We start from the raw sequence: 55,940 nt of genomic DNA on the forward strand, positions 1-55,940 counted from the left end.
TATGGAAGGGCCTGTCCAAACCCGTGGGCGTGGCCGTGATGGCCCTGACCGCGCTGGCGGGCTTCTTCCACTACGCCCGCGTTGGCCGCAACGAGGTGTCCGAGGAAGACGAACGCCGTGCCGAAGAGGAGGTGCGCCATGAGTGAAGACCGCCACTACCGCCGGATCAAGCGCTATACGCCGGGCGAACGCACCAACCACTGGATCATCGCTTTCACGTTCATCCTGTTGGCGCTGTCCGGGCTGGCGCTGTTCCATCCGTCCATGTACTGGCTGACCAACCTGTTCGGAGGCGGCCCCTGGACGCGCATCCTGCATCCCTTCATCGGGGTGGTGATGTTCGCCTGCTTCGTCGTGTTCGCCGGCCACATGTGGCGGCACAACCTCATGACGAAGGCCGACCGCCAGTGGATGCGGCAACTGAACGACGTGGTCGAGAACCGCGAGGAAAAGCTGCCCGAAGTCGGCAAGTACAATGCCGGCCAGAAGCTGCTGTTCTATGTGCTGATCCTGTGCATGCTGGGCCTGTTCGCCAGCGGCATCGTGATCTGGCGCGAGTACTTCGCGTTTTATTTCCCGATCTGGGTCGTCCGCGCCGCTTCGGTGCTGCATGCCGTCAGCGCACTGGTGCTGATCTGCGCCATCATCGTGCACATTTACGCGGCGATCTGGGTCAAGGGTTCCTTGACCGCGATGCTGCGCGGGTATGTCACGGCGGGCTGGGCGTGGAAGCATCACCGAGCCTGGTTCCGGGAACAAATCAGAAAATAAAAAGGGAAGAAGGGCCCCCACGGCACGCGCACTGCGTGCGTGCCGCTTGCTCTGCGGCAAATGGGGCCTTCTCCCGGCCCTCACATACCCGCCCAACGGCTGCTATCCTTCTCCTTGAAGGCTGGCAGCCGTGTTTTTTATCTGGAGACGCAAGTGCAGCGAATTCTTCCGCGCGGCGAGATCGAAGCGCTAGACCACAACCGCATCCCCCGTGTCAGCCTGCCGGAACGCGGGTCGGTGTTCGCCATGCGCGCGGCCCGGTTGCGGCAGCTGGCGGCGGACAGCCCGGTAGCCGACTACCTGCTGCTGATGGCGCATCTGGTCGACGCCCAGCACCGCGCCTTGCAGGATTGCGCAGCGCCCGAAGCGTCCGAAGAACGCATTTCGCTGGCGCAGGCGCATGGCATGCCGCCCCTGCAGGCGGTGGGCTGGCCGCGCGATCCCCTGTGGCGCGGCATACTGGGCCAACTGATAGACCACGTGGCCGGCGTCAAGGACGTGCCGGCTGAGGCCGTCGAGGTCTGCGCCACCTTGCGCCGCGCGCTGGCCGAGAACCCGGAGTCGCTGGAGGACTTGGCCGAGGCCGTGCTGTCCGAACAGGACCAGGGCGTCGACGGCGCCGCGGCGCCTTTCGTGATGGCGGCCTTGCAGGTCTATTGGACCGACCTGGCCAGCCGTTTCGATGAAAAGCAGCTGCCGGTGGCCAGTCCCTTCGGCGTCTGTCCGGTGTGCGCCAGCCTGCCGGTGGCCAGCGTGGTGCGCGTGGGCGGGCAGTTCGAAGGCTACCGCTACCTGTGCTGCAGCCTGTGCGCGACCCAATGGCACATGGTGCGGGTGAAGTGTTCGCACTGCGAAGACGTGGAGTCGGTGGCCTACCAGGCCATCGAAGGCCGCACGCCCGCCATCAAGGCCGAAACCTGCGACCACTGCCATACCTACCGCAAGATCTTCTACCAGGACAAGGACCTGCAGGTGGAGCCCGTGGCCGACGACCTGGCCAGCCTGATGCTGGACGTGCTGGTCGGCGAGGCCGGCTATTCGCGGGCCAGCGGCAATCCGCTGCTGTGGCACGGATCGGAGGAATAGCATGGCTGCGCATACGCCCGATGGCGGCGCGGCCGCGGTCTCCGACATTCCTTCCCTGGACCGGCTGCTGAACGCGCCGGGCATGCAAGCCGCGCTGGACCAGCATGGCAGGACCCAGGTGGTGGCGGCCCTGCGCCGCGACCTGGACGCGATGCGCGAGCGCGCGCGGGCCGGCGGGCTGCCGCGCCAGGAACTCGATGCCGATGCCGTGGCGTCGCGCGTGGCCGCGGCCTTGGCCCGCGCCGCCGAGCCGAAGTTGCGGGCGGTGTACAACCTGACCGGCACCGTGCTGCACACCAATCTGGGCCGGGCGCTGCTGCCCGACGAGGCGGTGGCCTCGGTGCTGCGCGCGCTCACGACTCCCGCCAATCTGGAATTCGATCTGGACACCGGCGGGCGCGGCGACCGCGACGACCTGATCGACGACCTGCTATGCGAACTGACGGGGGCCGAGGCCGCCACCGTCGTCAACAACAACGCCGCGGCCGTGCTGCTGATGTTGAACGCGCTGGCTGACCGGCGCGAAGTGGTGGTGTCGCGCGGCGAACTGGTCGAGATCGGCGGCGCGTTCCGCATCCCCGACATCATGAAGCGCGCCGGCGCCAAGCTGGTCGAAGTCGGCACCACCAATCGCACCCACGCCGCCGACTATGAAAATGCCATCGGCCCGCGCACGGCGATGCTGATGAAGGTGCATTGCAGCAACTATGCGGTCACCGGTTTCACCAAAAGCGTGAGCGTGGCCGAAGTGGCGGCCCTGGCGCATGCGCGCGGCCTGCCGGCCACCGTGGACCTGGGCAGCGGCACGCTGGTTGACCTGACGCAATTCGGCCTGCCCAAGGAAGACACCGTGCGCGAGACCATCGCGGCCGGCGCCGACCTGGTCACCTTCAGCGGCGACAAGCTGCTGGGCGGTCCGCAGGCTGGCTTGCTGGTGGGCAGCAAGGATCTGATCCGCAAGATCAAGAAGAACCCGCTGAAGCGCGCCTTGCGCGTCAGCAAGCTGACCCTGGCGGCGCTGGAGCCGGTGCTGGGCCTGTATCGCGCGCCGGAATTCCTGGCCCAGCGGCTGACCACGCTGCGCCTGCTGACCCGTCCGCAACGCGACATCCAGCCGCAGGCCGAACGTCTGCGCGGCGCTCTGGCGCACGCGGCGGGCGAGCCGTACGCGGTCGAAGCCGTGCCCATGTTCAGCCAGATCGGCAGCGGCGCCTTGCCGGTGGATCAATTGCCCAGCTACGGCTTGGCCGTGCGCTACACCGGCAGCGGCCGCGCGGGACGCCATCTGGACAAGCTGGAGACGCGGCTGCGCCGCCTGCCCGTGCCCGTGATCGGCCGCATCGCCGACGACGCCTTGTGGCTGGACCTGCGCTGCCTGGAAGCGCGCGACGAAGCGGACTTTGCCGCGCAGCTGGCGCATCTGGCGGAGCAGGCATGATCATCGGCACCGCCGGCCATATCGACCATGGCAAGACCACGCTGGTGCGGGCGCTGACCGGCGTCGACACCGACAGGCTCAAGGAAGAGAAAGCGCGCGGGATTTCGATCGAGCTGGGCTACGCCTACACGCCCTTGCCCAACGGCGACGTGCTGGGCTTCATCGACGTGCCTGGCCACGAGAAGCTGGTGCACACCATGGCGGCCGGCGCCAGCGGCATCGATTTCGGCCTGCTGGTGGTGGCGGCGGACGACGGCGTCATGCCGCAGACGCGCGAGCACCTGGCCATCCTGGCCTTGCTGGGCGTGGCGCGCGGCGCGGTGGCGCTGACCAAGACCGACCGAGCCGACGCCGCGCGGCTGCAGGCGGTGCGCGCCGAGATCGCGGAGCTTGCCGCTGGCACCTTTCTGCAGGACGCGCCGTTGTACGCGGTGTGCGCGTCGCAGTCTGGCGATGCGGGCGTGGCGGAACTGAAAGCGCACCTGGACGCCCAGGCGCAGACCATGCGCCGCCGTGATGGCGCCGGCCTGTTCCGACTGGCTGTCGACCGCGTGTTCACCCTCGCTGGCCACGGCACGGTAGTGACGGGCACGGCCCATGCCGGGCTGGCCCGCGCCGGCGACGAAGCGGCCGATCTGCGGCTGATGCCCGCCGGCACGCGCGTGCGGGTACGCAGCATCCACGCCCAGAACCAGCCCAGCGAGACCGGCGCGGCCGGCCAGCGCTGCGCCTTGAATCTCGCGGGCATGGACAAGAACGCCATTGCCCGCGGCGACTGGATCGCGGATGCGCGCTGCTTCCTGCCGTCGCGCCATGTCGATGTGGCGCTGACGCTGCTGGCATCTGCCGATGCGCCGGTGCGCGCCTGGGCGCCGCTGCACGTGCACATCGGCGCGGCGCGCCACGTCGCGCATGTGGTGCCGCTAAGCGCGGAGTCGTTGGCGCCGGGGCAGTCCGGCTGGGTGCAGCTGGTGTTCGACGAACCGGTCTGCGTCATGCCGGGCGACCGTTATATCGTGCGCAACGCGCAGGCCACGCGCACGGTGGGCGGCGGCCGGGTACTGGATCCGAACGCGCCAGACCGCAAGCGCCGTTCCGCCGCGCGCATGCAGTGGCTGCAGGCTATGTCGTCCATGCTGGACGGCGCCGGCCTGCATCCGGTGCTGGAGCATGCCGCGCTGGGCCTGGACGAAGACGCCTTGCAGCGACTGACCGGTCGGCCCATGGCTGAAATCCCCGCGCCGCATGGCGCGCTATGGCTGGAGGCGCGCACGCCGCAGGCGCCGCGTACCCTGATTCTTGCGGCCCATTGGGACGCAATGCGCGTCCGCGTGGAGCAGGCGCTGGCGGCGTTCCACCAAGGCGCGCCCGACGAGCCGGGGCCGGACGGCTCGCGCCTGCGCCGCATGGCCATGCCCGTCGGCCCGGATGCGCTGTGGCTGGCGGTGCTGGACGATCTGCAGCGCGACGGCCGCATCGTGCGCAACGGCCCCTGGCTGCATCTGCCCGGCCATACCGCGACCCTGGCGCCCGACGAGTCGGCGCTGGCCGAGCGCCTGCTGCCCCTGCTGGCGGCCGGCGCCTTCGACCCACCCTGGGTGCGCGACCTGGCCCGTACGCTGGGCGAGCCCGAGGACCGCGTGCGGCAGCTGCTGCGCAAGCTCTTGCGGCGCGGCGAAGTGGCCCAGGTGGTGAAGGACTTGTTCTATCACCGCGATCAGGTGGCCGGGCTGGCGGCGCTGGCGCAAGGCCTGACGGCGCAGCCGGCAGGCTTGAACGCCGCAGCGTTCCGTGACGCCACCGGCCTGGGCAGGAAACGCGCGATCCAGATCCTGGAGTTCTTCGACCGCGTGGGCTACACCCGGCGGGTGCGCGATGCGCACGTGCTGCGCCAGGAAAGCGCCTACGGCAGCACGCGCCTGACGCAGTAACCGGTATCATGAGCGGCCACCATGGAAGGCATTCGTGCCCGGTGGCACGGCTGGGCTTCAAACCCAGTTGGGGACGTCAGACGTTCCCAGGTAGGTTCGACTCCTGCTGCCTTCCGCCATCCTTCTCGCGGCGCCCGCGGGCTAGGCCCGCAGCAGCCCCGTCACCACGCCGCCCACGCGGTCCGATTTCCAGTCCAGTTGCCCCAGGTGCCAATATCGGATGGATCCGCCGCGATCCACCAGATAGTTCGCGGGCAGCCCGACCGCGTCCCATTGTTTCGACACCGTGCTGTTCCTGTCATGCAGCACGGTGCCGGCGACCGGCCACTTCGCCAGGAAGGTGCTGATCTTGGCCGCCGAATCGCCGACGTTCACCGCCACCAGGCGCAAGCCTTCCTCGCGATGGCGCTTGGCCATGGCGGACATGATGGGGATTTCGTCACGGCAGGGCTCGCACGAGGTGGCCCAGAAACTGACGATGAGCACATTGCCGCGCCAGGAGGAGAGCTTTTTCTCGCGGCCGGATAGGTCGGGCAAGGCCAGGGGCGGGGTGGCTGAGGTCCAGGGAGCCCAGTCCGGACCGGTGGCCTTCTTGAGCGCATCGTCGCTGGCGGCCCGGACAAACCAGGGCAGGGCCGCCAGCGACAGGCCGGACTGCAGGAGTAGGCGGCGGCTGATCATGGCGGGTCCCCTGGGTTGGACTCAGATGGCAATCGGCTTGGCGATGAGCTTGTAGCTGAAGCTGTCGGGATCCAGGCTGTCCAACCGGCCGGCCGCGGTTTCCCCGTTGGGATACATCAGGAAAGGCACGGGGCCATGGGCGGCGCCGGGCAGGACCACGTCGTGGCCATGGTTGTAGGCCACCCAGTTCATCTCCCAGGCGCCGAACAGCATGACGCGCGCGGCGCGCACCTTGGCGTTGGTCAGCGGCAGCTCGCCGGGAGGCTCTTCCAGCATGACCTTGCGCACGTCGGCCGGGTCCACGGGCACCCAGCCGTAGCCGGCGGCATAGAACTCGGCGCGGCAGTGCTGCGCCTTGGTGACGTCGCCCGCCTTGCCCAGGCTTTTGTAGCCGAACTCGGAGTCCGCCACGCGCAGGCCGTAGGCGTCGCGGGCGGGTATGCCGGCGGCGCGGGCCAGCGCGACGAACAGGGAGTTGATGTCGGCGCATTTGCCGTTCAGATCGTTGGCCGTGAGCATGTATCGCACGTCGCCCACGCCGCAGCCCCGGGTGGACGCGGTCCTGCAGGTCTTCTCGACGACCCATTCGTAGATGGCGCGGGCCTGCGCCAGATCGCCGCGATGGCCGCGGGTGATCTGGTCGGCAGTGCTCTTGACGATGCCGTCGGTGGGCAGCAACGCGGTGGGCTGCAGGAATTCGCGCAGCGCCGCCGCGCTTTCCTGCGGGATGCCGGCAGCGGGAGGCTGGCTCAGGTCCACCCGCCGGTTGCGGGTCTGGAAGCGGCTGGTGACGGTGACCCTGCGTGGCGCTTGCGCATCCGGCCATTGCACGGCCAGCATCTGCACGCCATAGCCGGGCGCCTGCGTCAGCTGCGCGCTGCCGCCGCCGCTGACCTGCCAGCTGCTTTGCGCGCCGCGCTGGTAGGCGGTGTCCGTGGCGTAGGGAACCGGAATCCAGATGCGCGCATGCGCGCCCGGGTCCTGCACGGTAATGTCGGTGGTCAGTTCGAAGGCGCGCCAGTCGGCGCTGACGGGGGCGAGATCCGCGCGCGCCGCCCTGGGCAGTGCCGCGTTGGCGGCGCACAGGGCGCCCGAGAAACGGAGAAAATGTCGGCGATCCATGTAGCCCTCACTCACGGTGAAGATTGGCTGTCGGTGCGCCCGGGGCCGGGCGGCCGTCCGTTGCTGCATGCTGCCGGATCATCATAGGGCCAATCCCGGGGGCGGTGCTATCCTTTTCCACTGACCAATGGAGATTCAGATGACCACCCAGGATGTTGCCAGCGCGGCAGTGCCGCGATTGACTTCGCTTTCGCACGGGGGCGGCTGCGGCTGCAAGATCGCGCCCGGCGTGCTGTCCGAGCTGCTCAAGCGCTTCGGCCCGGCGGTCAGCTATCCCGATCTGCTGGTGGGCACCGAGACCGCCGACGACGCGGCGGTCTACCGGCTGAACGACGAGCAGGCGCTGATCGCCACCACCGACTTCTTCATGCCCATCGTCGATGATCCCTACGATTTCGGCCGCATCGCCGCGACCAACGCGCTGTCGGACGTCTATGCGATGGGCGGCACGCCCATCATGGCGTTGGCCATCGTGGGCATGCCGATCAACGTGCTGCCGCACAGTGTCATCGCCGACATCCTGCGCGGTGGCGAAGCGGTCTGCAAGGACGCTGGCATACCCGTGGCCGGCGGCCATAGCATCGATTCCGTCGAACCCATCTACGGGCTGGCGGCGATGGGCCTGGTGCATCCCGGCCGCATCAAGCGCAATGCCGATGCGCGCGCCGGCGACGTGCTGATCCTGGGCAAGGCGCTGGGCGTGGGCATCCTGTCGGCCGCGCTGAAGAAGAACCGCCTGGACGACGCCGGCTACCGCGCCATGATCACCGAGACCACGCGCCTGAACCGGCCGGGTCCGGCGCTGGCCGCCATGGAAGGCGTGCACGCCATCACCGATGTGACCGGTTTCGGCCTGCTGGGACACACGCTGGAGATGGCGCGCGGCGCGCAACTGACCGCGCATGTGCGGCGCGATGCGCTGCCCTGGCTGCCCGGCGTGCAGGCGTTTGCCGCGGACGGCGTGATCACCGGCGCATCCGGCCGCAACTGGGCCTCCTATGGCGCGTCCGTGCGTCTGGGCGAGGGCGTGAGCGACACCGAGCGCGCCTTGCTGACCGACCCGCAAACCGCGGGCGGCCTGCTGGTGGCGTGTACGCCGGATGCCGCGCAGGCGGTGCTGGACCTGTTCCGCCAGCACGGTTTTGACCAGGCGGCCGTCATCGGCGACATGCGCGCGGGCGAACCGGAAGTGCGCGTCGATTGAAGCCTTGGCTTCCCATGGGCTAGCGCGCCTGGCCTGTGCGGCCCAGCTCCTGCACCTGGTAGTTGATCTGCCAGTGCAGCAGCCGCGGATAGGCGTTCAGCCGTACCTGCTCCGCCCATTGCTCGGCCGTAGCGTCCTGTTCTGCCTCCAGCGCCAGTCCCGACGGACCTGCCCAGGGCAAGATGCGGCCGGGCTTGTCCGGCCGGAACGCTCCTTCATCCGTCAGCATCACGTGCCCGTTGTTGAAGCCGAAGCACCAGGCCGGGTCGGGCCGCGCGGCCAGCAGGTTGCAACCGCTGCGGAAGTAGGGCGTCTGCGGCAGGCTCAGGTGATACAGCGTGGGCAGGATGTCCTTGTGGCTGCCCACGCGCGCCGGGTCGTAACGCGCCTGCGCTTGATAGGCCGGCGGCACGTACAGATAGAACGGCACGGCGCGCGCCAGCGCCGCGTCCTTCGGGTCCTGATAGTCGATGCCCAGGATGTTGTGGTCGCCGGTTACCGCGACGATGGTGCGTGACGCGTTGGCCGAGCCTTTCAGGCGCGTCAGGAAGCCGCCCAACTGGTCGTTGGCGTAGCGCAGCGTGTCGAAAGCGGCGGCCAGCGTATTCCAGCTTTTGAAATACGGCAGGCTGGCCACGTCATCCAGGGGCAGACCACCCCGCTGGCCGCCTTCCGGCACGATGAACGGGGGATGGTGGGTGGTGGACAAGGCCACGATGAATAGCGGCAGGCCATCCTCGGTGCCTTGCGCCAGCCGCTCCTCGATGTAGCGGAACATGTACTCGTCGGGCACGCCCCAGGTTCCGGTCGGTGCTTGGGGATAGCGCGCCCTGAGGGTTTGCTGGTCCACGAATTCGTGCGCGCCCAGTTTGGTGGCAAAGGTCCCGAGGTTGCGCCAGGTGGCCGCGCCGGACGTGACGAAGACGACCCGGTAGCCGCGTTGCAGAAAAGGCGTGAAGGCATTGCTGGCGAAGGGCGTATCCGCCGCCGACGATTGGCCGACGGCGGCAATCGGGCTGCGCACCAGCAGCAGGCTCAACGATTCGATGGTGCCGTTGCCTTCGGCCACGAAGCGCTCGAATACCCAGTCCTGGCGCCAGTGCGGCCGCAGCGCGCCGAGCAGGTCGCGGCCGGGACGGTCATAGGCGTTCAGATGCGCGCCCATGCTCTCCATGACCTGCAGCACCACGTGGGGCGGCTGCGCCGCGGCCGCCGGATTGGGGCCGGTTGCGGCCATGAAGGGCCGCAGGCCGTCGTCCGGCCAGCCCAGGAAGCGCTCGTAGAGCAGGCGTCCTTCGCGCGCGGTGACGGGTTCGAAGCGCTTGTCGTTGCCGCGATCCGACAGGGCCCAGGAAAAGGCCGATATGCCGTTGGGCGCAATATCGTTGAGCAGGCGCAGCGACGAAATGCTGGTGTCGTCCTTGTTGAGCGGAAACCTGCCCAGCGAGCCTCTACAGGCCAGCACGGTGACGGCGATGATCAGTACGAACCGGACCAGGCTGGGCGCGAATGGGCGACGCTTGAACCGCATGCGCTGCACCCGGCCGCGCCAGCGGCGGCCGAGCCACCAGGTGCCGGCCAGCACCGCCGCCAGCAGCAGGCCGGCCTGCGCCAGGGGATAGCCGTGCCACAGGGTCATCAGGATGGCGTGGGTGTCGTCGTCGACCAAACCGAACACGAAAATGTCGATCGAGCGCGAGAATGTGGCGAAGTAGAAGACGCTGACGATCGTGATGGCCGTGAACAGCATCGCCATGACCGCGCCCAGCCCCGGCAGACAGTGTTGCCAGCGCTGTTGCAAACCGGGTTTGGCGGCGGCCGCCATGGACAGCAGCAGCAGTGCCGCACAGGCAATGCTGGCGACCTTGATGTCGAACAGCAGCCCGGTCGTCAGGCTGCGCCGCACGTCCTGGGGCAGCGCGTCATAGGTCCCCGGCGCCGCATGGCGCAGCAGCAGGTAGCCGCGCCCGGCGCTTTGCGCGAGCACGCTGATCAGCCAGGGGGCCAGCAGGACCAGGCAGGAACGCTGAAAGTTGGCGAGCCAGTCTTGCCACCCCGACGCCGAACGGAAAAGCCTCATCAACATCTTGGGAGCAGGGTTACGGACACGCGCCGCAATCTACTGGAACAGCAGTCCCAAGTTATGAAGATCTGTATGGATTTTGTAGCGCGGCGTCCGGGGGGCGGGGGCGCCTACGCGGTCAGGTCGCGCGCGGTGGCTTGCGCCTGTTCCATCAGCCAGCGCGTGACGACGTCGGCGTCGGGCGTGGCGCGGCGCGTATTGCGCACCAGCCAGTAGGCGTGCTCGGTGGCGCTGGCGGCCTGGCCGCCGACGGCCTCCAGGCGCTGGTCCGCCAGCATCGGCGCGATCAGCGCCAGCCGTCCCAGCGCGATGCCGTGGCCCGCCAGTGCCGCGTGCACGATCTGGTCGTACTGGTTGAAGCGCAGCATGCCCCGGGCGGGTGCCCGGCCCAGCCCGCGTGCGTTCAGCCATTCCGACCATTGCAGCCAGGGACGCGTCGGGTCGTCGAATTCCAGCAGCACATGGCGCTGCAATTCTTCCGCATCCAGCAGGCGGGCCTTGAGCGAGGGGTGGGCCACCGGCACCACCGCTTCGCCGAACAGCCAGGCCGCGCTGTCCGGCACGCCGTCGCGCAGGCTGTAGCGGATGGCGATGTCCACGCTTTCGCGGTCGATGTCGATCAGCCGGTTGTCGGCCGCCACGCGCACGTCGATGTGCGGATACGCCGCCTGGAAGTCCCCCAGCCGCGGCAGCAGCCACAGCGAGGCCACGCCTATGGTGGTGGTGACGGTGACGGGCGTGCGGCGTTCGGGCGCGCGCAGCTGCTCGGTCAGGTCGCCCAGCTGGCTCAGCCAGACGTCGGCCATGCGGAACAGCTGCGCGCCTTCGGATGTGAACGACACGCTGCGGAAGCCGCGCACCAGCAACGGTACGCCCAGATGGGCCTCCAGCGCCCGGATCTGGCGGCTCACCGCCGACTGCGTCACATGCAGGTCCTGCGCGGCCAGCGTGATGCTCATGCGGCGGCCCACGGCCACGAAGCCTCGGACCAGATCAAGCGGCGGGAGTTTGGCCAGCGGATATGGCATTCGTAAAACTCATGCGTATCGGACGGAAATGTCGCTTGAGCAATAGTACCTCCCGGGCGTCCAATAAGACTCAGACGACGGGTAAGGGGCGCAGAGCCCCGCAATCCGCCGCGATCGCCGCCGCCGCGGCCCAGGGGTACGCCATGATCCAGGTATGTTGCACTGCGGGAATGTCATTCCGTCTGGCCGACGGCTCGACTATGCTGCTCAAACACGCTTTGGGCGTCCGCATCGTGTGTCACGCCGGCACCTTGTGGCTGTCCGAATACCAGCGCTTCGATGACAGCGTGCTTCAAGCCGGTGATTCCATCACCGTCGGCAGCGATCGCGATGTCGTTCTCAGCGGCCTGCCGGATGCGCAGGTCGCGCTAATTTCCCAGTAGCCTCGGAGCCCTAGTCATGACCGCGCCTCTGCCCGATACGCCCCGCATCGAGATGTGGTTCGATTTCGCCAGCCCGTACAGCTATCTGGCGATAGAGCGCATCGACGCCCTGGCGCAAGAGGCCGCGGTCCGGGTCGATCTGCGGCCCTTTCTGCTGGGCCCGATCTTCCAGGCCCAGGGCTGGAACGACACGCCGTTCCGGCTGTTCCCGGGCAAGGGCGCCTACATGATGCGCGATATCGCCCGCCTGGCCGAAAAGTACGGCCTGGTCTACAACCGTCCACGCCTGTTTCCGCGCATGAGCGTGCTGCCCGCGCGCATTGCGCTGCTGGGCCAGGACGAGCCCTGGGGCCGCGATTTCTGCGTGGCGGTGTTTCGCGCCAACTTCCAGCGCGACCTGGACATCCAGTCCGAGGACGTGGTGCACGGACTGCTGACGGACCTGGGCCTGGACGCCGATGCCCTGATCGCCCGCGGCAAGTCCGAAGCCGCCAAGGAAGCGCTGCGCGGCCAGGTAGACCAGGCGCGCAACCTGGGCCTGTTCGGCGCGCCGACTTTTTTCGTGGATGGCGAGATGTTCTGGGGCAACGACCGCCTAGAAGATGCGCTGGAATGGACTCGCCGCGTGGCGCCCGCCAGCGCCTGGACCTCGTCCGCCGCGCGCCCCTGAGCCGCCGCCCGCGCAAGTTTTTTCCTCACGCCACTTTCAGCAATGAAAAACGCCAGCAGTGCCTATCGCGGCGCGCCCATGCCGGGCGGCCGTTCGTTCACGCAATTCCGAGCCGCGCGCATCCGGCGCGTGTCGTTCCAGTGGAAACAGGCTGTCGATGCCGGCACGCCGGACAAGGGCAGTCCGCATAGAGGCTCGCGGGGCCGCTAGGGCCCCGCGCGCAATCTGCTCAGGGGGGGCAGGCTAGCCCCTGCTGACGGGCGCCACCCGCGCCCATTCCTCGTCCGAGTACAGCCGCGAACGCAGCAGGAAGCGTTTGCCTTCCGCGCTGTCCAGCGAGAAGGCGCCGCCCCGGCCGGGCACGGCGTCGATGATGAGCTGGGTGTGCTCCCAATAGGCGAACTGGTCCTCGCCCATGTAGAACGGGCAGCCCTCCAATTCGCCCAGCAGCACGTCCGAACCGCCCACCATGAATTCGCCCTGCGCGTAGCACATGGGCGAACTGCCGTCGCAGCAGCCGCCGGATTGGTGGAACATCAGCGGGCCATGCTTGGCGCACAGGGTCTCGATCAGGCTGCGCGCCTCATCGGTGGCGACCACGCGCGGCGTTTGCTCTGCCATGTCAGGCTCCTTTGAGGCGCGCCGGGCCTCGCGGCCCGGCGCCGGAACACAAGCAGGTCAGAAGAAACCCAGCTTCTTCGGCGAGTAGCTCACCAGCAGGTTCTTGGTCTGCTGATAGTGGTTGAGCATCATCTTGTGGTTCTCGCGCCCGATGCCGGATTGCTTGTAGCCGCCGAATGCCGCATGCGCCGGATAGGCGTGATAGCAGTTGGTCCATACGCGGCCCGCCTTGATCGCGCGTCCCATGCGGTAGCAGGTGTTGGCGTCGCGCGACCACACGCCCGCGCCCAGGCCGTAGAGCGTGTCGTTGGCCAGGGCCAGCGCGTCGTCGGCATCCTTGAAGGTCGTCACGGCCACCACCGGCCCGAAGATTTCCTCCTGGAACACGCGCATCTTGTTGTGGCCCTTGAACACCGTGGGTTGCACGTAATAGCCGCCCTCCAGCGCGCCCTGCATCTGCGCGCGCGAGCCGCCGGCCAGCACGTCGGCGCCTTCCTGTTTGCCGATGTCCAGGTACGACAGGATTTTCTCCAGCTGTTCGGTGGAAGCCTGCGCGCCCAGCATGGTGTCCGCGTCCAGCGGATTGCCCTGCTTGATCTCGGCCACGCGCTTCAGGGCGCGCTCCATGAACTTGTCGTACAGGGACTCCTGGATCAGCGCGCGGCTGGGGCAAGTGCAGACCTCGCCCTGGTTCAGCGCGAACATGACGAAGCCTTCGACCGCCTTGTCGAGGAAATCATCGTCCTGTGCGGCGACGTCGGCGAAGAAGATGTTGGGCGACTTGCCGCCCAGCTCCAGCGTCACCGGAATGATGTTCTGCGAGGCGTACTGCATGATGAGGCGGCCGGTGGTGGTCTCGCCGGTGAAGGCGATCTTGGCGATGCGCTTGTTCGAGGCCAGCGGCTTGCCGGCTTCCAGGCCGAAGCCCGTGACCACGTTGATCACGCCGGCGGGCAGGATGTCGCCGATCAGTTCCATCAGCAGCAGAATGCCCAGCGGCGTCTGTTCGGCGGGCTTGAGCACCACGCAATTGCCCGCGGCCAGGGCCGGCGCCAGCTTCCACGCCGCCATCAGGATGGGGAAGTTCCACGGAATGATCTGGCCGACCACGCCCAGCGGTTCATTGAAGTGGTAGGCCACCGTGTCGCTGTCGATCTCGGACAGTCCGCCTTCCTGGCTGCGGATGCAAGAAGCGAAATAGCGGAAGTGGTCGATCGCCAGCGGAATGTCGGCGGCGCGCGCTTCGCGGATGGGTTTGCCGTTGTCCCAGGTTTCGGCCGTGGCCAGGCGCTCCAGGTTCGCCTCCATCACATCGGCGATCTGCATCAGCATGTGGGCGCGCTGCGCGGCCGGGGTTGCACCCCATTTAGGCGCGGCGCGGTGCGCGGCGTCCAGCGCCAGTTCGATGTCGCGTTCCTTCGAGCGCGCATTGCGCGTCAGCACCTGGCCCGTGACCGGTGTGACGTTGTCGAAGTATTCGCCGTCGGCGGGCTTCTGCCACTTGCCGTCGATGAAGTTGTCGTACTGGGTCTTCAGGTCCAGGCGCGTGCCGTAGGAGTCGGGGGTGATGCGGGTCGCGATGTCCATGCTTGTCTCCGGTATTGTGGGATAGCGGCAGTCGGCTGCCTGTCCTGTATCAAGCAAGGAGCGTGCCAGTCGGGGCTTCCCCGCTGGACAGCCCGCGGCTTGCATGCGAAAGTAGGTTTCAGAACGGGCAATAGGCAGCAGAGCCCCTCGAGGGCCGGCCCGCCGCCGGGCCGTCCCAAGGCGGGCCAGCCCCCTTGGGGGGGCAGCAAGCCCGCGCAGCGGGTGCGGCGTGGGGGCCTTCCCTGTCGCTTTTTGCGACATCGTCGCGGAACAGGTGTCGCAGAACGCCTGTCCCAGGAGACATGCATGGCCACTCATTCCCGTCAGCACGCGCTGACGCAAGCGCGCCTGCTGTTCAACCAGCAAGGCGCGGTGCCCGGCGGCATGGTCGCCGAGCCCATCCTGCGATCGTGGCGGCGCTGCGCCGACCTGGGCTTCGACATGCGCGGGGTGCGCCGCGCCGAGCTCATGACCCAGGGCGAACTGCGCGAGGCCCAGCAGCGCAATGAGGCGCTGCGCCGGCTGTCCGAACCCGCCATGTCCATGTTGCGCCGCGAGGCCGGCGGTAGCGATGGCCTGGTGATCCTGTCCGACGCGCAAGGCCTGGTGCTGGATTCCGACGGCGACACCGGTTTCGCCCAGCGCGCGTCGCGCGTGGCGCTGATGCCCGGCGCGCCCTGGGACGAAGCGGCCGCAGGCACCAACGCCATCGGCACCGCGCTGGTGGAAGGCCGGCCCATCGCCGTGCATGGCGCGGAACACTATTTCGAACCCAACCGCATCCTGACCTGCGCCGCCGTCCCCATTACCGACAGCGAAGGCCGCACGCTGGGCGTGCTGGACCTGTCCAGCCCGGCCCGCGATCTCCGCCCCGACGTGCTGGAACTGGTGCGCGCCGCCGTGGACCTGATCGAGCACCGTTTATTTGAACAAGCCTACGAGCAGCACGCCGTGCTGCGGCTGCACGTGGACCATTCCGGACTGGGCGCGCCGGGCGAAGGCCTGCTCGCCTTCCAGGGCGACCTGCTGATCGGAGCCAACCGCCGCGCCTTGCAAGCGCTGGGCCTGGCGCCCACCGCCCTGGGCGTGTACCGCTACGCCGACGTGTTCGACGGCGAGATGGAGCGCTGCCCCGACGCGGCCGGCAGGGTGCTGACGCGATCGGGCGCCGTGTACCACGCGCGTCTGCGTTGGCCGCGCTCGCGCGCGCCGCAGGCGCCGGCACGGCCGCTGCTGCCGCCCGCCGCGGGCCCGCGCCCTGCCGCGCCGAATTTCGATGCCGCGACCCTGGGCGCGCTGGCGCGCGCCGTGCATCTATCGGACGCGGGCGTATCCATCCTGCTGCAGGGCGAAACCGGCGTGGGCAAGGAAGTGTTCGCGCGCCAGCTGCATGCGCGCAGCAAGCGGGCCTCCGGGCCGTTCGTGGCGGTGAACTGCGCGGCGCTGCCTGAAAGCCTGATCGAATCCGAACTATTCGGCTACGAAGACGGCGCCTTCACCGGCGCGCGCCGCCAGGGCAGCAAGGGGTTGCTGCGCCAGGCGCATGGCGGCGTGCTGTTCCTGGACGAGATCGGCGACATGCCGCTGATGCTGCAATCGCGCCTGTTGCGCGTGCTGCAGACGCGCGAAGTCTCGCCGCTGGGCGCGGCGCGGCCGGTGTCCGTGGACTTCGCGCTGGTGTGCGCGACCCACCGGCCGCTGGCGCACGAAGGGCCCGATGCGCCGGTGCGCCCGGACCTGTACTTCCGCATCGCCGAATACACCGTCACGCTGGAGCCGCTGCGCGCGCGCGCCGACCGCCTGGAGTTGCTGCGCGGCCTGTGGGCGGCGCAAGGTGCGGGGCCGGTCCTGCCGCCCGATATCGAAGCGATCCTGGTGGCGTACGCGTGGCCCGGCAACTACCGGCAATTGGTGGCCGTGCTGCGCACGCTGCACGTGCTGGCGGGGCCGGCGGGCATGGTTGACGCCGACATGCTGCCCGCCGACATACGCGGCGCGGCGGCTGCGCCGCAACCCGCGGGCGCAGAGGCTGATCCGGCAAATCTGCAAGCCATGACGGACGCTGCGATTCGCGACGCCCTGGCCGCTCACGGCGGCAACGTCAGCCGCGCGGCGCGCGCATTGGGCGTGCACCGCAGCACGCTGTACCGGCGCGCTGCGGCGCTGGCCTCGCCGCGCGCAAGATAGCTTTTTTGCCTAGCCCACCAGGCGCGCAAGTTCCGCGCCCGGATCCTTGGCGCGCATGAAGGCTTCGCCCACCAGGAAGGCATCGACCTTGTGCTGGCGCATCAGCTGCACGTCTTCGGGCTTGAGGATGCCGCTTTCGGTCACGACGCGCTTGCCCGCGGGAATCCGGGGCAGCAGGTCCAGCGTGTTCGACAGGCTGGTCTCGAAGGTGCGCAGGTTGCGGTTGTTGATGCCGAGCAGCGGCGTCTTCAGGGTCAGCGCGATGTCGAGTTCCTTGGCGTCGTGCACTTCCACCAGCACGTCCATGCCCAGCTCCATCGCCAGCGTTTCATAGTCGCGCAGTTGCGCGGGGCTGAGCGCGGCCACGATCAACAGCACGCAGTCCGCGCCCATGGCGCGCGCGGCGATGATCTGGTACGGGTCGATCACGAAGTCCTTGCGCAGCACCGGCAGCGAGCAAGCCGCGCGCGCCTGGCGCAGGTGGTCGTGGGAACCCTGGAAGAACTGCACGTCGGTCAGCACCGACAGGCAGGCTGCGCCGTGCACCGCATAGGTGGAGGCGATTTCCGGGGGATTGAAGGGGTCGCGCAGCACGCCCTTGGAGGGCGAGGCTTTCTTGATTTCAGCGATGACGCCGGCCTTGCCTTGCGAGATCTTGTCTTCGATGGCTTGGGCAAAGCCACGCACGTCCTGCCGCGCCTGTGCTTCGCGCAGGACTTCGGCTTCGCTGCGCATCTGGCGAGCGGCGGCGACTTCCTCGGCCTTGACGGCGAGGATCTTCGCGAGAATATCGTTCATTTCAGGAATTTCCGGGTATATGCGCAGAATTCTTCCAGCTTGGCTCGCGCCGCGCCGGTGGAGATCAATTCGAATGCTAGTGCTAAGGCTTCGGGAATGGAATCGGCTTTATTGCCAGCATAGATGGCGAGTCCCGCATTGAGCGCGACGATGTCGCGGGCGGTGCCCTCGACATTTTCGAGCGCCTCTATGACAAGCTCGCGCGATTGTTCGCGATTGGACACCTTGATGCTTCGGTTGGACATCATGGATAGCCCGTAGTCCTCGGGATGGATCTCATATTCGAGGATTTTTCCGTCCTTGAGTTCCCCGACCAGGGTGGCGCCGCCCAGCGAGGCCTCGTCCATGCCGTCCTTGCCGTGCACCACCAGCACGTGGCGCGAACCCAGGCGTTCCAGCACGCGCACCTGGATGCCGACCAGGTCGGGATGGAACACGCCCATCAGCTGGTTGGCGGCGCCGGCCGGATTGGTCAGCGGGCCCAGGATGTTGAAGATCGTCCGCACGCCCAGCTCCTTGCGCACGGCGGCCACGTTCTTCATGGCGCCATGGTGGGCGGGCGCGAACATGAAACCGATGCCGGTGGCCTGGATGCACTCGGCCACCTGCTCGGGCGTCAGCACCAGGTTGGCGCCCAGCGCTTCCAGCACGTCGGCGCTGCCGCTGGAGGACGAGGCGCTGCGGTTGCCGTGCTTGGCGATCGGCACGCCGGCGGCGGCCGCCACAAACATTGCTGTGGTGGAAATGTTGAAGGTATGGCTGCCGTCGCCGCCGGTACCGCACATGTCGAGCAGGTCGGCGGGGTTGGGCGTGACCACGGGCGTGGCGAACTCGCGCATGACCTGCGCGGCCGCGGTGATCTCGCCTATGGTCTCTTTCTTCACGCGCAGGCCCATCAGCAGGGCGCTTGCGATCTGCGGCGACATTTCGCCGCGCATCAGCATGCGCATGAGATGCAGCATTTCGTCGTGGAAAATTTCGCGGTGTTCTATGCAGCGCGTCAGCGCTTCGGCGGGGGAAATCGTCACGATGCGTCCTTCTTAGGCGAGGTTCAGGAAATTGCGGAGCAGGGCATGGCCGTGCTCGCTGAGCACCGACTCGGGATGGAACTGTACTCCGTATAGCGGCAGGGTCTTGTGGCGCACGCCCATGATGTCGCCGTCCGGCGCGGTCGCGGTCACGGCCAGGCAGTCGGGCAGGGTCGCGGGGTCTATGGTCAGCGAGTTGTAACGGATCACGGTGTACGGGGTGGGCAGATCGGTGAAGATGTCCGTGCCCGTATGCGAGATCCGCACGGTCTTGCCGTGCATGATCTGCTGCGCGCGCACGATGTCGCCGCCGTAGGCCGCGCCGATGGCCTGGTGGCCCAGGCACACGCCCAGGATGGGTTTCTTGCCGGCGAAGGCCTGGATCACGGGCACCGAGATGCCCGCCTCGGCGGGGGAGCAGGGGCCGGGCGACACGCAGATGCGGTCCGGATTCATGGCGGCGATCTCTTCCAGCGTGATCTGGTCGTTGCGCGCCACGCGCACGTCCTCGCCCAGTTCACCGAAGTACTGAACCAGGTTGTAGGTGAAAGAGTCGTAGTTGTCGATCATCAACAGCATTTAATTCTCCTCTAGGGCCGCCCGGCGGCCCGGATATGTCCGGTTGGGGGCGGGGCCTCAGATGGGCTCGTCCAGGCCGTGCTGCACCTGCTCCGCCGCGCGCAGCACCGCGCGGGCCTTGGCTTCGGTTTCGGCCCATTCGGCTTCGGGGTTGGAGTCGGCCACGATGCCGGCGGCGGCCTGCACGTACAGCGTGCCGTCCTTGATGACGCCGGTGCGGATGGCGATGGCCACGTCCATTTCGCCGCCGTAGCTCAGGTAGCCGGCCGCGCCGCCGTAGATGCCGCGGCGTACAGGTTCGAGTTCGTCGATGATCTTCATGGCCTCGACCTTGGGCGCGCCGGTCAGGGTGCCGGCGGGGAAGGAGGCGCGCAGCACGTCCATGCTGCTCATGCCCGGGTTCAGCGTGCCGGTGACGTTGGACACCAGGTGCATCACGTGCGAATAGCGTTCGATCACCATGGTGTCGCTGACCTTGACCGAGCCCACCTGGGCCACGCGGCCCACGTCGTTGCGCGCCAGGTCGATCAGCATCACGTGTTCGGCCACTTCCTTGGGGTCGGCCTTCAGTTCGGCGGCCAGGGCGGCGTCTTCCTCGGGGGTACCACCGCGCTTGCGGGTGCCGGCCAGGGGACGGATGGTGATCTGCGACTTGGGTTCGCCGTCTTCCACCACGCGCTCCTGGCGCACCAGGATCTCCGGCGACGCGCCGACCACCTGGAAGTCGCCGAAGTTCCAGAAGTACATGTAGGGGGAGGGATTGAGCGACCGCAGGGCGCGGTAGAGGGAGAGGGGGGAATCGCGGAAGGGCTTGGCGATGACCTGGCCGATCTGCACTTGCATCAGGTCGCCCGCGGCGATGTGTTCCTTGGCGCGGTGCACGGCGGCCAGATAGTCTTCCTTCTTGAAGTCGCGCCGCTCTTCGGTCTGCATGCTGGCGTGACTGTAGGGGATTTCCACGGGGCGTCGCAGGCGCGCGCGCAGGTCGTGCAGGCGCTGCTGGGCGCGGCTGTAAGACTCGGGCTGGCTCGGGTCGGCGTAGACCATCAGGTAGATGCGGCCGGCCAGGTTGTCGACGATGACCAGCTCGTCCACGTGCATCAGCATCAGGTCGGGCGTGCCGCCTTCCATGCCGGCGGGGAACGGCTTGACCGCGGGGCCCAGGCAGGGCTCGATGTGACGCACCGTGTCGTAGCCGAAATAGCCCGCCAGGCCGCCGCAGAAGCGCGGCATGCCCGGGCGCAGGGCGACCTTGAAGCGGCTCTGGTACTGCTCGATGAAGGCCAGCGGATCGCCGTCGTGGGTCTCGGCGACCTTGCCGTCATGCAGCACTTCGGTGCGGGTGCCGCTGGCGCGGATCACCGTGCGGGCCGGCAGGCCGATGAAGGAATAGCGGCCGAAGCGCTCGCCGCCCACCACCGATTCCATCAGGCAGGTCATGCGCCCGCCCTGGGGGCCGGCATGCGCCAGCTTCAGGTAGATGCCCAGCGGGGTGTCCAGGTCGGCATAGGTTTCGGCGACCAGCGGGATGCGGTTGTAGCCTTGTGCGGCGAGGGCCTTGAATTCGATTTCGGTCATGTCGGGTCTCGTGAGCGATTTATCTGCTTTCGGACCAGGCGCACAACAAAAAAGCCCGGTCCAGGTTACTGGTTCCGGGCTTGGCTCTGTGTTTTACACAGCTACGGCACTAGGCGGCATACGCGTCCAGGGCCGGGAGGGATCATCGCCACCCGGAAGACAAACGCCACCAGCGCCACGAGGCGCCGAGCATTTGGTTCTGGATGGAAACGTTCATTGAGCTTTGTTCAGTATTGAATTTGCGGTGAGCCGCCAGGTATTCAGGAGCCTGTTTTTGCCGCGTTCCGGTTTTGATTCCAGATCACGACCCACTCGGCGGCAGCGACTAGCGTGTCCACTATACCATCGACATCCAGCTCGCGCACGTCGCGGCCTTCGTTGTAGCCATAAGGCACCACCAGGACCTGGGTGCCCGCGCTGCGGCCCGCCTGGGCGTCATTGACCGAATCGCCGATGGTCACGGCTTCCTCCGCGGCAACGCCGAGCAAGTCGCAGGCATGCAACACCTGGTCGGGATCCGGCTTGCGGCGCTCGCAGGTGTCGCCGCAGACCACGGCGTCGAAAAAGCCCGCCAGGCCCGTGCGCTGCAGCAGCGGCAGAGTGAATTCGGTGGGCTTGTTGGTCACCACCGCCAGCTTCAGGCCCTGCTCGCGCATGAGCTTCAAGCCTTCGATGACGCCGGGGTAGATCTGCGCTTTCTCGCCGTTGGACAGGTGGTAATGGCGATAGAAGGCGGCGCGGGCGACATCGAACTCGGCGGCAGTGGGGTCGGCGGCGTCCAGGCTGCCGGCCAGGCTGCGGCGCACCAGGTTGTCCACACCCTTGCCGACGAAGGTGGCCACCACGTCTTCGCGCAGCGGCGACATGCCCAGCTCCACGCGCATGGCGTTGGCCGCGAAGGCCAGGTCGGGAATCGAATCCAGCAGGGTGCCGTCCAGGTCTAGCAGCGCGGCGCGAAAAGCGGTCATGTCGGTTCCCGAGGCTTAGATGGCGGTGGTTTCGCCGATGGCGATCTGGTCGCGCATGGACTTGATGATGCCGGCGTAGTCCGGCTTGCCGAAAATGGCGGAGCCGGCCACGAAGGTGTCGGCGCCGGCGCGGCGGATTTCGGCGATGTTGTCGATTTTCACCCCACCGTCCACTTGCAGCACGATTTCCTGGCCGCCGGCCTGCATCCAGGCGTCGATCCGGGCACGCGCCTCGCGCAGCTTGGTCAGCGCGCCGGGGATGAAGCTCTGGCCGCCAAAGCCTGGATTTACAGACATGATCAGGATCAGGTCGATTTTGTCCATCACGTAGTCCAGGTAGGACAGCGGGGTGGCGGGGTTGAACACCAGGCCGGCCTTACAGCCGTTTTCGCGGATCAGTGACAGCGTGCGGTCGACGTGGCGGCTGGCGTCCGGGTGGAAGCTGATGTAATCGGCGCCGGCCTTGGCGAACATCGGCACCAGGTCGTCCACCGGTTCCACCATCAGATGCACGTCAATCGGCACCTGGACGTGGGGGCGGATGGCCGCGCACACCATTGGGCCGATGGTCAGATTGGGGACATAGTGGTTGTCCATCACGTCCACGTGGATCCAGTCGGCGCCGGCGGCGACGACGTTGCGGACTTCCTCGCCCAGGCGGGCGAAGTCGGCCGACAGGATGCTGGGGGTGATGCGGGTGGAAGCCTGTTGGGTAGACATGATGTTCGGGATTGGGGAGGGCATAATGTGCCATTATTGCAGTTTGAGGCGCGGTACCGGGAATGGCCCGGCCCGGCGGGTCCGGGAATCGCGTCTTTTCCAGCGTCCGGCGCCGTACCACGGTGGCTTGCCAGCATCACACAGGGAAGGACTGTGAAACCTTACGACCTGAGCGTCTCTGTCTCTCCGCGCTTCGTGCCCGAACAGTCCGACCCTGCCGAACAGCAGTTCGTGTTCGCCTATACCGTCCGCATCACCAACACCGGCGAGCATCCCGCGCAGGTGATCAGTCGCCACTGGATCATCACCGACGGCAACCAGCGCGTGCAGGAAGTGCGCGGCCTGGGTATCGTTGGGCAGCAGCCCTTGCTGGCGCCCGGCGAAACCTTCGAATACACCAGCGGCTGTCCCCTGCCCACGCCGGTGGGCACGATGCGGGGCACCTATCACTGCGTCGGCGAGAACGGCATTCCGTTCGAAGTGTCGATCGCCGAATTCGTCCTGGCCATGCCGCGTACCCTGCATTGAATGGCCCGGCCACCCGTCGCACGTTTTTTTATTTGCTCATGAAGCGCATTCTCAGTCTGTCCGTGCTGTCCGTCTTGCTGGCGGCATGTTCCACCCCCTCCGATATCCCGCCCGACTCGGGCTCGTCCAGCATCCCCGGTCCGTCCGCGCCTGCCGCCGACGGCCCCCTGGTGGTGCCGTCGCTGGCATCCTTGCCGGACACCCCGCCGCGCGCGCTGGCCGGCAAGTACAAGGCGGCCAACTGGTCCGAGATGCCCGGCTGGAGCAATGATGACCTGTCGCGCTTCTGGCCCTTGTTTCTGCGCAATTGCCGCGGCCTGATGCGGCCGACCAGCGGCAACCTGGCCGCGCCCGCGCGCGCCACGCCGCGGGCTTGGCAACCGGTCTGCGCTGCTGCGGTCGATCCGGCCCGCGCGCCGGCTGCCGGCGACGGCGAGGGCGTGCGCCGCTTCCTCCAGACCTACTTGCAGCCCTGGCGCCTGAACGCCGCCGACGGCAAGCCGGCCACCAATACCGTGACGGGCTATTACGAACCTCTGGTGCGCGGCTCGCGCCGCCAGGGCGGCAGCCATCAATGGCCGCTGTACACCGTGCCCGCGGACCTGCTGACCATCGACCTGGGCTCGATCTATCCGGAACTGGCGGGCAAGCGCGTGCGCGGCAAGCTGGACGGCAAGCGCGTGGTGCCCTACGACTCGCGCGCCGCCATCGAGTCCTCGGGCCGCCGCCCGCCCGTGCTGGTGTGGGTGGACGACCCCGTCGACAACTTCTTCCTGCAGGTGCAGGGCTCCGGCCGCGTGCAGCTGACCGACGGCCCCGATTCCGGCAAGACCATCCGCGTGGCCTATGCCGACCATAACGGCCAACCCTACGCGTCCATCGGCCGCTGGCTGATCGACCGCGGCGAGCTGTCCGCCGACCAGGCCTCCATGCAGAACATCCGCGCCTGGGCCCAACGCAATCCCAAGCGCGTGCCGGAAATGCTCAACGCCAACCCGGCGGTGGTGTTCTTCCGCGAAGAAATGGTGGTTGATCCGGAACAAGGCCCCAAGGGCGCCTACGCCGTGCCGCTGGCCCCCATGCGTTCGATCGCGGTCGACGCGGGCTTCGTGCCGCTGGGCACGCCGGTGTTCCTGGCCACCACCTATCCGGCTTCCGACCGGCCGCTGCAACGCCTGGTGCTGGCTCAAGACACGGGCACGGCCATCCGCGGCGCCGCGCGCGCCGACTTCTACTGGGGCTACGGCGACGACGCCGGCCAGCAGGCTGGCCGCATGAAGCAGCGCGGCCAGATGTGGGTGCTGTGGCCGAAACAGGCCGGGGAGCCGAGCGCAAGATGAGCCATCAGATCGTCGTTTGCGGGGCCGGCATCGTCGGCCTGTCCACCGCCCTGGCGCTGGCCCGCCGCGGCCAGCGCGTGGCCGTGCTGGCGCCGCGCGCCAGCGTGCCGCCGGCCGATTCGGACCGCTACCACCCGCGCGTCTACGCCATTTCGCCCGCCAGCCAGCGCTTTCTGGCCGAACTCGGCGTGTGGGACGCCATGCCCGCGTCCCGGCTGACGCCGGTGACCGCCATGGAAATCCACGGCGACGCCGACGGCCAGGTGAACCTGAGCGCCTGGCAGGCGGCGCTGCCGCAGCTGGCGTGGATCGTCGAGTCCGGCGAAATCGAACGCGTGCTGATCCAGGCGGTCCGCATGTTCGGCATTCCCTGGCTGGAGGATCGCTGCACCGGCTACCGGGACGGCGCGATCGACACCGAAAGCGGTGCGCGCATCGAGGCCGAGCTGTTCGTAGGCGCCGATGGCGCCGCATCGCCGCTACGCGAGGCTGCCGGGCTGAAGCATGAGGCCGTGTCCTACGACGACACGGGCCTGGTGGTGCACCTGGACGCGGAGCGCCCGCACCAGGGCACCGCCTTCCAGTGGTTCCGCGACGACGGCGTGCTGGCGCTGCTGCCGCTGCCCGACACCTCGGCCGGTCCGCAGGTTTCCATGGTCTGGTCCATGCGCACCGAGCTGGCCCAGGCGCTGTTGGCCTTGCCGCCTGAGAAACAAGCCGCACGCCTGGAGACCCTGCTGGGCGATGCCGCCGAAGGCCGCCTGGGCAGGCTGAAGGTCCGCAGCAAGCTGCATGGCTTCCCCTTGACGCTGGAACGCGCCCAGATGGTCGCGCCCGGCATCGCGCTGGCGGGCGACGCGGCGCACCGCCTGCACCCGCTGGCGGGCCAGGGGCTGAATCTGGGCCTGGGCGATGTCGAGGCCCTGGCCCGGGTCGTCGCCGGCCGCGAAGCCTATCGCACGGCGGGCGACTTGCGCGTGCTGCACCGCTACCAGCGCGCGCGCGCCGAACCGGTGCTGGCCATGCGTCTGGCCACCGACGGTCTGCACAAGCTGTTCGCCTCGCGGGCGACGCCGCTGGTCTGGCTGCGCAATGCGGGCATGCACTGGGTGGAATGGGCGCCGCTGATCAAGCGCCGCCTGATTACCGGCGCCTCGGCCAATTAGGGCGGGATCCGCTCCGCGGAACCTAGCTCATAGGCGAACTGTCTGACCCATAGGGGGCGCCTGCCCGTGCAGGCCGGCTTGGCTGCAGTGCGGATCGGTTACCCTTTCCGCACAAGAACACGATAGATAAGTACAGGAGTACCGATGAATTTCCGCATATCCGCCACTCTGGCGGCTTGTTTCCTGGCCGCGGGCCTGGGCATGTCCGCCGGCGCAGCGGCTCAGGGCGACAAGTCTGTCTCCACCCAGTCCGTGGGCCAGCCCGGCAAGGGCGACAAGAGCTACTCCACCACCCAGGTGGCGCCGGCCGACCCCGTGGCGGACGCGGTCAAGGATCGCTTTCGCCAGCGTTTCGACGGCATGGACGTGACGGCCGTGCGCCGCACGCCTTACGGCCTGTTTGAAGTGCAGCTGGGCATGGACCTGATCTACACAGATGAAAAGGTGACCTGGGTCATGGAAGGTCCGTTGATCGACGCCATGACGCGCCGCGACGTCACCCGCGAAACGCAGGAGCGCCTGAGCGCCGTGTCATTCGATCAGCTGCCGCTGGACCTGGCCATCAAGCAGGTCAAGGGCGACGGCTCGCGCAAGGTCGCAATTTTCGAGGACCCCAATTGCGGCTACTGCAAGCAATTGCGCAAGACGCTGGAAGACGTCGACAACATCACCGTCTACACCTTCCTCTATCCCATCCTGTCGCCGGATTCCAAGGACAAGGTGCGCGACGTGTGGTGCTCCAAGGATCCTGGCGCCGCCTGGGACGACTGGATGCTGCGCGGCAAGAAGCCCGCCACCGCGAATTGCGACGTGCCCGAGGACAAGCTGCTGGCCCTGGGCCAGAAGCTGATGGTGCGCGGCACGCCGACCACCTTCTTTGCAGACGGCTCGCGCGTCAGTGGCGCCTTGCCCCTGGAGCAATTCAAAGCCCGCTTGAACTGACCGGCGCGTAGCGCCGGCCGGGAGGCTGGCGCCACAGGCGCCAAGCCCCCGGAGACAGCTCTTGAAAATCGCAATACTCGACGATTACCACGACGTAGCGAAGCGCTACGCGGATTGGACCTCGCTGGGCGGTGACGCCGAGGTGCGGATCTTCAATAATTTCATCCCGGAAGGGCAGGTCGAGCCATCGCTCGAATCCTTCGACGTGATCGTCGCCATGCGCGAACGCACGCCGTTCCCCGCCGAACGGATCCGCGCCCTGCCGAATCTGCGCCTGCTGGTCACCACGGGCATGCGCAACAACGCCATCGACATGCAGGCTTGCGCCGAGCAGGGCATCATCGTCTGCGGCGCGCCTGGCAGCGCCGACGCCAACACCGCCACGGCCGAGCTGGCCTGGGCGCACATCCTGGGCCTGTTCAAGCACCTCCCGGCCGAAGACGCAGCCATGCGCCGCGGCATGTGGCAGACGGCCATGCCCGAACCGCTGGCGGGCAAGCGCCTGGGCGTGCTGGGGCTGGGCAAGCTGGGCGCGGCGGTGGCCAAGGTGGGGCTGGCCTTCGGCATGGACGTGGTGGCCTGGAGCCCCAACCTGACCGACGAGCGCGCCGAGGCCGCAGGCGTGAAGCGGGTAGACAAGCACGAACTCTTCGCCACGTCCGACGTGGTCAGCCTGCACCTGATCCTGTCCGAACGCAGCCGCCACGTGGTCGACGCCGCCGCGCTGGCCGCGATGAAGCCGACCGCCTACCTGGTCAACACCTCGCGCGCCGGCCTAGTGGACCAGGAAGCCCTGATGGACGCGCTGGTGAAGTTCCGCATCGCGGGCGCCGGCCTGGACGTTTATCCCGAGGAACCGCTGTCGCCCACCGACACCGTGCGCGATCTGGACAACGTCATCCTGACCCCACACCTCGGCTACGTCAGCCGCGAGAATTTCGAAGCCTTCTATCAGAACGCGCTGGAAGCGGTGAAGGCATGGCATGCGGGCAAACCCATCCGCGTGCTGAACGCGTAGGCGTTGCGCCTGTAAAAGAAAAAGGCTGCACAAGCAGCCTTTTTCATTTCCGCGCAGTGTTCATCCGCGCGTGAACGTCACCTTCTTTTCGACGATGGCGCCCGGCTCCTGCGCTTGCGGCGCGTCGCCACAGGCTTCAGCGGAATCTTCCTGTGGATCCTCGGCGTCGAACGCCGTGTCGCCGTTGGCGTCCGGCACGCCGGTGGGCTTCAGGCCCACGAAGTCGAACAGGTCCCGGTCCATCAGGTGCGAAGGCACCACGCGCGACAGCGCGTTGAACACGTTCCACGAGCGACCCGGATGCTGCTTGTCCCATTCCTTGATCATGCGGCCCACTTCCTTGCGCTTCAGGTTCTGTTGCGAGCCGCAGAGATTGCAGGGAATGATGGGGAACTGCTTGAGTTCCGCATAGGCGATCAGGTCGGTCTCCGGCACATAGGCCAGGGGGCGGATCACCGTGTGGCGGCCGTCGTCGGACACCAGCTTGGGCGGCATGCCCTTGGCCTTGCCGCCGTAGAACAGGTTCAGGAAGAACGTGCCCAGGATGTCGTCGCGGTGGTGGCCCAGCGCGATCTTGGTGGCGCCCAGTTCGGAGGCGACACGGTACAGGATGCCGCGGCGCAAGCGCGAACAGAGCGAGCACATGGTCTTGCCTTCTTCCAGCACGCGCGTGACGATGGAATACGTGTCCTGCGTCTCGATGTGGAAGGGCACGCCCAGCGTCTTCAGATACTCGGGCAGGATATGGTCGGGAAAGCCCGGCTGCTTCTGGTCCAGGTTGACTGCGATCAGCTCGAACTTGAAAGGGGCGCGCTTCTGCAGCTGCAGCAGGATGTCCAGCATCGCATAGGAATCCTTGCCGCCTGACAGACAGACCATTACCCGGTCACCTTCCCCGATCATGTTGTAGTCGGACAGGGCGCGGGTGGTTTCGCGCGCCAGGCGCTTGGTCAGCTTGTTGCCTTCGTGGCGGGCCTTTTCTTCGGCCTCGGTGCGAAAGCGCACCTCGGGGGTAGCAATATCGTTCATGGTCAACGCGTGATCTGGATTTCCACGCCTACCGCCGCGCAGTCGGAAAAGGCCATGGGTTTGCTGATGCGCAGGCGCAGCGCGCGGATTTCCTGGAAGTCGGCCAGCAGGCGTGCCGCAACCTGCTCCGACAGGGTTTCGATCAGGTTCACGTGCGCCTGCGTGCATTCTTCCACGATGGCTTCGCGCAGCCGGCGGTAGTCCAGCACGCTGTGGATATCGTGATCGTCGACCGAGCGCTGGATGTCCACGTCGAATTCGGCGTCGACATGCAGGGGCTGGGTGGCGCGGCGCTCGTGCTCGAGGATGCCGATGCGGGCGTCGAGCGCCAGCCCGGAAAGAATGATACGGCGTGTAGGCATGATGAAAACCTGGGTGGGGTAGCCCGGAATTGTAAGGCGACAGCGGAACGAGGGCGGCGCGCTGGCTACAATCCGGCCATGTCCGGGCGTCCGCGAGGCGCTGGCGCAGTCAATAAGGGGTGAAATGCAACAGATGCACGATTCGGTCATTGTAGGCGGCGGCCCGGCCGGCGCCTCCTGCGCCCTGTGGTTGGCGCGGCTGGGCCTGTCCCCGCTACTGGTCGAGGCCGGCCCCCGACTCGGCGGGCTGGGCAATGACAACCCCTTCGCCGACGACTGGATTGCCGTGCTGCCGGGCGTCACCGGGCAGCAGGTGGCCGCCAATATCGACGCCAGCGTGCGTGCGGCCGGCGTGCCGCTGCGCCTGGAAACCCGCGTAACGGGGGTGCGTCCCTGCAAGGGCGGCATCGAGGCTACGCTGGCCGGCCCGGATGGCGCCCAATCCCTGGTGCGCGGGCGCACCCTGGTAATCGCCTCCGGCGTGCGCGCCAAGGGCCTGCCGGACCATGCACCGGGCGCATCCTGGCCGGGCGTGCTGATCGGTCCCGGCTCGCCCATCGTGGCGCAGGACTACTCGGGACTGTCGGTGGCGGTACTGGGCGGGGGCGACAACGCTTTCGAAAACTACGTCTATGTACGCAACCGCGGCGCCCGCAGCGTGCATCTCTATGCCCGCAGCGTCCGTGCCCAGCAGCAATGGGTGACGCGCGCCGGCCGCGAAGGCGTGCACATCGGCCCGTACAAGGTGGACCCCGCCAGCCGCAGCGTGGACGGCAGGCAATACGACCTGATCCTGGTCTTCTACGGCTGGGAGCCCCAGGCCGGCTTTGCCGACAGCCTGCATCTGGCCCGCGACGAGCGCGGCTACATCCGCACGGACTTCGCCACCGCCGAAACCAGCGTGCCGGACATCTATGCCGTGGGCGAGGTGGCGCACCGGATGCATCCCTGCGTGGTCACCTCCATGGCCGACGGCGTGGTCGCAGCCAAGGCCATCCAGCGCCGCTGGGAGCGCGGCGCGGAATAAGGCGGCTGGCTCAGGCCGCGAGCAGGAATTCCATCACCGCGGCTTCGAACGCCTCGGGCAATTCGATGTTGGCCAAGTGCACGGCCGGCAGCGTCAGCAGCCTGGCGCCGGGAATGGTCGCGGCGATCTGCTCGCCATGGCTGGCCGCAGTGACGGTGTCGTGCTGGCCGGCGATGACCAGTGTCGGATTGGGGACCAGGGCGATGGTCCGGCGCAGGTCGAAGTCCCGCACGGCCGCAAATGCGCCCGCCAGGCCGTGCTTGTCGGTGCTCAGCAGCATGGCGCGGAACGGTTCGACGGCAGGGTTGCCATCTCGTAACCAGGACGCGGGAAACCAGTTCTTCAGGAACGTTTCGGCTGTTTCCGACATGTCTTCCGCCCGCAGCGTGGCGGCGATGCGTTCGTCCCATTGCGGCGCCGGTCCCAGATAGGCCGAAGTGTTGCTCAGGATCAGGCGGCCGACGCGCTCGGGAGCATGCACCCCCAGCCACTGGCCGACGATGCCGCCCAGCGACAGTCCCAGGAAATGCGCGCGCTCGATGCCCAGCCCATCCAGCAGTTCCAGCACATCGCGGCCCAGGCGGTCCAGCGAATAGGGGCCTTGCGGCACGCTGGACGCGCCATGGCCGCGGTAGTCATAGCGCAGCACGCGGAAGTGGCGGGTCAGCGCGGGAATCTGCGCGTCCCACATGTGCAGCGTGGTGCCGATGGAGTTCGCCAGCACCAGCGTGGGCAGGTCCGCGTGGCCATCGTAACGGTAGGCGATGCGGGCGCCGTCGCCGGCGGTGTAGTGGGAGATATCTTGCATGATGGTTCGCCTCTCGGTGATGGGTGTGAGGCAAATCGTAGTTGCGCACCGTTCAAGAAAAAATTACAAAGTTCTCACAATCATTGTCGGAAAAACAGACATGAGCGAATTCACGCTGCACGATCTCCAGTGCTTCGACGCGGTGGCGCGCGCCGGCGGCTTCCAGGCGGCCGCGGTAACGCTGCACCGTTCGCACCCGGCGGTGTTCGCCGCCGTGGCCAAGCTGGAACGGCAGCTGGGCCTGGCCCTGCTGGACCGCAGCGGCTACCGCGTGAGCCTGACAGCCGCGGGGCAGTCCTTCCACGCCCGTGCGCAATCGCTGCTGCGCGAGCTGACCGCCTTGCGTGCGCACGCCGAACAACTGGCGATGGGCGAGGAAACCGAACTGCGGATCGTGATCGGCGATTTCTGCCCGCGGCCCTACGTGCTGGGCTTGTTGAGCCGTTTCTTCGCGGACTGTCCGGCCACGCGCCTGGACCTGCACTTCGAAGCCGTGTCCGGGCCGCTGGAACGCCTTTACGATGGCGAGGCCGACCTCATCCTGCATCGCGTCGACAAGAACGACGCCCGCATCGAATGGGTCGATTTGGTCAAAGTGCCTTTCGTGCCCGTCGTGGCGCCGGGCTTTCTGCGTGAGCCCGTGCCGCGCGCGATCAAGCCCGCGCTGCTGCGCGACTACACGCAATGCGTCATGCGCGATACCGCCACGCACTCGCCATCGCAAGACTATTTCACCGTCGAAGGCGCGCGCCAGTGCACGGTGGCTGACCAGTTGATGAAGAAGGAAATCATCCTGCAAGGCATGGGCTGGGGCCATATGCCGCGCTTTCTCATCGACGATGAACTGCGTGACGGCAGTCTGCTTTCCATTGCCAACCGCCATCTGCCCGGCAGCGTCGAAGAACTGGTGGCGGCGCGGCGCACGGACCGGGCGCAAGGCCCGGTGTCGAACCGCTTGTGGCAGTACCTGCAGGCTGCCGCGCCAGCCTTGCGCCGCGCCTTGGCATCGCGTCGCGGCCGCTAAGGGAAAATACGCATGGCATAGCGCCACACGCTTCTTCAGAATGCCTTCCAGACGCAAGTTCGTCTTCAAATTTTCGCCGACTGCCAGTGTTGCCAGTCAGGCGTAGGGCAAAAAGGCCCGAGCCGGAATTTCCGGCTCGGGCCTTTTCGTTTTCCGTTTGTCCATCGCTTCTCTTCGAATGGCGTTTCGCTGCGCCGTGGGCGCAGCTTTGCCTGAAGAAACGTGGACGCTGCGGGCGGACGGCAGTCGTCGTGATGTGGTGGGCAATGGCGCCTGTCCAATCCCGGGCAGTTCAGGGCTTGCGTGCAAGCCCCGGCCGGAGGCTTGCCTTCAGAAACGCACAGGAGCGCAACGATGAGCGTATACAACCGCCGCCGCTTTCTGCAGCACAGCGGCTCCATGGTCTTACTGAGTGCCGCATCGGGGATGGCAGCCTTGCCCCGCCAGGCTTACGCCCAAGACACCGTCAAACTGGGCCTGCTGCATTCCCTGTCCGGCACCATCGCCATCGCCGAGGCTTCGCTGGTGGACGCGGAAAAGCTGGCGATCGAAGAGATCAACGCCGCGGGCGGCGTGATGGGCCGCAAGATCGAACCCGTGGTCGAAGACGGCGCGAGCGAGAACGCGGTGTTCGCCGAGAAGGCGCGCAAGCTGCTCGACCGCGACAAGGTCGCGGCCATCGTGGGCTGCTATACCTCGGCCTCGCGCAAGGCCTTGCTGCCCGTGCTCTCGCGCAGCAAGGGCCTGCTTTACTACCCGACCTACTACGAGGGCCAGGAGCAGGATGCGCGGGTGTTCTACCCGTCGCAGGAAGCCACGCAGTCCGTGATCGCGGCGGTGGAGTGGATGGCGCGAGAAAAGGGCAAGACCTTCTTCCTGGTCGGCTCCGACTACATCTATCCGCGCACCTGCAACAAGATCGCCAAGCCGGCCATCGCGCGCATGAACGCCAAGGTGGTGGGAGAAGAGTACGCGCCGCTGGGGCACACGGAATTTTCTTCCATCATCAACAAGATCAAGGCGGCCAAGCCCGAGTGCATCTACAGCACCGTGGTGGGCGGTTCGAACGTGGCGTTCTACAAGCAGCTGCGCGCGGCCGGCCTGGACGGAACCCGCGTCGTGCTGCTGTCCACGGTGGTGTCCGAGAACGAGATCGAAGGCATAGGCAAGGACAACGCGGCGGGTTACTACGCCTGCATGGGTTATTTCCAGAGCCTGCAGAATCCGGCCAACGAAAAGTTCGTCAAAGCGTTCAAGGCCAAGTACGGCCAGGACCGCGTCATCGGCGACCCGATGGAGGTTGCCTACAACAGCGTGTACCTGTGGAAGCTCGGCGTGGAGAAGGCCGGTTCGTTCGATCCCGACAAGGTGATCGCGGCCTCGGCGGGTCTCACATTGCAAGCGCCGGAGGGCACCGTGCGCGTGCATGAAACCAACCATCACGTCTGGAAGAAGGTACGCGTGGGCAAGGCCCGGCCCGATGGGCAGTTCGACATCGTCTGGGAATCGGCGGACCTGATCGAACCCAATCCCTTCCCGAAGCTGTAGCGCGCGCTGGCGGATGCGCGCGAGCCCATGGCCGGCGGCGATGCCGCCGGCACAGCCTGGAACGTGACCATGAATCTCGACATTGCGGCAATGCAGTTTTTCAACGGGATCAGCCTCTTCAGCATTCTTCTGCTGATGGCGATCGGCCTGGCCGTCGTGTTCGGCCTGATGGGCGTCATCAATATGGCCCACGGCGAACTGATGGCCATGGGGGCCTACACGACCTATCTGGTCTCGGCGGCGTTCCAGCATTGGGCGCCGGGCTGGATGGACGTTTATCTGTTCGCGGCCATTCCGCTGGCGTTCCTGGTTACCTTCGCATTTGGCTATGTGCTTGAGCGCGGCTTCATACGCTGGTTCTACAACCGTCCGCTGGACACGCTGCTGGCGACCTGGGGCTTGAGCCTGATCCTGCAGCAAGCCTACCGCTCGATATTCGGCGCGCAGGAGGTCAGCGTGCCGCTGGCCTCCTGGCTCAGCGGCGCGTGGGAGCCCACGCCCGACCTGCAGTTCCCGCTGAACCGCATTTTCATCCTCGGCCTGACATTGCTGGTGGCCGTGGGCGTGTACCTGCTGCTTTATCGCAGCGCCTGGGGCCTGCGGGTGCGCGCCGTCACGCAGAACCGCGCGATGGCAGGCGCCGTCGGCATCAACACGCGGCGCGTGGACGCGCTGACCTTCGCGCTGGGTTCCGGCCTGGCGGGGATCGCCGGCTGTGTCTTCACCATGATCGGGTCGACCAACCCCGGCACCGGCCAGCTCTACATCGTCGACTCGTTCATCGTGGTGGTGTTCGGCGGCGTGCAGAGTCTGTTGGGAACGGCGTTTTCCGGCCTGGCCATCGCGCAGTCGCAGACCACGCTGGAATACCTGATGAGCGGCTCGATGGCCAAGGTCACGATCCTGGTCCTGGTGATCGTAGTGCTCTATTTCCGCCCAAACGGGCTGTTCGCCAATAAGACTCGGGGGTGATGCGATGAAGGCCCTGCACCGGAAAACCGAAGAGATCGCGATCCTGCTGGTCGCGGCGCTGATCCTGGCTGTGCTGCCCCTGTCGCTGGATCCGTTCCGGCTGAACCTGGTCGGCAAGTACATGGCGTTCGCCTTCGTGGCGATAGGCATCGTGCTGACCTGGGGCTACAGCGGCGTGTTGAGCCTGGGGCAAGGCATATTCTTCGGGCTGGGCGGCTACATGATGGCCATGTTCCTGAAGCTGGAGGCTTCCGCGCCGGAACTGCCCGACTTCATGGTGTGGAGCAGCGTGGATAGCCTGCCGGTCTGGTGGCAGCCGTTCCACTCGCTGACGCTGACGCTCTTGCTGATCGTGGTCCTGCCGGGCCTGGCCGCCTATCTGTTTTCCTTGGCCATTTTCCGCAAGCGGGTCAGCGGGGTGTACTTCGCCATCGTGACGCTGGCCCTGGCGATGACGCTGACTGTCCTCATCATCGGCCAGCAGGGAGACACGGGCGGGGCCAATGGCATTACCGACTTCCGCACGCTGCTGGGCTGGGACATCGTCGGCGACGATGGCAAGCAGGCGCTGTACTTCATCGAGGCTGGGGCGCTGATCGTGGCGATGTTGGCGGCGCTGGCGATCGTGCGCAGCCGGTTGGGCAAGATCCTGATCGCCATCCGCGACCGCGAGGACCGCGTGCGCTTCTCGGGCTACGACACGGCGCACGTGAAAGCCTGCATTTTCGCGGTGGCTGCGGTCCTTTCGTCCATCGGCGGCGCATTCTTCACCCTGCAGGTGGGCCTGATCTCCCCGGGAGCGATCGGCGTGGTGGCGTCGATCGAAATGGTGATCTATGCCGCGGTCGGCGGCCGCCTGTCGATTCCCGGAGCCGTGGTTGGCGCCTTGCTGATCGGCTTTCTCAAATCCTATCTGTCCGAGACCTTCCCGGAAGTGTGGCTGTACTTCCTGGGCGCCATCTTCATTGCGGTGGTCGTGATCATGCCCAACGGCCTGGCCGGCGTGTTCGGCCAGATCCAGGCGCGCCGCGCCGCGGGGAGCGCGCGATGAGCGCCACCCTGGACCTGCAGGAGCCCGCCAGCATGGACATGAGCAGCGACCGCCCGGCGCCGGGCGCCATCCTGAGCGTCGAGGATCTGACAGTCTCGTTCGACGGCTTTCGGGCCGTGGACGGGCTGAGCCTGCGCGTGGCGCAGGACGAACTGCGCGTCATCATCGGCCCCAACGGCGCAGGCAAGACCACGCTGCTGGACATCATCTGCGGCAAGACCCGGCCGTCCGCGGGCCGCGTGATGTTCCAGGGCCGCGACCTGGTGCGGATGGCGGAGTTCGACATTGTGCGCGCCGGCGTGGGGCGCAAGTTCCAGACGCCATCGGTCTACGAAGACCTGACCGTGCTGGAGAACTTCGAGATCTCGTTGCCCAACGCGCACGGCGTGGTCCGCTCGTTGCGGTTCCGGCGTACGGCCGACATCCGCGAGCGCATCCAGGACATGGCCGCACAAGTCTTTCTGCAGGACCGCCTGGCGGAGAAGGCGGGCCGCCTGAGCCACGGGCAGAAGCAATGGCTGGAGATCGGCATGCTGCTGATGCAGAGCCCGCAGCTGCTATTGCTGGATGAACCGGTGGCCGGCATGAGTCCGCGCGAACGCGAACAGACCGCCGAGCTGTTGGCGCGGATCTCGCGCGGCAAATCGATGGTCGTCATCGAGCACGACATGGATTTCGTCAAGCGCATCGCGCACAAAGTCACCGTGCTGCACCAGGGCCGGCTGCTGAGCGAAGGCACCGTGGCCGAGGTGCAAGCCGATCCGCGCGTGCTGGATGTGTACCTGGGCCATTGATAGGAGGGCGCGCCGTGTTCCAGATCGACAAGCTGAACGTGAGTTACGGGGAATCCCACGTCGTTCACGACGTGTGCTTCGACGTGGCGCCCCGGGAATCCGTGGCCATCATGGGCCGCAACGGCATGGGCAAGACCACCTTGCTCAAGGCGCTGATCGGCATGCTGCGGTCGGGCTCGGGCAGCATCCGGCTGGACGGCGTGGAACTGGCGGGCATGGAGAGCTACCAGCGTGTACGCAATGGGCTGGCCTTCGTGCCGCAGGGCAGGATGATCTTCCCGTTCCTGACCGTGGAGCAGAACATCCTGACGGGCGCCGAGCGCAGCGGGCTCAAGGCCGTGCCGGAATACCTGTACCGGTTTTTTCCGGTCCTGCATGAGATGCGCCGGCGCAAAGGCGGCAACCTGTCCGGCGGACAGCAGCAGCAATTGGCGATCGCCCGGGCGCTCATTTCCGATCCGCGCGTGCTGATCCTGGACGAGCCTACCGAGGGCATCCAGCCTTCCATTATCAAGGACATCGCGCGGGTCCTGAATGCGCTGCGCGAGGAACGCGGCTTCGCCATCGTCGTGTCGGAACAGATGTTGGGCTTCGCATTGGACCTGGCCGACCGCTTCCTGGTGATAGATCGGGGCCGCATCGTGCATGAGGCGTGCCGCGAGAACCTGGACCAGGAAAAAGTCAGATCTTTCCTGACGGTATGACCGTCAACCACCGAGGAGCATTGTCATGAGACATGGAGATATCTCCAGCAGCAACGATTGCGTGGGCGTGGCCGTCGTGAACTACAAGATGCCGCGGCTGCACACCCGCGCGGAGGTGATGGAGAACGCCCGCAAGATCGCCGACATGGTCGTGGGCATGAAGCGCGGCCTGCCCGGCATGGACCTGGTCATCTTCCCCGAGTACTCGACCCACGGCATCATGTACGACGCCAAGGAAATGTACGAAACCGCGTCGGCCATTCCGGGCGAAGAGACCGCGGTGTTCGCCGACGCCTGCCGCAAGGCCAACGTCTGGGGCGTGTTCTCGCTGACGGGGGAGCGCCACGAAGAGCACCCCAACAAGGCGCCCTACAACACGCTCATCCTGATGAACAACAAGGGCGAGATCGTACAGAAGTACCGCAAGATCATGCCCTGGGTGCCGATCGAAGGCTGGTATCCGGGCGATTGCACCTATGTGTCGGAAGGCCCCAAGGGCTTGAAGATCAGCCTCATCATTTGCGACGACGGCAATTACCCCGAGATCTGGCGCGATTGCGCCATGCGCGGCGCGGAACTGATCGTACGCTGCCAGGGCTATATGTACCCGGCCAAGGATCAGCAGGTCATGGTGTCCAAGGCCATGGCGTGGATGAACAACGTCTATGTGGCGGTGGCCAACGCCGCGGGTTTCGATGGCGTCTATTCCTACTTCGGCCATTCGGCCATCATCGGCTTCGACGGCCGCACGCTGGGCGAATGCGGCGAGGAAGACATGGGCGTGCAGTACGCCGAGCTGTCGACCAGCCTGATCCGCGACGCGCGCAAGAACATGCAGTCGCAGAACCACCTGTTCAAACTGGTGCATCGCGGCTACACCGGCAAGATCAATTCCGGCGAGGAGGCCACGGGCGTCGCGGCCTGCCCCTACAACTTCTACGCCAACTGGATCAACGATCCGGAGGGCACGCGCAAGATGGTCGAGTCCTTTACCCGGTCCACGGTGGGCACGCCGGAGTGCCCGATGGAAGGCATTCCCAACGAGGACGCAAAGCATCGCTAGGCGCGCCTGCCGATCATCCGGTCCGTCCGGCCTGCCGTGCCGGACGGACGCTTTCCGAGGACATGAACCGTGCCGTCTCCGCTCGATACCTACCGGATTGCGCAAGAACCCTTTTACCGCCCGACGGGGCGGGAAACCGCGTTGTACGAACATGCGTACGCGCATCGGCTGCCAATAATTCTGAAGGGTCCCACCGGCTGCGGCAAGACGCGGTTCGTGGAGTACATGGCCTGGAAGCTGGGCCGGCCGCTGGTCACGCTGGCGTGCAACGAGGACATGACGGCCTCTGATCTGGTGGGCCGCTACCTGTTGGACGCCGACGGCACCGCCTGGCATGACGGCCCACTGACGCTGGCGGTACGCCATGGCGGCATCTGCTACCTGGACGAGATCGTGGAGGCGCGCCAGGACACGACGGTCGTCATCCATCCGCTGACCGATGCGCGGCGCATCCTGCCCCTGGACAAGAAGGGCGAGGTGGTGCGAGCCCATCCGGATTTCCAGTTGGTGGTGTCCTACAACCCTGGCTACCAGAGCAGCGCCAAGGACCTCAAGCCCTCCACCCGGCAGCGTTTCGTGGCGCTGGATTTCGACTATCCGGAACCCGGGCACGAGGCCGAAATCGTGGCGCACGAGGCGGGCATAGCCGTCGGGCTGGCGGACCGGCTGGTGCGGATCGCGCACAGTTCGCGCGAGCTCAAGCGCCATGGGCTGGACGAGGGCGTGTCCACCCGCATGCTGATCTACGCCGGCATCCTGATCCGCGAAGGCGTCAGTCCCGCCGAGAGCTGCGACATGACGATGACGCGTGCGCTGACTGACGACCCCGACATGGCGGCCGCGCTGCGGGCGCTGGTCGATGCGAACCTGGAATGAACATGCGAGCCGTCCTGTCCGCGGGGGAGGGAGCCGGCGCCGGCGCACGCCTGGCAGGCACGCTGGACGACAAGTTGCGCCGCCTGGCCGCGCGCAGCGGCGAGGACCAGGCCGCGGCAGTGCGGCGCTGGATCGACTTGCTGCACGACGAAGACGCGGAGTGCGCCGCAGCCGTGGCGGAGCGGCTCGACCAGTTGATGGCGAAGCTGACGGCGGGCGGGCTGGGGCGCTGGATGCTGGCGGGCCTGCGGCGCTACGAACGCCAGCCCGCCTTGCTGCGCGCCTACTTCCAGTTGCGCGATGCCTATGCGCGCGAGGCCCTGAACGGCGAAGCGGGCGCGCAGGATCTGGAAGCCGCGCAGGCGCGGCTGTCATGGCTTCTGTGCGGCCTTTCGGGCAGAGCCATGGGGGTCGAAGCCTTGCGGCGTCCGGCGCTGGACGGTCCGCCTTCGCGCCCCATTCTCGCACCTACGCATCTGCTGGTGCCGGACAGCTACACCGTGCTGGACGGCGCCGACCGCTGGGCGCTGTACCGCGCGGCCGTGGCGCATGCGGCGGCCCATCTGCGCTATTCGCCGGCGGCGCAACCGGTCGCGAGCCTGAAGCCCATGGGCGTGGCAGTGGTGTCCGCCATTGAGGACGCGCGAGTGGAGCGGCTGCTGGCCGTGGACTATCCCGGCGTGCGCCGCTGGTTCCTACCGTTCGCGCCGCCGCCGCCCGATCCTGCGGACCTGGGGTTCGCGGCGCTGATCCAGCGCATGAGCCGTCTGCTGATGGACCCGTCGCTGCGCGACGACAACCACTGGGTGAACAAGGCGCGGGCATTGTTCGAGGCGCAGTCCGCCGACCTGCGGGACACGGCGGCCTTTCGCCGCCTGGCGTCGGTACTGGCGAACGACCTGGGCCAGATGCGGGTGCGCTTCAATCCGCAGCAATACGCCGTGCCGGTCCCTTACCGCGACGACAACGCCTACCTGTGGGACTACGGCGACGCGGCCGAACCGCCGCCTGAACTGACCCTGGGTTCGCAGGGGATGGCGCCCGAGCCCCGCGACGCGGCGCCGCAAGGGCAGGAAGACGTACAGCAAGCTGCCGACGAAACGGAACTGGGGCGCTATCGCTATCCGGAATGGGACTACAAGCTGGGCCGCAGCCGGCCGGACTGGTGCACCGTGATCGAGAAGCTGCCCGGCTGGAACGGCACGGCGCCGCCTGCGCCCGCCGCTCCTGTGCAACGCCTGGCCTTGCCGCAGTCGCGACGCCTGAGCCGCGCGCGCCGCCTGAGGCGGCAATGGGAGGGCGATGACATCGACCTGAACGCCGCGATCGAGGTCCTGATCGACCGGCGCCTGGATCTGGCGCCCGACGCCCGCTTCTTCATGCGGCCCGGCAGCCAGCCCTGCGCCAGCAGCACGCTGGTGCTGCTGGACCTGTCGGCTTCGGCCAACGACCTGGCATCCGACGCCGGGACGACGGTGCTGGATCTGGAGAAGCAGGCAGCGATGCTGCTGGCGCAGGCCACATCGGGCGAAGGCGACAGGATTGCCGTGCACGGCTTCTGTTCGGATACGCGGGCGGCGGTGTATTACTACCGGCTGCTGGAGCCCGGCGCTCCGGTGGCGACGGCGCTGGGCCGCATAGGCGCGGCCCAGGCCCGCTATTCGACGCGCCTGGGCGCGGCGCTGCGGCATGCAGGCGGGCTGGCGCTGCTCGTCCCGGGGGAGCGGCGCGCCATCATCGTCGTGACCGACGGCGAGCCTTCCGATGTCGACGCGCACGACCCGCGCTATCTGGTGGACGACGCGCGCGAGGCGGTGCTGGAATTGCGCGGGCGCGGCGTGAGCGTGCATTGCGTTGCGCTGGACGCCAAGGCCGAACCGCAGCTGCGCGCCATGTTCGGCTTTCGCGGCTACCGGATCGTGACGAACCCGGCGGCGCTGCCGCAGGCGCTGGTCCGCGTCTATGCCAGGGCGGCGCCGTGACGACCCCAGGAATCCACGTGTTGACGGCGGCTGCGGCTGTGCTGAAACTGATGAACTCGAAAAAGGATGGATGTCCGCGCCAGCGGGCCTCCCGATCATGGCAAACAAAGATCCCATCCGTGTAGGCGTGTTGTTCTCTGAAACGGGGGCCACATCGACCATAGGCCGTTCCCAGCTGCAAGGCACGCTGCTGGCCATCGACGAGATCAACGAGGCGGGCGGCGTCGACGGCCGTGAGATCGTGCCGGTGCGTTACGACCCGAGGTCGGACCCCGCCACCTACAGCGTGCTGGCCGAAAAGCTGATCACGCAAGACCGCGTAAACGTCATATTCGGCTGCTATATGTCCAGCAGCCGCAAGGCGGTGCTGCCGGTGGTCGAGAAGTGGAACCGGCTGCTGTTCTACCCGACGCTGTACGAAGGGTTCGAGTTCTCGAACAACATCATCTATACCGGCGCCGCGCCCAACCAGAACAGCGTGCAACTGGCGGAGTTCATGACCGCCAACTTCGGCGCCCGGGTCTACCTGATCGGCTCGGACTACATCTATCCCTACGAGTCCAACCGCATCATGGGCGAACTCGTGTTGCAGCGGCAGGATAGCGCCAAGCTCGGCGAGCGCTACGTGCCCTTGACCGCGACCGAGCGCGATTACCGGGAAATTCTGGACGACATCCGCAACAAGCGCCCGGACTTCATCTTCTCCACCGTGGTCGGCAACTCCACCGCTTGCCTGTACCGCGCCTACGCGGACGCGGGCTTCGATCCGAAGACCATGCCCATCGCCAGCCTGACGACCTCCGAAGCGGAGATCTCGCAGATGGAGCCCGAGGTCGCAGCCGGCCATTTCACCTCCGCGCCGTACTTCCAGTCCATCGATTCCGACATCAACCGGCGCTGCCTGGAACGCTTGCGGCGGCGCTTCGGCCACGACTGCGTGCCCAATCTTTGCTGGGAAGCGGCGTACTTCCAGATGCACATCTTCGCCAACGCCTTCCGCGACACTGGCACCGACGAGATCGCGCAAATTCTGCCGCGCGTGCTGCAAAGCGAATTCCAGGCGCCCCAGGGCCGGGTGCGCATCGATCCCACCAATCATCACACTTGCCTGTATCCGCGTGTCGGCCGGGTCAATGCCAAGGGCCAATTCACCATCGTGCGCGAGGCCACGCGGTCCGTGCATCCCGATCCGTACCTGGTCACCCATTCGCTGGGCGACTGGACGGCCACCCTGAGCTCGCTGGACATCTGATGGGCGATACCGCCAGCCGCCAGCGCGCGGAGCGCGCGACGCCTTCCCTGCTCAAGGACCTGCGCACGCTGCGGATCGCGGTCTATCATCCCGACGACGCCGACGGCCGCCAGTTGACGCAACAGCTTCAGCGCATCGGCTGTCAGGTCCAGACCTTCTGGCCGCCGGCGCCCACCCTGCCCGAAGGGCTGGACGCGGTATTCCTGGCCGTGCGGCCGGACGTGATCGACCTGGGCTTCGAATGGGCCAAGAGCGACGACGCGCCCATGGTCATTGCCATCGTCACCTACGAGAATCCGACCATCGTCGAGGCCGTGCTGCGCATCGGCGCGAAAGCGGTGCTGCCTTCGCCCGTGCGCTCATTCGGCCTGCTGTCTTCGCTGGTGGTGGCGCGCCAGGTCTATGACGACATCAAGTCGCATGCCCGGCGCCTGCGCAAGCTCGAGGGCAAGCTGCTGGGCGTGCGCCGTATCGCGGAGGCCAAGAGCATCCTCATGCGCACGCGCAACGTCACCGAGGACCAGGCCTACGACCTGATCCGCGAGCAGGCCATGAACAAGCGCGTCACCACCGAGGAAATCGCGGGCGCCATCGTCAACGCCAACGAGATCCTGTCGCTGGGCAAGTAGGGCGCCCCGCGCCGGCTCAGTACTTGCCGGTCAGCAGCTCGCCCGCGTTGGGCACGCGCGCTTCCAGGTCCAGCACCTTCAGCATCCGGTAGACCGTCGCTGCGGCGGCCGTCACCACCGGCAGGCCCAGGCGATCCTGTGTCGGCTGGATCGATGCCAAGGACGGCATCTGCACGCAGGCGGACAACACCACCGCGTCCACGCCGCGCGTGTTCAGGCGCTCCACATGGCTGGCAGGCGCCATCGGATCCTGCGCGCCGACCTTCAGATTGTCCGGGATCTCCAGCGACAGGCTGTCCTGCACCTCGATGCCTTCGTTTTCGATGTAGTCCACCACCAGCTTGGTCAGCGGCTTCATATAGGGCGTCAGGATCGAGACCTTGCGCGCGCCGATGGCGTGCAGGCCCTCCACCAGCGCGCCCGCGCTGGAGATCACCGGCGCCGGCGCGCCGTTGTCCACCGTGGCCTGGTGCAGGCGTTCCTGCGAGACGCGGTGATAACCCAGTCCCTGGCTCATGATCGCCACCAGGCAGGCATAGCCCAGCACGTCCACCCGCGCGTCGGACAGTTCCTGCGCGCAACGGTCCGATTCGCGGTCCATCGACGCCAGTTCCGCCGCCGTCACCTGCTTCATGCGCATGCGGCTGGAATGGAAGGTGAAACGTTCCGGCGCAATGGTCTCGCGCAGGCGCAGCATGGCCGGGATCTCGGTTTCCATGGTGGTGTTGGAACTGGGCACGATCTGGCCGATGCGCAGGGCGCGGGGGGAAGTGGTCATGGCGATGCTCCTCGAAAGGCGTAAGAGGGGCCGGCCCGCTGCGATGCGCGGGAGTTCGGCGATACGGAATGCGGATGTCAGCCGATGGCGGAGCCTGCGGCGGCTAGCGCCGGTCTCATGGCAGGTCCCCGGATGTGCTCGTGTGCTCTATCGGCAGGACTTATTCTGGTCGCCGGGAACGATATTTTCCAATATAGTTTTTATCTGGTTTGATATCTTTCCCAAATAACTGACCGCCATGGAAATCCGCCAACTCCGCTATTTCGCCGTGCTGGCCGAAGAACTCAACTTCACCCGCGCCGCCGCCCGCCTGCACATTTCGCAACCGCCGCTCAGCCTGCAGATCGCGCAGCTGGAGCGCGAACTAGAGGTCAAGCTGTTCGACCGCAACAACCGCCGCGTGACCCTGACCGAAGCCGGCGAAGCTTTCCTCAACGACGTGCGCGCGCTCCTCGCCAGCCTGAAGGACGCCACCGTGCGGGTCCGCGCCGTGGACCAGGGCCTGGCGGGCCGCATCGAAGTGGGCCTGTCCGGATCGCACTTCATGGGCCCAGTCCCCGCCCTGATCGCGCGCTACAAGGCGTCCCATCCCCAGGTCTCCGTGCTGCTCAATGAAATGAATCCCGCCGCGCAACTGGACGCGCTGCGCGGACACCGCATCGACGTCAGCATCTCCCGCACCGCCGTCGACGACGAGGAACTACAGTCCATGCCCCTATGGCCCGATCCCGTCGTGGCCGTGCTCCCCAAGGGCCACCCCCTCTCCGCTCGCAAGCGGCTGGAGCTGAAGGACCTGGCCGGCCAAGCCTTCGTCATGCTGCGCCAGGACACGTCGGCCTTCGCCCGCACCCTGGCCGAAACCTGCGCCCGCGCCGGCCTGCCCCTGTCCGCCGCCCAAACCGTCGCCGAAGTCCCGGCCCAACTGGCGCTCGTCGCCGCAGGCCTGGGCGTGGCCCTGGTTCCGCGTTCCACCTGCCGCCATGCCACCGACCGGGTCGCCATCTGCAGCCTGCCCGCCAATATCTCCCGCGCCATGGTCTACGCCGTCACCCGCAGGCTGGGCAGGAGACGCGCGTTGGATACGTTCTTGCAGACTGCGGCGCAGATGAAGGAGGAGTGAGGGCGTAATCGCTGACGGTCCAAAAATGTCGTGGCCATACTGATGCCAGACGCCGGAATCCCGGGAACCGTGCGAGGTGCGCCATAACATCCAACGCAACGGTGCCAACGAAGGGCAGTGACCGTCGCGCAGCGTCACCATCCGACGCAAGACTCCGCGTAAGCCCCAGAAGGCCGCCCGCGCGGCCGCCCTGGGGCGGACCCCGCAAGATCTTCGCCAAACCCCAGACCGAGGCCAGAACCCCAAGCACCCAGCTCGTCCCAGCGCCCGTAAAGATTCATACAACCGAGCCCGGCGCGGCGGCCCAGCCGGTGGCGCGGGGCGTCGATAAGCCCAAGGGAATCCGTAGGGAGCCGAAGGCGTACGAGGATGACGCAGGGGCAGTCCGGAGCGTAGGCTCCGGACCGCAATCGTTGCCCCGCGCCACCGGCTGGGCCGCCGCGCCGGGGAATGTCAGAAATTTTGTGTTTTAGGCATTGTTCTGACATTGCATTGTTTACTGGCTGCCCAGTTGCGGGTCGATACGGTTCCGGGTAAATCGGTCTTCGTAGAGGATGGCGAACTGCTGCATAGCCTCGGTCCAATGATGTGTGGCCGAACCCCATTTAACGGTGATGTTTCGCAGCGCCAACCAGAGCAGCTTAATCGCCGCGTCGTCGGTGGGGAAGTGGCCGCGTGTCTTGATGATTTTGCGTAGCTGCGCGTTCACGCTCTCTATCGCGTTCGTCGTGTAGATCACGCGTCGGATCGCAGGTGGGAACACGAAGAATGGGATGACGTGTTCCCAGGCGCCTTTCCAGGCCTTGACGATCAAGGGGTACTTCACGCCCCACGGGCTCTTGGCAAACTCATCGAGAGCCTGTTGTGCGGCCTCGGTGCTGACCGCAGCGTAGATCGGGCGCAACGCCGTGGCGATTGTCCGGCGTTCTTTCCAGCCTGCATAACCCAAGCTATTGCGGATCAGATGCACGATGCACGTCTGCAACGTGGTGGCCGGGAACACGACCTCCAGCGCCTGGGGCATCCCCTTTAAACCGTCAGTCACCGCGATCAGGATGTCCTGGACGCCTCGCGTTTTTAGGTCGTTGAACACCCGCATCCAGAACCTCGCGCCTTCGGTGGTCTCGATCCACAGGCCCAGAATCTCGCGTGTGCCATCGGGTAGCACACCCAACGCCAGATAGACGGCCTTGTTCTGCACCAAGCCCTCGTCGCGGATCTTGACCCGTAGCGCGTCGAAGAACACCACGGGGAACATCGGCTCCAGCGGCCGGTTCTGCCAGGTCTGCACTTCTTCCATGACCTCTTCGGTCACCGAACTGATGAACTCCGGCGACACGTCGGTGCCGTACTGTTCGTCCAGAAACGCCCGGATCTCGCGCACGCTCATGCCACGGGCGTACATCGCGATGATCTTGTCATCAAAACCGGTAAACCGGCGTGCGTGCTTGGGGATCAGGATCGGCGCAAAGGTGCCGTCCCGATCCCGGGGAATATCCAGCTTCAGCGGGCCGTCATCGGTCAGCACCGTCTTGCTGCTCTTGCCGTTGCGCTGGTTGGTCGACGCCTGCGGTCGAGTCTGGCCCGCCGGGTAGCCCAGGTGTCGGCCCAGTTCGGCACCCAGAGCTCTCTCGATCAGCGCCTTCTTCAACAGCATGAACGTGTCCTGCACCGCCTCGGCTGTCATCGGCCCGGTTACAAGTTCATCGAGCAACTGCTCTGCACTGGCCGGTAGCGCCGGCGGGCTGGACTGCTTCGCGGACTTCGGATTGCGTGCCATGAGCGGTCTCCTTGAAAACCATCATAGGCCTGCACACAAAAATCCTGACACTCCCGCCGCGCCGGGCGGCCTTAAGAATCCAAACCCGGCCGCCCAAAAAACAAGGACCGTCCCACAACACACGGCCCCAAAAAAACCGAGCGAAGTAAAAACACTCAACCCGTCAATACACAATCCAAAGCCTCAGGCGGACTCAATCTAACCCGGAACTCCCTCAACTCATCCCGCCGGAACACATGCACAGTAATCCGGTCCCCCGCCCGATACTGCGCCAGCAACAGCTCCAGCCCCGCCGGCGCATCCACCCGCAAGCCATCCACCGCCACCAGCACATCCCCGGCAGACAAGCCGCCCTTATGCCCCGCGCCGCCCTCCAGCACCGTCGCCAGCACCAGCGACTCCCCCTGCTTGCGCGTACGCACATCCAGCGAAGGAATATTGGCCGCCGTCTTCCATTGCAGCTTGATGCCCTGCGGCTCCAGCAATTCAGCCAGCGGCACATCCGCCGTCCCATAGGCATGGCGTGCAATGAAGAGCCGAGTATCAACGCCCGTGGCCTCGAGAATCAACGCCGGCAGCCCGTCCTCGGCCAAACCCTGCGGCTTGCCCTGATAAAAGTCACGCCCATAACGGCCCCACAGCAAACGCATCACATCATCCAGCGAGCGTGCCCCGTCCGTTTCCCGGCGGATCAGCAGATCCAGTCCCAACGCCACCAGCGCGCCCTTGGTGTAATAGCTGACCAGCGCATTCGGCGAATTCTCGTCCTGCTTGTAATAGCGCGTCCAGGCATCGAATGAACTCTCCGCCACCGACTGCTTCGTACGCCCCGGCGTGCGCGCCACGCTGGTGATGGTCTTGGCCAGCAGGCGCAGATAGTCGGGCTGCGTGATCGCGCCCGAACGCAGCAGCAGCAGATCGTCGTAATAGGAAGTGAAACCCTCGAACACCCACAGCAGGCGCGTCAGGTCAGGCTGCGAAAGATCGTAGGGAACAAAGGCTTCCGGCTTGATCCGCTTGACGTTCCAGGTATGGAAATACTCATGGCTCACCAGCCCCAGGAAACCGCGATAGCCCTCGCCCTGGCCCTGCTGGCCCATCACCGGCAAGTCCTTGCGCGCCGTCATCAGCGCCGTGCTGGCGCGATGCTCCAGCCCGCCATAGCCGTCGCCCGTGACCATCGTCATGAACACGTAGCGGTCCGAGCTATCCAGGAAAGGCGCGCGCTTGCTGCGCGGCTCGAAGAACGCGATCTGCGTTTCGCAGATCTTGCGTACGTCTTCCGTGATCCGCGCCAGATCCAGATTGGGCGCAACCCCGGTGAACACCAACTCGTGTTCCGCGCCATGCGCCACGAAACTCGACACCTGCGGCGTGCCCATCTCCACCGGATGATCGATCAGCGCGTCATAGTCGGGCGCCAGGTACAACCCGAAACCATGGCGGCGCGCGGCGCCCTTGTGGCCGCGCGCTTCAGGCAGGCTGGTGTAGACCTTCCAGCCCTGGATCGAACGCGGCGGAGCCAGGTCCACCAGGCACGGCAGATGGTCCTGGCCATGCACCCGCAGGAACACGCTGGTGCCATTGAAAAAGCCGTGAGTCTCATCCAGGTGCGCGCCGCGCACCGACAGGTCCCAGGCATAGACTTCGTACTCGACCCGCAGCGGACCCTCGCAGGGCGCGGCCTGCCAGGTGTGGTTGTCGATCTTCTCGACCGGTACGCGTCGCGAGCCCGAATAGGCCGCCAGCGATTCGATCTGGCGCGAGAAATCGCGGATCAGGTAGCTGCCCGGAATCCAGGCCGGCAGCGACAGGCGCTGGCCGCCGGGGGAGGGCGCTGCGATGCTTAGGGTTATCCGGTAGCGGTGTCCGGCCGGGTCGTGGGGCGCGAGGCGGTAAAGTAGCGGCAGAGCGTTGTCTTTTTCCATGGACATATCTTACTTTCATACTTATTCGGAGACATCAATGAGCGAGTCGTTTGTGCTGGTCGAAACCCGGGGCCGCGTCGGCCTGCTGACGCTGAACCGTCCCAAGGCCCTGAACGCCTTGAACGATCAACTGATGGATGAGCTCGGCGCGGCCCTGCTGGCGTTTGAAGCGGATGCCGGTATCGGCGCCGTGGTCATCACCGGCAGCGAAAAAGCCTTCGCCGCCGGCGCCGACATCGGCGCCATGAAAGACTGGTCGTACATGGACGTGTATGGCGGCGAGTACATCACGCGCAACTGGGAAACGCTCAAGCGCATCAAGAAGCCCGTGATCGCTGCCGTGGCCGGTTACGCCCTGGGCGGCGGTTGCGAACTGGCCATGATGTGCGACATCATCATTGCCGCCGACAACGCCAAGTTCGGCCAGCCCGAAATCAAGCTGGGCGTGATCCCGGGCGCCGGCGGCACCCAGCGCCTGCCGCGCGCGGTGGGCAAGGCCAAGGCCATGGACCTGGCGCTGACCGCCCGCATGATGGGCGCCGAGGAAGCGGAACGCGCCGGCCTGGTGTCGCGCGTGGTTGCGGCCGACAAGCTCATGGAAGAAGCCATGGACGCGGCCACCGTCATCGCCTCCATGTCGCTGCCTTCTGTCATGATGGCCAAGGAATGCGTCAACCGCGCCTTCGAAGGTTCGCTCAACGAAGGCCTGCTGTTCGAGCGCCGCGTGTTCCATTCGCTGTTCGCGACCGAAGACCAGAAGGAAGGCATGGCGGCTTTCACTGAAAAGCGCAAACCGGACTTCAAACACCGTTAATCCTTGTTACGCGCGGGCCTATGGTCCGAGCGCACCCGGATTCGCCCCTCGCGCCCACTCAGGGCGCGATTTTTTTGCATGCATGCTCTAGTGCGCGCCGTGTTGCGCCTTGAAACGCTTGGGCAGCACCTTGTTGCAGAGTTCGGTCCTATCCTGAAAAAGCGTCACCACGAGGTGCCGCGCCAGAGAGGCTTGCCCGAACTGGCAAGCCCGGCGCGGCGGCTCGCTTGCAGACAAAACCAAGAAGGAGCCTTGCATGCGTACATCTATCGCTACCCGCCGGTGGTCCGCCGCGGTTCTCGCCGGCGCGCTGAGCGCCTGCTTCGTTACCGCCGCGCAGGCGCAATCGCCACGTCCCTCCTTGCGGCTGGTGTCCGAGACGCCATATCCGGCCGCTTCCGCGCCCGCCGCGCAGATGAGCGAGCAAGAGCTGCGCGACATCGCCATCGACGCCTATGTCTACGCCTATCCAATGGTGCTGATGGAGCTGGCGCGCCGCAAGGCCACCGCCGTGCAGACGCCGCTGGACGGCAAGGCGCCGGTGAATCAATTCGGCCACAAGGCCGCCTTCCCGGATCCGCGCGCCGGCGACGTGCCGTGGCCCAGCGCCGATGCGCTCTATTCCAGCCTGTGGTTCGACGTGTCGCGCGCGCCGCTGATCGTGAACCTGCCCGCCACCGGCGACCGCTATATGGTGTTGTCGGCGCTGGACATGTGGAGCGACGTGTTCGCCTCGCGCGGCACGCGTACCAATGGCAACGGCGCCCAATCCTTCGCCATCGTCGGCCCCGGCTGGCAAGGCAGCGTGCCGCCCGGCATGGACGTGATCCACAGCCCCACCGCCACCGGCTGGCTGATCGGCTGGACCCAGGCGGGCGGCCCGCAAGACTACGCGGCCGTCAATCAGATCCAGGCCGGCATGACCGCCAGTCCGCTGGCCGCGTCCGCCACCGCTCGGCCCGCCGTCAACCGCGGCTCCCGCAGTGCATATCCGCAGACCGGTCCCGGCGTGGGTGCGGCGCCAATCGGCAGCGACCTGCCGCCGCCCATGCCCGTGACGGTACCCGACGGCACGCCGGCCGAGCAGGCCGCGGGCATGGATGCCGCCTCGTTCTTCACGCTGTTCTTCGACGTGATGCGCAACAACCCGTCGCACGCCAATGACACGCCCATCCTGGACCGCATGCGCCGCATCGGCCTGGACAGCCGCCAACCGTTCTCGTATGGCCGCCTGAATCCGGCTGTGCAGCAGGCGCTGGCGCAGGCCCAGCCGCTGGCCGGCCGGCGCATCGCCGATGGCGTGTCGCGCCTGGGCACGCCCATGAACGGCTGGAGCACCGTGCTGTCCGGCATCGGCACCTACGGCACCGACTACACGCGGCGTGCCGCCATCGCCTATGCCGGCCTGGGCGCGCCGACGCCCGAGGACGTGCTCTACCCGGTGACGGTGTCCGATTCCAAGGGCCGCGCGCTGAACTCCAACGAGGACTATGTGCTGCACTTCGACAAGGGCCAGTTGCCGCCGGCGAATGCCTTCTGGTCGCTGCACGTCTACGACGCGAACCACGGTTTTGCCGACAATCCGGCCAACCGCTACGTGCTGCGCAGCACCGACGGCCTGAAGTACAACGCCGACGGCTCGCTGGACATCTACATCCAGCGCCGCGACCCCGGCGAACGCAAGCGTTCGAACTGGATCGCCTCGCCGGCGGCCGATGCGCCGTTCCTGCTCAGCATGCGCCTGTATTCGCCCCAGGATACGGCGCTGGACGGTCTGTGGGCGCCGCCGCCGGTCAAGGAAGACTGACCTTGTTTTGATGGTATAAAGCGCGGCCTCCATTGCGGAGGCCGCGTTGCATGGCGCAGGGTTTGCGCACCGTGCGTTGCGGGCTGATTCGCGTCCCTAATTTCGTCGGATCCAAGCGTTGTTTGCACCTTACAAACGGCCGAAAGTTCATTTGCTAGGGTAAAAAGAATCACGCTATACTCTGCGGGTTTGACGCTTGCGGGATAAGAACACGTAGCGGCTGACAAGTAGCAGGCACGGCGTTGATGAGCCTTTTGAAATCAACGACTTGGCGCCGGCTATGGGAGGCAGCTACGGGCAGCGGGACGCGCCGGTTCTGATAGGGGCAAAGAAGCAAAGCGAGGAAGTTTGATGCAACAGAACTCCATGCAGCAGGAAGTGCGGCAGGGTCCGGTTGAAGGTCAGGGTCAGCAGCAAGCAATGTTTGACCACGACATGACGGATAAAGTTCTGGTTCTCAGTGACGCGGATCGCGCGGCGCTGAATGCTCAAGCAAGCCGCGGGCTCCTGTTGGCATTGGCAGCGCAAGGTGCCATGGGGCTCGCAGCAGCAGTGATAGCGGGGGTTGTCGGAGGGGCGGCGGCAGGTTGGTCGGCGCTGGCGGGGGCGGGAGCGTATTTCATTCCCAATGCGTTGTTCGCATTGCGCCTGGCTGTCAGCGTACGGGCCGGTAAGTCCAGTCCCTTTACCTTTCTCTCTGGTGAGTTGATCAAGTTGTTCGCAACGGCGTTGCTGTTGTGGCTGCTTTCGCGTGTGGCGCAGGACAGCCTCGTATGGCCTGCCGCGCTGCTCGGTCTGATACTCACATTGAAGGGCTATCTCTTGCTCTTGATGTTCCGCAAGTTGTCATAGCGCCGAGCAGGTTTGCGGCAAACGAAATCGTGGAATCGTCCGGTTCGCAAGGGCCGGGCACAGCAAATAGGGTAGGATTCAAATGGCTGCTGCCAGCGACGTGTCGCCTCAGTCCGCGTATATTCAGCACCACCTGGTGCATCTGAACAATACCGGTGAGAAACAGAGCGCTATTGCTCAGTTCGACATCATCAATTACGACTCGTTGTTCTGGTCCGGCCTGATGGGCCTGATCGTCATTTTCTTCCTCTGGCGCGCTGCGCGCCGCGCCACCAACGGCGTGCCGGGCCGCTTCCAGGCCTTCGTGGAAATGATCGTCGACATGGTCGACGACCAGGCCAAGGGCATCGTCCACAACGCCAAGAGCCGTCTCTTCATCGCCCCGCTGGCGCTCACCGTGTTCCTCTGGATCATCCTGATGAACGCGCTGGACCTGCTGCCCGTCGACTTGCTGCCCTCCATCTGGCGTCTGACCGGCCTGGGTGCCGAGCATGGCGACCCTCTCTACTACCACCGCATTCTGCCGACCGCCGACCTGAACGTGCCGATGGGCATGTCGCTGGGCGTGCTGCTGCTGATGTTCTACTACGGCATCAAGATCAAGCACCCGGGCGGCTTCGTCAAAGAACTGTTCACCGCGCCGTTCCATGCGCACGGCATCGGCGCCATTGTGCTGGCTCCGTTCAACCTGCTGCTGAACCTGATCGAATACGCCGCCAAGTCCGTCTCGCTGGGCATGCGGTTGTTCGGCAACATGTTCGCCGGCGAACTGATTTTCATGCTGATCGCCCTGCTGGGCGGCGCCTGGACCGGTTTCAACGGCGCCAGCATCGGCTTGGGCATCGGTCACATCCTGGCCGGTTCCATCTGGGCGATCTTCCACATCCTGATCGTTCTGCTGCAGGCCTTCATCTTCATGATGCTGACGCTGGTGTACCTCGGCCAGGCTCACGAAGGCCACTGATCCCCCGAATTTCCCGTGCTGGCCACCCGGCCAGCACGGGATAGCAAGATTATCTTGCATTGAGCAGTACCCCTTATTTTTCAATTTTTGACTTCAGATTTCTAACCAAGGAGTTGTCATGACCAACGTCGCTTTCGTTGCCCTCGCATGCGGTCTTATCATCGGTCTGGGCGCTATCGGCGCTTGCATCGGCATCGCACTGATGGGCGGCAAGTATCTGGAAGCCTCGGCTCGTCAGCCTGAACTGATGAACGCTCTGCAAACGAAGATGTTCCTGCTGGCTGGCCTGATCGACGCGGCATTCCTGATCGGCGTGGGTATCGCCATGCTGTTCGCCTTCGCCAACCCGTTCGTCGGCTAAGGCACCGCCCGCCGGCGAAAAGGCGGGTCATGACGCTGGCGGCGATGCGGGTGCAAGCTCCGTCGCCGCCTAGCAAAGTATCGAGTGCTCCGTGACGCCCCTTTCCGGGTGCGGTCGGAGCCGCAAGGTGTTAAAGGAACGACCGTGAATCTGAACGCGACGATCATTTTCCAGATGCTCGTGTTCTTCGTTCTGGGCTGGTTCACGATGAAATTCGTGTGGCCCCCCCTGACGAAGGCGATGGACGAGCGCCGCCAGAAAATCGCCGACGGCCTGGCCGCCGCCGAGAAGGGCAAAGCCGATCTGGCTCAAGCCCAGGCGCGCGTCAGTCTGATCGAGGCTTCTGCCAAGTCCGAAAACCACGCCCGCATCATCGAGGCCGAGAAGCAAGCCGCCTCCCTGATCGAGCAGGCCCGCCGTGAAGCGGAAGCCGAGCGCGCCCGCATCGTGGCGCAGGCTGCCCAGGATGCCGCGCAGGAAGTCCAGCGCGCCCGCGACCTGCTGCGCGACGACGTCGCTGCGCTGGCCGTCAAGGGTGCTGAACAGATCCTCAAGCGCGAGGTTGACGCCCGCGCACACGCCGAGCTGCTCAACCAGCTCCGCGCGCAGCTTTAATCCGGGACCGTCATGGCTGAACTTTCCACTGTTGCCCGGCCCTACGCTGAAGCGCTCTTCAGCGCGGCGCGCGACGACCGCGCCGGCTTGCCGGCCTGGTCCGACCTGGTCAGCGAACTGGCTCAGGTCGCCTCCAACCCCGACGTGCGCGAGGCCATGGCCGACCCGCGTCTGGGCGACAAGCAGCGCGTCGAGCTGTTCTCCGGCCTGGTAAAGGCCGAACTGCCTCAAGCCGCCCGCAATTTCATCGAGCTGCTGGTCGAAAACGACCGGTTGCTGCTGCTGCCCGACATCGCCGCGCAATTCGCGGTGCTGCGGAATCGTCACGACGGCACGGCGCAGGCGGAAATCACCAGCGCGTTCGAACTGAGCGATGCCCAGGTCAAAGAACTGGTTACCGCCCTCGAACAAAAATTTGGCCTCAAGCTCAAGCCCAGCGTCACCGTTGATCCGTCGCTGATCGGCGGCGTGCGCGTGGCCGTCGGTGACCAGGTGCTCGATACTTCCGTACAAGCCCAATTGGCCCGCATGCGCGATCAGCTCGCCGCTTAAGGCAACTAACAGGATTCCAGGAGTCAATATGCAACTCAATCCCTCCGAGATCAGCGAACTGCTCAAGAGCCGCATCGAGGGCCTGGGCGCTTCGGCTGATGTCCGTACTCAGGGCACCGTCGTGTCCGTGACCGACGGTATTACCCGCATCCACGGCTTGTCCGACGTGATGCAGGGCGAAATGCTCGAATTCCCCAACAACGTTTTCGGTCTGGCGCTCAACCTCGAGCGTGATTCCGTCGGCGCCGTTATTCTCGGCGACTACACCGGCGTTTCCGAAGGCGACCAGGTCAAGACGACCGGCCGCATTCTGGAAGTTCCGGTCGGTCCCGAACTGAAAGGCCGCGTGGTCAACACGCTGGGCGAGCCGATCGACGGCAAGGGCCCGGTCAACGCCAAGGCCACCGACATCATCGAAAAAGTGGCGCCTGGCGTTATCGCCCGCCGCTCGGTGTCGCAGCCGCTGCAAACCGGCATCAAGGCTATCGACTCGATGGTGCCGATCGGCCGCGGCCAGCGCGAACTGATCATTGGCGACCGCCAGACCGGCAAGACCGCCGTCGCTGTCGACACCATCATCAGCCAGAAGGGCAAGGGCGTCACCTGCGTGTACGTCGCTATCGGCCAGAAGGCTTCCACGATCAACAACGTGGTCCGCAAGCTGGAAGAGCACGGCGCGATGGAATACACCATCGTCGTGGCCGCTTCGGCCTCCGACTCGGCCGCCATGCAGTACCTGGCCGCCTACGCCGGCTGCACGATGGGCGAATACTTCCGCGATCGCGGCGAAGACGCCCTGATCGTTTATGACGACCTGACCAAGCAAGCCTGGGCCTATCGCCAGGTCTCGCTGCTGCTGCGCCGTCCGCCGGGCCGCGAAGCCTACCCGGGCGACGTGTTCTACCTGCACTCGCGCCTGCTGGAACGCGCTGCCCGCGTCAACGAAGAGTACGTCGAGAAGTTCACCAACGGCGCCGTCAAGGGCCAGACCGGTTCGCTGACCGCGCTGCCGATCATCGAAACCCAGGCAGGCGACGTGTCGGCCTTCGTTCCGACCAACGTGATCTCGATCACCGACGGCCAGATCTTCCTGGAAACCGACCTGTTCAACGCCGGTGTCCGCCCCGCAATCAACGCCGGTATTTCGGTGTCGCGTGTGGGTGGCGCTGCTCAGACCAAGGTCGTCAAGAAGCTGTCCGGCGGTATCCGTACCGACTTGGCGCAGTACCGTGAACTGGCCGCCTTCGCGCAGTTCGCTTCCGACCTGGACGACGCGACCCGTCGCCAGCTGGAACGCGGCAAGCGCGTGGTGGAACTGCTCAAGCAGCCGCAATACCAGCCGCTGCAAGTGTGGGAACTGGCCGTCACGCTGTACACGGTCAACAACGGCTACCTGGATGAAGTGGACGTGGCCCAAGTGCTGTCGTTCGAGAAGTCGCTGAAGGATCAACTGAAGGCCAAGCATGCGGCCCTGATCCAGCGCATCGAAGACACCAAGGAACTGTCCAAGGATGACGAGGCCGAACTGGCCGCCGCCATTCAGGAATTCAAGAAGCACGGTGCTTTTTAAGAAAGTGATGGGTTAGGCGTCCGCGACGCCTCACCCATCCTTCCCGGATGGATGAGGCGCCAGCGGAACCCATCGGCCAGTCTTCACAGGAAAGCGCAATGCCCGGAATTAAGGAAATCCGAACCAAGATCAAGAGCGTGCAAAACACGCGCAAGATCACCAAGGCGATGGAAATGGTCGCCGCATCCAAAATGCGCAAGGCGCAGGAGCGGATGCGTGCA

Annotated in this window: 54 protein-coding genes and 1 tRNA gene (2 of these 55 running past the window's edge); 37 read left to right on the top strand and 18 right to left on the bottom strand. The window is 66.2% G+C overall.

What is annotated here, in order from left to right:
- The 6 genes from fdxH to AXYL_RS01625 all read left to right on the top strand — a co-directional run.
- Nucleotides 1-146, top strand: the end of a protein-coding gene (gene fdxH, locus AXYL_RS01600) for a formate dehydrogenase subunit beta (RefSeq protein WP_013391078.1). The gene continues 754 nt to the left of window position 1, outside the view; 146 of the gene's 900 nt are visible here — the last part of the coding sequence; its start codon lies beyond the left edge, outside the window; it ends in the stop codon at nt 144-146.
- Nucleotides 139-771 carry a formate dehydrogenase subunit gamma gene (locus AXYL_RS01605; protein WP_013391079.1) on the top strand — a complete coding sequence of 211 codons (633 nt, stop codon included), beginning with the start codon at nt 139-141 and terminating at the stop codon, nt 769-771. Before fdxH ends, AXYL_RS01605 begins: the two co-directional genes overlap by 8 nt.
- 153 nt (nt 772-924) lie before the next feature.
- The gene (gene fdhE / locus AXYL_RS01610; RefSeq protein ID WP_013391080.1) at nt 925-1,857 is read left to right on the top strand and encodes a formate dehydrogenase accessory protein FdhE; all 933 of its coding nucleotides are present in this window, start codon (nt 925-927) and stop codon (nt 1,855-1,857) included.
- A 1-nt stretch (nt 1,858) separates the two neighbouring features.
- The gene (gene selA, locus AXYL_RS01615) at nt 1,859-3,295 is read left to right on the top strand and encodes an L-seryl-tRNA(Sec) selenium transferase (protein ID WP_013391081.1); all 1,437 of its coding nucleotides are present in this window, start codon (nt 1,859-1,861) and stop codon (nt 3,293-3,295) included.
- Nucleotides 3,292-5,226 (top strand): selenocysteine-specific translation elongation factor, encoded by a 1,935-nt coding sequence (gene selB / locus AXYL_RS01620; protein WP_013391082.1) that lies wholly within the window; start codon nt 3,292-3,294, stop codon nt 5,224-5,226. The genes selA and selB overlap by 4 nt, the downstream gene beginning before the upstream one ends.
- 23 nt (nt 5,227-5,249) lie before the next feature.
- Nucleotides 5,250-5,345 (top strand) — tRNA-Sec (locus AXYL_RS01625).
- A 22-nt stretch (nt 5,346-5,367) separates the two neighbouring features.
- Here the strand turns inward: AXYL_RS01625 and AXYL_RS01630 are convergent.
- Together AXYL_RS01630 and AXYL_RS01635 are read right to left on the bottom strand one after the other, a co-directional pair.
- Entirely contained in the window at nt 5,368-5,907 is a 540-nt protein-coding gene (locus tag AXYL_RS01630) for a TlpA disulfide reductase family protein (protein WP_013391083.1), read from the bottom strand.
- Nucleotides 5,908-5,928: 21 nt separating this feature from the next.
- Complete coding sequence (locus AXYL_RS01635) at nt 5,929-7,029, bottom strand: transglutaminase-like domain-containing protein (RefSeq protein ID WP_013391084.1); 1,101 nt, start codon at nt 7,027-7,029, stop codon at nt 5,929-5,931.
- 139 nt (nt 7,030-7,168) lie between these two features.
- On the opposite strand from AXYL_RS01635, the gene selD reads away from it, so the two are divergent.
- Nucleotides 7,169-8,233 carry a selenide, water dikinase SelD gene (gene selD, locus AXYL_RS01640; RefSeq protein ID WP_013391085.1) on the top strand — a complete coding sequence of 355 codons (1,065 nt, stop codon included), beginning with the start codon at nt 7,169-7,171 and terminating at the stop codon, nt 8,231-8,233.
- Nucleotides 8,234-8,252: 19 nt separating this feature from the next.
- On the opposite strand, the gene AXYL_RS01645 is transcribed toward selD, so the two are convergent.
- A complete protein-coding gene (locus tag AXYL_RS01645; RefSeq protein WP_049797896.1) occupies nt 8,253-10,313 on the bottom strand; it encodes an LTA synthase family protein in 2,061 nt (686 codons plus the stop codon).
- A 113-nt stretch (nt 10,314-10,426) separates the two neighbouring features.
- Nucleotides 10,427-11,344: a LysR substrate-binding domain-containing protein gene (locus AXYL_RS01650; RefSeq protein ID WP_013391087.1), complete on the bottom strand. Its 918-nt coding sequence runs from the start codon at nt 11,342-11,344 to the stop codon at nt 10,427-10,429.
- A 35-nt stretch (nt 11,345-11,379) separates the two neighbouring features.
- Between AXYL_RS01650 and AXYL_RS01655 the strand changes: the two genes are divergently transcribed.
- Complete coding sequence (locus AXYL_RS01655; RefSeq protein ID WP_237709971.1) at nt 11,380-11,727, top strand: DUF2917 domain-containing protein; 348 nt, start codon at nt 11,380-11,382, stop codon at nt 11,725-11,727.
- A gap of 16 nt (nt 11,728-11,743) precedes the next feature.
- A complete protein-coding gene (locus AXYL_RS01660) occupies nt 11,744-12,397 on the top strand; it encodes a 2-hydroxychromene-2-carboxylate isomerase (protein WP_013391089.1) in 654 nt (217 codons plus the stop codon).
- A 243-nt stretch (nt 12,398-12,640) separates the two neighbouring features.
- Here AXYL_RS01660 and AXYL_RS01665 read toward each other — a convergent pair whose 3' ends face one another.
- Both AXYL_RS01665 and adh read right to left on the bottom strand, forming a co-directional pair.
- Nucleotides 12,641-13,018 carry a DUF779 domain-containing protein gene (locus tag AXYL_RS01665; protein ID WP_013391091.1) on the bottom strand — a complete coding sequence of 126 codons (378 nt, stop codon included), beginning with the start codon at nt 13,016-13,018 and terminating at the stop codon, nt 12,641-12,643.
- A gap of 57 nt (nt 13,019-13,075) precedes the next feature.
- Nucleotides 13,076-14,605, bottom strand: coding sequence for an aldehyde dehydrogenase (adh, locus tag AXYL_RS01670; protein WP_013391092.1), 1,530 nt, complete (start codon nt 14,603-14,605; stop codon nt 13,076-13,078).
- Between the two features lie 306 nt (nt 14,606-14,911).
- On the opposite strand from adh, the gene AXYL_RS01675 reads away from it, so the two are divergent.
- The gene (locus tag AXYL_RS01675) at nt 14,912-16,792 is read left to right on the top strand and encodes a sigma-54-dependent Fis family transcriptional regulator (protein WP_013391093.1); all 1,881 of its coding nucleotides are present in this window, start codon (nt 14,912-14,914) and stop codon (nt 16,790-16,792) included.
- Nucleotides 16,793-16,801: 9 nt separating this feature from the next.
- Here AXYL_RS01675 and trpC read toward each other — a convergent pair whose 3' ends face one another.
- The 6 genes from trpC to rpe form a co-directional block, all read right to left on the bottom strand.
- A complete protein-coding gene (gene trpC / locus AXYL_RS01680; protein WP_013391094.1) occupies nt 16,802-17,590 on the bottom strand; it encodes an indole-3-glycerol phosphate synthase TrpC in 789 nt (262 codons plus the stop codon).
- A complete protein-coding gene (gene trpD, locus AXYL_RS01685; protein WP_013391095.1) occupies nt 17,587-18,618 on the bottom strand; it encodes an anthranilate phosphoribosyltransferase in 1,032 nt (343 codons plus the stop codon). The genes trpC and trpD overlap by 4 nt, the downstream gene beginning before the upstream one ends.
- A 12-nt stretch (nt 18,619-18,630) precedes the next feature.
- The gene (locus tag AXYL_RS01690; RefSeq protein ID WP_013391096.1) at nt 18,631-19,197 is read right to left on the bottom strand and encodes an aminodeoxychorismate/anthranilate synthase component II; all 567 of its coding nucleotides are present in this window, start codon (nt 19,195-19,197) and stop codon (nt 18,631-18,633) included.
- Nucleotides 19,198-19,254: 57 nt separating this feature from the next.
- Nucleotides 19,255-20,775, bottom strand: coding sequence for an anthranilate synthase component I (trpE, locus tag AXYL_RS01695; RefSeq protein WP_013391097.1), 1,521 nt, complete (start codon nt 20,773-20,775; stop codon nt 19,255-19,257).
- A 260-nt stretch (nt 20,776-21,035) separates the two neighbouring features.
- Nucleotides 21,036-21,743 carry a phosphoglycolate phosphatase gene (locus AXYL_RS01700; protein WP_013391098.1) on the bottom strand — a complete coding sequence of 236 codons (708 nt, stop codon included), beginning with the start codon at nt 21,741-21,743 and terminating at the stop codon, nt 21,036-21,038.
- A gap of 15 nt (nt 21,744-21,758) precedes the next feature.
- The gene (gene rpe, locus AXYL_RS01705; RefSeq protein WP_013391099.1) at nt 21,759-22,487 is read right to left on the bottom strand and encodes a ribulose-phosphate 3-epimerase; all 729 of its coding nucleotides are present in this window, start codon (nt 22,485-22,487) and stop codon (nt 21,759-21,761) included.
- 129 nt (nt 22,488-22,616) lie between these two features.
- Here rpe and apaG point away from each other — a divergent pair, with 129 nt between their 5' ends.
- The 5 genes from apaG to AXYL_RS01730 all read left to right on the top strand — a co-directional run bounded on the left by apaG (nt 22,617) and on the right by AXYL_RS01730 (nt 27,457).
- On the top strand, nt 22,617-22,991 hold the full coding sequence (apaG, locus tag AXYL_RS01710; protein ID WP_013391100.1) for a Co2+/Mg2+ efflux protein ApaG: 375 nt from the start codon (nt 22,617-22,619) through the stop codon (nt 22,989-22,991).
- Between the two features lie 38 nt (nt 22,992-23,029).
- Nucleotides 23,030-24,331, top strand: a complete 1,302-nt coding sequence (locus AXYL_RS01715; protein ID WP_013391101.1) for a murein transglycosylase A — start codon at nt 23,030-23,032, stop codon at nt 24,329-24,331.
- Complete coding sequence (locus tag AXYL_RS01720; protein WP_013391102.1) at nt 24,328-25,497, top strand: UbiH/UbiF family hydroxylase; 1,170 nt, start codon at nt 24,328-24,330, stop codon at nt 25,495-25,497. Before AXYL_RS01715 ends, AXYL_RS01720 begins: the two co-directional genes overlap by 4 nt.
- 144 nt (nt 25,498-25,641) lie before the next feature.
- Nucleotides 25,642-26,439, top strand: coding sequence for a DsbC family protein (locus tag AXYL_RS01725; protein ID WP_013391103.1), 798 nt, complete (start codon nt 25,642-25,644; stop codon nt 26,437-26,439).
- A 61-nt stretch (nt 26,440-26,500) separates the two neighbouring features.
- Nucleotides 26,501-27,457 carry a D-2-hydroxyacid dehydrogenase family protein gene (locus tag AXYL_RS01730; RefSeq protein WP_013391104.1) on the top strand — a complete coding sequence of 319 codons (957 nt, stop codon included), beginning with the start codon at nt 26,501-26,503 and terminating at the stop codon, nt 27,455-27,457.
- A gap of 60 nt (nt 27,458-27,517) precedes the next feature.
- Here AXYL_RS01730 and ttcA read toward each other — a convergent pair whose 3' ends face one another.
- Together ttcA and folB are read right to left on the bottom strand one after the other, a co-directional pair.
- Nucleotides 27,518-28,486 (bottom strand): tRNA 2-thiocytidine(32) synthetase TtcA, encoded by a 969-nt coding sequence (gene ttcA / locus AXYL_RS01735; RefSeq protein WP_013391105.1) that lies wholly within the window; start codon nt 28,484-28,486, stop codon nt 27,518-27,520.
- 2 nt (nt 28,487-28,488) lie between these two features.
- The gene (gene folB / locus AXYL_RS01740) at nt 28,489-28,848 is read right to left on the bottom strand and encodes a dihydroneopterin aldolase (protein ID WP_013391106.1); all 360 of its coding nucleotides are present in this window, start codon (nt 28,846-28,848) and stop codon (nt 28,489-28,491) included.
- 124 nt (nt 28,849-28,972) lie between these two features.
- Here folB and AXYL_RS01745 point away from each other — a divergent pair, with 124 nt between their 5' ends.
- Nucleotides 28,973-29,875: an NAD(P)/FAD-dependent oxidoreductase gene (locus AXYL_RS01745; protein ID WP_013391107.1), complete on the top strand. Its 903-nt coding sequence runs from the start codon at nt 28,973-28,975 to the stop codon at nt 29,873-29,875.
- 10 nt (nt 29,876-29,885) lie between these two features.
- Here the strand turns inward: AXYL_RS01745 and pcaD are convergent, their stop codons facing one another.
- Entirely contained in the window at nt 29,886-30,683 is a 798-nt protein-coding gene (gene pcaD, locus AXYL_RS01750; RefSeq protein WP_013391108.1) for a 3-oxoadipate enol-lactonase, read from the bottom strand.
- A 100-nt stretch (nt 30,684-30,783) separates the two neighbouring features.
- On the opposite strand from pcaD, the gene AXYL_RS01755 reads away from it, so the two are divergent.
- The 11 genes from AXYL_RS01755 to AXYL_RS01805 all read left to right on the top strand — a co-directional run bounded on the left by AXYL_RS01755 (nt 30,784) and on the right by AXYL_RS01805 (nt 42,578).
- On the top strand, nt 30,784-31,707 hold the full coding sequence (locus tag AXYL_RS01755; RefSeq protein ID WP_013391109.1) for a LysR family transcriptional regulator: 924 nt from the start codon (nt 30,784-30,786) through the stop codon (nt 31,705-31,707).
- 354 nt (nt 31,708-32,061) lie between these two features.
- On the top strand, nt 32,062-33,255 hold the full coding sequence (urtA, locus tag AXYL_RS01760; protein ID WP_013391110.1) for an urea ABC transporter substrate-binding protein: 1,194 nt from the start codon (nt 32,062-32,064) through the stop codon (nt 33,253-33,255).
- A 69-nt stretch (nt 33,256-33,324) separates the two neighbouring features.
- Nucleotides 33,325-34,227: an urea ABC transporter permease subunit UrtB gene (urtB, locus tag AXYL_RS01765; protein WP_041654757.1), complete on the top strand. Its 903-nt coding sequence runs from the start codon at nt 33,325-33,327 to the stop codon at nt 34,225-34,227.
- 4 nt (nt 34,228-34,231) lie between these two features.
- Entirely contained in the window at nt 34,232-35,278 is a 1,047-nt protein-coding gene (urtC, locus tag AXYL_RS01770) for an urea ABC transporter permease subunit UrtC (RefSeq protein ID WP_013391112.1), read from the top strand.
- A gap of 32 nt (nt 35,279-35,310) precedes the next feature.
- Nucleotides 35,311-36,072 carry an urea ABC transporter ATP-binding protein UrtD gene (gene urtD / locus AXYL_RS01775; protein ID WP_085947826.1) on the top strand — a complete coding sequence of 254 codons (762 nt, stop codon included), beginning with the start codon at nt 35,311-35,313 and terminating at the stop codon, nt 36,070-36,072.
- A 14-nt stretch (nt 36,073-36,086) separates the two neighbouring features.
- Nucleotides 36,087-36,776, top strand: coding sequence for an urea ABC transporter ATP-binding subunit UrtE (gene urtE / locus AXYL_RS01780; protein ID WP_013391114.1), 690 nt, complete (start codon nt 36,087-36,089; stop codon nt 36,774-36,776).
- A 25-nt stretch (nt 36,777-36,801) separates the two neighbouring features.
- Complete coding sequence (locus AXYL_RS01785; protein ID WP_013391115.1) at nt 36,802-37,839, top strand: aliphatic amidase; 1,038 nt, start codon at nt 36,802-36,804, stop codon at nt 37,837-37,839.
- A gap of 69 nt (nt 37,840-37,908) precedes the next feature.
- Nucleotides 37,909-38,715 carry a CbbQ/NirQ/NorQ/GpvN family protein gene (locus AXYL_RS01790; protein ID WP_013391116.1) on the top strand — a complete coding sequence of 269 codons (807 nt, stop codon included), beginning with the start codon at nt 37,909-37,911 and terminating at the stop codon, nt 38,713-38,715.
- A 2-nt stretch (nt 38,716-38,717) separates the two neighbouring features.
- A complete protein-coding gene (locus AXYL_RS01795) occupies nt 38,718-40,697 on the top strand; it encodes a nitric oxide reductase activation protein NorD (protein ID WP_237709972.1) in 1,980 nt (659 codons plus the stop codon).
- Between the two features lie 97 nt (nt 40,698-40,794).
- Nucleotides 40,795-41,949, top strand: a complete 1,155-nt coding sequence (locus AXYL_RS01800) for a transporter substrate-binding domain-containing protein (protein ID WP_013391118.1) — start codon at nt 40,795-40,797, stop codon at nt 41,947-41,949.
- Nucleotides 41,949-42,578 (top strand): ANTAR domain-containing response regulator, encoded by a 630-nt coding sequence (locus tag AXYL_RS01805; RefSeq protein WP_013391119.1) that lies wholly within the window; start codon nt 41,949-41,951, stop codon nt 42,576-42,578. Before AXYL_RS01800 ends, AXYL_RS01805 begins: the two co-directional genes overlap by 1 nt.
- Before the next feature lie 16 nt (nt 42,579-42,594).
- Here the strand turns inward: AXYL_RS01805 and AXYL_RS01810 are convergent, their stop codons facing one another.
- A complete protein-coding gene (locus tag AXYL_RS01810) occupies nt 42,595-43,356 on the bottom strand; it encodes an aspartate/glutamate racemase family protein (RefSeq protein ID WP_013391120.1) in 762 nt (253 codons plus the stop codon).
- 238 nt (nt 43,357-43,594) lie between these two features.
- On the opposite strand from AXYL_RS01810, the gene AXYL_RS01815 reads away from it, so the two are divergent.
- Nucleotides 43,595-44,476 (top strand): LysR substrate-binding domain-containing protein, encoded by an 882-nt coding sequence (locus AXYL_RS01815; protein ID WP_013391121.1) that lies wholly within the window; start codon nt 43,595-43,597, stop codon nt 44,474-44,476.
- A 496-nt stretch (nt 44,477-44,972) separates the two neighbouring features.
- Here AXYL_RS01815 and AXYL_RS01820 read toward each other — a convergent pair whose 3' ends face one another.
- Entirely contained in the window at nt 44,973-46,256 is a 1,284-nt protein-coding gene (locus AXYL_RS01820) for an IS256 family transposase (RefSeq protein WP_013391122.1), read from the bottom strand.
- Between the two features lie 155 nt (nt 46,257-46,411).
- Nucleotides 46,412-48,190, bottom strand: a complete 1,779-nt coding sequence (locus tag AXYL_RS01825) for a M61 family metallopeptidase (protein ID WP_013391123.1) — start codon at nt 48,188-48,190, stop codon at nt 46,412-46,414.
- Between the two features lie 31 nt (nt 48,191-48,221).
- Between AXYL_RS01825 and AXYL_RS01830 the strand changes: the two genes are divergently transcribed.
- From AXYL_RS01830 to atpG, 9 genes are all read left to right on the top strand, one after another.
- On the top strand, nt 48,222-48,998 hold the full coding sequence (locus AXYL_RS01830) for an enoyl-CoA hydratase (protein WP_013391124.1): 777 nt from the start codon (nt 48,222-48,224) through the stop codon (nt 48,996-48,998).
- Between the two features lie 256 nt (nt 48,999-49,254).
- The gene (locus AXYL_RS01835; RefSeq protein ID WP_013391125.1) at nt 49,255-50,805 is read left to right on the top strand and encodes a DUF1254 domain-containing protein; all 1,551 of its coding nucleotides are present in this window, start codon (nt 49,255-49,257) and stop codon (nt 50,803-50,805) included.
- 435 nt (nt 50,806-51,240) lie between these two features.
- Complete coding sequence (locus AXYL_RS01840) at nt 51,241-51,657, top strand: ATP synthase subunit I (protein ID WP_413772869.1); 417 nt, start codon at nt 51,241-51,243, stop codon at nt 51,655-51,657.
- Nucleotides 51,658-51,739: 82 nt separating this feature from the next.
- Nucleotides 51,740-52,621, top strand: coding sequence for a F0F1 ATP synthase subunit A (gene atpB, locus AXYL_RS01845; RefSeq protein WP_013391128.1), 882 nt, complete (start codon nt 51,740-51,742; stop codon nt 52,619-52,621).
- A 118-nt stretch (nt 52,622-52,739) separates the two neighbouring features.
- Nucleotides 52,740-52,982 carry a F0F1 ATP synthase subunit C gene (atpE, locus tag AXYL_RS01850; protein WP_003815363.1) on the top strand — a complete coding sequence of 81 codons (243 nt, stop codon included), beginning with the start codon at nt 52,740-52,742 and terminating at the stop codon, nt 52,980-52,982.
- 144 nt (nt 52,983-53,126) lie between these two features.
- Nucleotides 53,127-53,597: a F0F1 ATP synthase subunit B gene (locus tag AXYL_RS01855; protein WP_013391129.1), complete on the top strand. Its 471-nt coding sequence runs from the start codon at nt 53,127-53,129 to the stop codon at nt 53,595-53,597.
- Between the two features lie 12 nt (nt 53,598-53,609).
- The gene (locus tag AXYL_RS01860) at nt 53,610-54,149 is read left to right on the top strand and encodes a F0F1 ATP synthase subunit delta (RefSeq protein WP_013391130.1); all 540 of its coding nucleotides are present in this window, start codon (nt 53,610-53,612) and stop codon (nt 54,147-54,149) included.
- 28 nt (nt 54,150-54,177) lie between these two features.
- A complete protein-coding gene (atpA, locus tag AXYL_RS01865) occupies nt 54,178-55,719 on the top strand; it encodes a F0F1 ATP synthase subunit alpha (protein ID WP_013391131.1) in 1,542 nt (513 codons plus the stop codon).
- 98 nt (nt 55,720-55,817) lie between these two features.
- Nucleotides 55,818-55,940 carry the 5' end (the start) of a F0F1 ATP synthase subunit gamma gene (gene atpG / locus AXYL_RS01870; RefSeq protein ID WP_013391132.1) on the top strand. It continues 783 nt past the right edge of the window, so only the first 123 of its 906 coding nucleotides appear in the window; it begins with the start codon at nt 55,818-55,820; the stop codon falls past the right edge of the window.

Source organism: Achromobacter xylosoxidans A8, assembly GCF_000165835.1.
In the GTDB taxonomy this organism is placed as follows: Bacteria; Pseudomonadota; Gammaproteobacteria; order Burkholderiales; family Burkholderiaceae_B; genus Achromobacter; species Achromobacter xylosoxidans_B.

Bases quoted from the DNA above. Each gene is read 5' to 3' on its own strand.
- AXYL_RS01605 (WP_013391079.1), top strand. From the start codon at position 139: ATGAGTGAAGACCGCCACTACCGCCGGATCAAGCGCTATACGCCGGGC.
- selA (WP_013391081.1), top strand. From the start codon at position 1,859: ATGGCTGCGCATACGCCCGATGGCGGCGCGGCCGCGGTCTCCGACATT.
- selB (WP_013391082.1), top strand. From the start codon at position 3,292: ATGATCATCGGCACCGCCGGCCATATCGACCATGGCAAGACCACGCTG.
- AXYL_RS01630 (WP_013391083.1), bottom strand. From the start codon at position 5,907: ATGATCAGCCGCCGCCTACTCCTGCAGTCCGGCCTGTCGCTGGCGGCC.
- AXYL_RS01635 (WP_013391084.1), bottom strand. From the start codon at position 7,029: ATGGATCGCCGACATTTTCTCCGTTTCTCGGGCGCCCTGTGCGCCGCC.
- selD (WP_013391085.1), top strand. From the start codon at position 7,169: ATGACCACCCAGGATGTTGCCAGCGCGGCAGTGCCGCGATTGACTTCG.
- AXYL_RS01645 (WP_049797896.1), bottom strand. From the start codon at position 10,313: ATGAGGCTTTTCCGTTCGGCGTCGGGGTGGCAAGACTGGCTCGCCAAC.
- AXYL_RS01650 (WP_013391087.1), bottom strand. From the start codon at position 11,344: ATGCCATATCCGCTGGCCAAACTCCCGCCGCTTGATCTGGTCCGAGGC.
- AXYL_RS01660 (WP_013391089.1), top strand. From the start codon at position 11,744: ATGACCGCGCCTCTGCCCGATACGCCCCGCATCGAGATGTGGTTCGAT.
- AXYL_RS01665 (WP_013391091.1), bottom strand. From the start codon at position 13,018: ATGGCAGAGCAAACGCCGCGCGTGGTCGCCACCGATGAGGCGCGCAGC.
- adh (WP_013391092.1), bottom strand. From the start codon at position 14,605: ATGGACATCGCGACCCGCATCACCCCCGACTCCTACGGCACGCGCCTG.
- AXYL_RS01675 (WP_013391093.1), top strand. From the start codon at position 14,912: ATGGCCACTCATTCCCGTCAGCACGCGCTGACGCAAGCGCGCCTGCTG.
- trpC (WP_013391094.1), bottom strand. From the start codon at position 17,590: ATGAACGATATTCTCGCGAAGATCCTCGCCGTCAAGGCCGAGGAAGTC.
- AXYL_RS01690 (WP_013391096.1), bottom strand. From the start codon at position 19,197: ATGCTGTTGATGATCGACAACTACGACTCTTTCACCTACAACCTGGTT.
- trpE (WP_013391097.1), bottom strand. From the start codon at position 20,775: ATGACCGAAATCGAATTCAAGGCCCTCGCCGCACAAGGCTACAACCGC.
- AXYL_RS01700 (WP_013391098.1), bottom strand. From the start codon at position 21,743: ATGACCGCTTTTCGCGCCGCGCTGCTAGACCTGGACGGCACCCTGCTG.
- rpe (WP_013391099.1), bottom strand. From the start codon at position 22,487: ATGCCCTCCCCAATCCCGAACATCATGTCTACCCAACAGGCTTCCACC.
- AXYL_RS01715 (WP_013391101.1), top strand. From the start codon at position 23,030: ATGAAGCGCATTCTCAGTCTGTCCGTGCTGTCCGTCTTGCTGGCGGCA.
- AXYL_RS01720 (WP_013391102.1), top strand. From the start codon at position 24,328: ATGAGCCATCAGATCGTCGTTTGCGGGGCCGGCATCGTCGGCCTGTCC.
- AXYL_RS01725 (WP_013391103.1), top strand. From the start codon at position 25,642: ATGAATTTCCGCATATCCGCCACTCTGGCGGCTTGTTTCCTGGCCGCG.
- ttcA (WP_013391105.1), bottom strand. From the start codon at position 28,486: ATGAACGATATTGCTACCCCCGAGGTGCGCTTTCGCACCGAGGCCGAA.
- folB (WP_013391106.1), bottom strand. From the start codon at position 28,848: ATGCCTACACGCCGTATCATTCTTTCCGGGCTGGCGCTCGACGCCCGC.
- AXYL_RS01745 (WP_013391107.1), top strand. From the start codon at position 28,973: ATGCAACAGATGCACGATTCGGTCATTGTAGGCGGCGGCCCGGCCGGC.
- pcaD (WP_013391108.1), bottom strand. From the start codon at position 30,683: ATGCAAGATATCTCCCACTACACCGCCGGCGACGGCGCCCGCATCGCC.
- AXYL_RS01755 (WP_013391109.1), top strand. From the start codon at position 30,784: ATGAGCGAATTCACGCTGCACGATCTCCAGTGCTTCGACGCGGTGGCG.
- urtA (WP_013391110.1), top strand. From the start codon at position 32,062: ATGAGCGTATACAACCGCCGCCGCTTTCTGCAGCACAGCGGCTCCATG.
- urtB (WP_041654757.1), top strand. From the start codon at position 33,325: ATGAATCTCGACATTGCGGCAATGCAGTTTTTCAACGGGATCAGCCTC.
- urtC (WP_013391112.1), top strand. From the start codon at position 34,232: ATGAAGGCCCTGCACCGGAAAACCGAAGAGATCGCGATCCTGCTGGTC.
- urtD (WP_085947826.1), top strand. From the start codon at position 35,311: ATGGACATGAGCAGCGACCGCCCGGCGCCGGGCGCCATCCTGAGCGTC.
- AXYL_RS01785 (WP_013391115.1), top strand. From the start codon at position 36,802: ATGAGACATGGAGATATCTCCAGCAGCAACGATTGCGTGGGCGTGGCC.
- AXYL_RS01795 (WP_237709972.1), top strand. From the start codon at position 38,718: ATGCGAGCCGTCCTGTCCGCGGGGGAGGGAGCCGGCGCCGGCGCACGC.
- AXYL_RS01800 (WP_013391118.1), top strand. From the start codon at position 40,795: ATGGCAAACAAAGATCCCATCCGTGTAGGCGTGTTGTTCTCTGAAACG.
- AXYL_RS01805 (WP_013391119.1), top strand. From the start codon at position 41,949: ATGGGCGATACCGCCAGCCGCCAGCGCGCGGAGCGCGCGACGCCTTCC.
- AXYL_RS01810 (WP_013391120.1), bottom strand. From the start codon at position 43,356: ATGACCACTTCCCCCCGCGCCCTGCGCATCGGCCAGATCGTGCCCAGT.
- AXYL_RS01815 (WP_013391121.1), top strand. From the start codon at position 43,595: ATGGAAATCCGCCAACTCCGCTATTTCGCCGTGCTGGCCGAAGAACTC.
- AXYL_RS01820 (WP_013391122.1), bottom strand. From the start codon at position 46,256: ATGGCACGCAATCCGAAGTCCGCGAAGCAGTCCAGCCCGCCGGCGCTA.
- AXYL_RS01825 (WP_013391123.1), bottom strand. From the start codon at position 48,190: ATGTCCATGGAAAAAGACAACGCTCTGCCGCTACTTTACCGCCTCGCG.
- AXYL_RS01830 (WP_013391124.1), top strand. From the start codon at position 48,222: ATGAGCGAGTCGTTTGTGCTGGTCGAAACCCGGGGCCGCGTCGGCCTG.
- AXYL_RS01835 (WP_013391125.1), top strand. From the start codon at position 49,255: ATGCGTACATCTATCGCTACCCGCCGGTGGTCCGCCGCGGTTCTCGCC.
- AXYL_RS01840 (WP_413772869.1), top strand. From the start codon at position 51,241: ATGACGGATAAAGTTCTGGTTCTCAGTGACGCGGATCGCGCGGCGCTG.
- atpB (WP_013391128.1), top strand. From the start codon at position 51,740: ATGGCTGCTGCCAGCGACGTGTCGCCTCAGTCCGCGTATATTCAGCAC.
- atpE (WP_003815363.1), top strand. From the start codon at position 52,740: ATGACCAACGTCGCTTTCGTTGCCCTCGCATGCGGTCTTATCATCGGT.
- AXYL_RS01860 (WP_013391130.1), top strand. From the start codon at position 53,610: ATGGCTGAACTTTCCACTGTTGCCCGGCCCTACGCTGAAGCGCTCTTC.
- atpA (WP_013391131.1), top strand. From the start codon at position 54,178: ATGCAACTCAATCCCTCCGAGATCAGCGAACTGCTCAAGAGCCGCATC.